The organism is Streptomyces sp. NPDC045846 (assembly GCF_056431605.1).
On record NZ_JBWKKJ010000019.1, the window covers coordinates 1 to 57456 of the forward strand.

The window sequence follows — 57456 nt, forward strand, 5'->3', positions numbered from 1 at the left end:
GCACGAGGCGGGCGGCCCATCAGCCTCGACGCCGACCTCTACAAGGAACGGAACACCGTCGAGCGTCTGATCAACAAGCTGAAAGCCTGGCGAGGCATCGCCACCCGCTACGACAAAACCCCGGACAGCTACCTCGCCGGCCTCCACCTCCGCGCCGCCATGATCTGGATCGACGACCTCGTGAAAACCCTCGACTGATCACGACATCACACACGCCCTAGCGGGTCGGTGGGCGTCGGCGGGGTCTCGCTGTTCGCGCTGCCGCCGGGGTTGCTACGCCAGGTCGTCCTGGTCACCCAGGAACAGCACGTGTTCATAGGGACCCTGCGTGGCAGCCTGTCGATGTCGGCGCCCACGGCGACGGACGCCGAACTTGCCGAGGCGCTCGCGGCGGTCGGCTGCGACTGGGCCGCGCATCTGCCCGACGGGCTGGACGCAGAACCCGGCGACGGCGGGCACCACCTCGACGGGGCGCAGGCACCACAACTGAGCCTGGCCCGGGTGCTCTTGGCCGATCCACACACACTGATCCTCGACGAAGCGACGGGGCTGCTCGACCCGCGCAGCGCGCGGCGTACGGAGCGCACCCCGGCAGCGGCCCTGGACGGACGGTCATTGCCGTCGCGCACCGCCTTCACACCGCCCAGGACGCAGACCGCCTAGCGGTGATGGAAGACGGCCGGGTCATCGAACTCGGCAGCCATGACGAGCTCGTGGCCGCAGGCGGAGGGTATGCGAGCCTCTGGAATTCGTGGCACGGCCGTTCCGCGGGTTTCTCCTCCTCATGATCCGTCGACAGCATGGGAGCCGCTGATGGGCGCAGAAGGCCTCGTACCGGAAGACACCGCCGAAGCACAAACGCTGCGACGGCTGTTCGCGGGGATCCTGGGCATCGCGAGCTGTGGCGCAGGCCGCCGGAAACCCGGCGGCCGTTGAGCCCTCCGCGGACATGGCGTCGCCGAGCCAGGAGGAACTCGACGACATCGGAGCGGAGATGAGGGGGTCGCCCTGTCCCAGGCCGACATCGAGGACGTCCCCCCGGCTTACTCCCCTGAAGGAGGGGCTCTACTTCCCATGGCTGTACCGAGAGGGGGGGGAGGAGGGCTCCCACATGCTCCAGGACACCCTGGAGTTCGAGGGGGCTAACGCGCCCGACCGGCTGGCCGGCACGGCGACGGCCGTGTTCGCCCGGCATCCGCCTTGCGTTCGGGGTTCTGGATGCGCCCGGGCATGGGACAGCTCGTGCAGGTCGTGGGCAGAGCCGCGCCGCAGACGGCGACTACCGTGGACCCCGCGCGCTGACATGCTCGGCAGCCGGCTCCCCAAGGTCACGGACATACTGCTGGACGCCAGGGACGACCTCACCGCCTTCCAGAGTGGCCGAGGAGCGGCGCGAGAGCGGCGCCTCCATGGACAGAACTGGCCGTTCACCAGTGAGGTTTGCGCGGTGGCCTGCCCCTGTGCCCAGGGAGCGGAAGCCGTCACCGGGTGCGCGCCGTCCCCAGCCCATGCCTGGACGGCGCGTCATATCAGGGCGAGCGTCACCCGGTGCGGCCCAGGCTCGGTGGTTCGCCCTGCTCACACTCCAGCGGCCTCAGGGACGGCACGGCTCTCGGGCAGGTCACGCATTGTGCGCAGCGGTGAGAAGTAGACCCACAGGGCGGCGCTCCATGTGCCGAGGGCGCAGATCCACAGCGCGGTCCGCAGGCCGAGCGCGCTGGCGAGGGCTCCGCCGGTCAGGGAGCCCAGCGGGATGGCTCCGTAGCAGATCCACAGCACGGAGGCGTTGACCCTGCCGAGCATGTTGGCCGGGGTGACACGTTGCCGATACGAGGTGGCGGCCACGCTGTACAGCACCACGTTGGCGGAGAACGCGGCAAGACCGATGCCGTACAGCAGGACGCCCCAGCCGGGCTGGGCCAGCGGCATGCACAGATACAGCGGGCCGGGGGCGGCCATGGCCACCCAGATGATGCGGGCGGTGCCCAACCGGTCCGAGATGCGTTTGGTGAGGGCGCCGATGCCCAGGCCACCGATGGCGCTGATGCTGAACACGACCCCGACAAGCCACGAGGGAGCTTCCAGCTCCCGCACCATGAAGGTGACTTCGATGGACCCGCAGGCCATGACGAAGAAGTTGGAAGTCGTGCTGCACAACAGCAGCCTGCGCAGGATCGGATGCCGGCTGATGAAGACGATCCCCTCCGTCAGCTCGGCGCGCAGAGGCCTCCGTGCCTCGGAGGTCTGAGCCGCCCGGTCGACAGGCTCCATGCGGATCAGCCACAGCGTGACGGCGCTGATCAGGTAGGCGAGGCCATTGGTGAAGAAGGTCTTGGCGGCGCCGAGGACCCCGATGAGCACGCCGCCGATCGAGGGGCCCACCAGCTCACCGAGGTCCTGACTCATGGTGAGCTTGGCGTTGCCGTCGACGAGCTGGTGTTCCTGCAGCAGGCGCGGCAGCTTCGACCGGTAGGCCACGTTGAACAGGACCGTCAGTACGCCGGAGATCCCGATGACGGCGTACAGGAACCCCAGACTCAGCACTCCGGCGACCGAGGCGAGCGGCAGCGACAGCATCAGGGCCATACGACCCAGGTCACAAGTGATCATCAGCCTGCGTTGGTCGACCCGATCGGCGATCAACCCCGCCGGCAGCGAGATGAGCAGGTACGGCAGCCAGGCGACGGTGGTCAGCAGCGAGATCTGGAAGATGCTCGCGTCGAGTGTCTCGGCGGCGAGTAGTGGGATCGCGACACTGGATATACGTGAGCCCAACTCCGCGACGGTCTGCCCACTCGACAGCAGCAGGAAATTCCTGCTGCGCCACACCGTTGGGTGATCGGCCTGCTTGGGCCGATCGTCAGTTGCCGCTTCTTGCTGCACTGTTCCACCCATCTGTTCGTACGAGTTCTGATGTTCACGCTGTGTGGCAGCCGGCTGAGGCAAAGGGGTAGGTCGCAGTCGCAGGTCCTCGAAACCGCTGATGACCGTCGATGCCAGCCGCGCGGGGGCTGCAGCATCTCGGCGGTCCCCACCCTGTTGCGCAGCTCGTCGAGCGGCTTGACATAGTCGCAGGTCAACGAGGCATCTGAGAAGACTGATTGGTCGTAGCGTTCGAGTTGCCAAAGGAGCCGGCCCGCGCCCTTGACTCGCGCCGTTTGCCCACCGGGGCATGTTGGCGGCACGGCCGGGCGGCGGTTGCCACGCAACCCTTGCCGCCTCCGCAACTCACATCCCTATGGAGGTGACCACGTGAGCAGCAGTGATCAAGAGCCTCATCGCCGCCATGGCAGTGCCCCGGTGCCAGCGGATCCTGTCCAGCACACCTACACATGGAGGGACGTATCGCGGATACCGGCGTCGGACCTTGAGGCGGGCGACACCTTCGTGCTATCGCCGCGGCCTACGACGAGTTCTCCGTCGTTGCTTATCCGCCCGGGGGGCAACGTCGTGCTGCGGACCCAAGACCCAGCCGAAGCGGTCGCCTGGCCGTCAATCTGATATATGAAGCAAACTCTGATACAACACCTTGAATCCACCGGTTCTGAACTGGCCCGACAATCGGTACGTCCTAGCGGTCGGCGGCTCCTTCTTCGTTCCACCAGTTGGCGAGGAATGGACAGTGACTCCATTTTGTGACACACCGTAAGCCGTCGGCCTCAAGCACGGCGAGGATTGCTCGTCAGTGCCTATGGTTCCGTGGTTGGTGACGCTGCGTGTGGCATGTGCGTGTGCGTGGGCGGGCTTACGCAGTGCGAAGTCGCGGTGGCGCGGTCTGGTACGTGGTATGGGCAGCACTCCACCTGCACTTCCCAGCGGGGCCGCCGTGGGCCTGGCCGGTAGCACTACAACGCACATCCCTACCCTCCTCGGACTCCACCAGCCCCTGGCTCCGCGGCCGCCGATTGCCGCACAGGACACCCACCACAGGCCAGTGCTCCCAGCGCCCAACTCACCAACCAGGCCGTGCCGCAGATCACACGCATCATCCCCTCTCAACGGGGCAACAGAACAACACCCCCTCCGGGCCGGCCTCCCGCCGCTCGCCCGGACGTCTCGGCCCCGTCAGCCCACCCCCCCCGGCTGGTGGGGCCGTCGCCCGGGAAACGTATGGCGGCGAGATAGCGATCAGGCTCTACCTTGACGCGGTGGCGTTCGCGGACGCCACCAGGCCGGCATGGCAGCAGGAACTGAAGGACCTGCAAACCCGCCGAGGAGCCTCCTCCACCGGCGTGAGTGGAGCCTTTCAGGATCTCTGGGGTGATGCACACGAGGCCCCCTGGCCTCGGTCTTCGCCGGGATCGCACACCGTCAGGGATGGCTGCGACTCGACCGGACCTTCACCTCGGCTGAGTACGACGAGATCCGTCGTGTCAGTAAGGCCTGGTGCCGCAAGGACCGTTTCTTCAGCGAGATTGTCACAGCGTTCGGCCCGCCCCCGGTCCTCTTCGGGGGGCGCCCCTATGGGTTTCGTCAAGGGAATCGGGCTGTGTTTCGGTGAGTGGCAAGGCAGCATGGCGTGATGCCTGACCTGCTGTGGGATGACGTGAAGAGCTTCTTTGCTCCCGACCTGATGGGGTCACTTCCGGACGTCCGCGTTCCGGATACTTCGGTGGAGGACTGGCAAGTAGTGCTTGATCTCGTTCGGGCGCAGGGGTGGTCGTGCGAGTACTCCGAGGATGGTGTTGCGGTCCGGCTGCCGAGAGCTGCGGACATGCTGGCCCGCGGTGAGGGTGCCGACGTGTTGCTGAGGGTCTGGCCGGTCCCTGGGTTCCTAGTGATCTTTCGGGCGTATGAGGCTGGCTCGGTCGACTTCGACGTTGATCTGCGGGACTTGCAGGGTCAGGACGGCGTGGATGTGCTGTGCCGTCTGCTGCGGGCAATAGGGCGTCGGCTCGGCAAGCCGGTGTTGCTGAGCCCGGAGTCTGATCCGCTCCACCCGGTTCTCGGCTTCGACGTCGGGGCCGACCGTGTGGTGCTGCTGGGTGACCCGCAGGTCATGTGACGGCCGCTGGCTGCGGCTCGTAGAAGGTGCCGTCGCGGAGCATCGCGAAGAGCACGTCGGCTCGTCGTCTCGCGAGGCAGAGAAGGGCTTGGGTGTGGTGCTTGCCCTGCTTGATCTTCTTGTCGTAGTAGGTGCGGGAGGCGGGATCGGCCAGAGCGGCGAACGCGGAGAGGAAGAACGCCCGTTTGAGCTGCTTGTTTCCGCGGCGGGAGGGTTGTTCTCCGCGGATCGAGGAGCCTGAGCTGCGGGTGGCCGGGGCGAGGCCGGCATAGGAGGCGAGGTGGGCGGCGCTCGGGAACGCGCTGCCGTCGCCGACGTCGATGAGGATCCTGGCTCCGGTCCTGACGCCGATCCCCGGCATGGACGTCAGGACCTTGGAAAGAGGGTGGGCATCCAGCAGTTCCTCGATCCTGGTGGCCAGGAGTTTGCGCTGGTCAAGGACGGCGCTGCGGGAAGTGGCGAGGCTGGGCACGATGAGTGCGGCCGCATCGGTCCCGGGAACGATGACGGTCTGCTCGTCCAGAGCGGTGAAGATGTCCTCGACCAGGCGCTCGGCCATCCGCGGGGCCTTCGGGCGTATGAGGGTGACCAGCTGGCGGCGTCCAGCCTTGCGGATCTGGGCCGGGGATCCGAAGCGTTCGAGCAGCGTCAGGACGGCGGGGTGCTGGATGCGCGGGCCGACAACTCGCTCCAGATGCGGGTGGATCTGGGTCAGCAGGCCGCGGAGCCGGTTCGCGACCCGGGTGACCTCACCCGCGAGGTCGTCGTCGAAGCCCACGATCATCTCCAGCTCGGCGACCGTTTCGTCTTCGAGCTCGATGGCGCGGAGGGTGTGGGGCATCGCGCGGGCGGCGTCCGCGATGATGAACGCGTCCCTCGCGTCGGTCTTGGCCTCGCCGGGATAGAGATCGGCGATCCGCCGCATCGTCAGCCCGGGGAGGTAGGCGACCTGGCAGCCCGCGTCGCGGGCAACGGCCAGCGGCAGGGCGCCGATCGAGGCGGGCTGGTCGACGACGACGAGCACGGTGCCGTGCTTCGCGATCAGCTTGGCGAACACCTCGCGGAGCTTGGGTTCGCTGTTGGGCAGGCGCTTGTCGAAGGCCTTCTTCCCTGCCGGGGTCAGCGCGGTGGCGTGGTGTTCGCCCTTGCCGACGTCCAGGCCGAGGAAGGCGCCGATGTCACTGGTGTCGATCACGTGCACTCTCCGGTCGTACGTCCCGGCCTCACCTGCGGCACCAGCTGCCGGCATCCACATTACGAAGAACCTCCCTGTCTCCCGAAGGAGTCGGTGGGCATGCCCCTCATCAGCGGTCTACCAGTGCCTCCGGGAGCGGTGACACCACCCCCCCAGATCATGATCAACAGGGGGGAAGCAGTCATGCCGCCCCGGAGGCCGGGAACCCCATTGCAGGGCCGATCAAGAAGGTAATGGGGGAGTAACCCCAACTACCCCAAGACGCTGGCCTACGCGACCGTCCAACGTAACGACACCCTGCTCTGCTCCCACCTCTGGAGCAGCTTCGCCCCGGGGCCAAGAAAATCGTCGGCTTCCGTCCATGCCGATGCCGAACCCGTCCTCTGGGCTTTTCCAGGAAGGCGGCGCCCTGTTCACCAATGGCTTCATCCTCACCCCGGAGGGATCCGCCCATCGGCGTGCGAGCTGAAGTGCGGGCCTGGGGGAACCGGGTTGCGGGGCAGCCGGAGCTGCGGTGGAATCTGGCGGGCTGCGCATCTGTGGCCCGGGCGGGGAGGGACCGATTGATGGACGAGAAGACAGCGCTGGACAGCGTCCTGCAGCAGGTGCACGTGGCTCAGGTGAGCTCGGTGAGCAGGTTCGAGGCGGCCGGAGAGATCCGGGTGGACCTCTCTGATCCGGCGGAGTCGGCCAGGCTCAGGAGGGCTATGGCGGTGGAATCGCTGCCCGGGTTCCAGTGCATGTGCCTCGGGGACGTTCGCTTCGAGTTGTTCGACCGGGACGGTGGGCGGCTCGCAGGTGTCGTCCTGCACCACGGGGCGACACTGAGGTGGGGGCAGTGGGAGAGCGACGCCGTCCTTGCCGACGGCCGCTTGCTCCTGGCGTGGCTGGACGGGCACGGCATGTCCGGTCCCATACGGCGGTTCGAGGCTGACCAGCAGCGAGCGGAGGAAGGAGCGGAAGCGAGGCGCAACTGGCTGGCTGCGGTGCCCGCCGGACTGGAGGGGACCGCCGACCGGATCCTCGACCTCTCGCGCGCCGGCGGCCTGCCCTCTCCCGAACTGCTTGTGGAACTTACGGACCGACTCCTGCTGACGTTCCCCGGCCCGGTGGAGCGGGTGTTGGCCCTGCTCGACTGGTACGGCTCCGGCAGCGGGCGCTGCTCCGGTTACCCCGTCCACGAGGGTGTGGCTGGCGAGCTGCTTGGCAGGGTGCCGATCGCCGACCTGCTCACCGCACTGGGCGACCCGCGGGCCGAGGGGCGACATGACGCCGGGGCCGTGCGGCATCTGGTGGGCTGGAAGACCCGCCCGCGTCAGAAGCGGGACGTGGCCGCTCTTCCTGAAGTGCTGCGAGCTCGTCTACTGGCTCAAGCGCGCCACTCTGGGGACTCGGACAAGCAGGGCCGCGCAGAACGGTGGTTGGCACCCCCGCGGACCTGAGACCCGCCGGAGCGTTCAGCGGCCGGCGAAGGCGGCGTGGTCAGCAAAAGGGAGGGAGACGTGGGTGGCATGGGTCGTAGCAACCGGAGAGCCACCGAGCCCCTCCGCCGCACCAAACCCGAGATCAATCGAGGGAATAGTGCACGGTCGGAATAACCCCCTCCCGCCAGTAGTCAAGCACCTGTGGCGAGGCTGCCTCGGCATCGAACGGGAGGGCGACGGCCAGCCCTACCGGTGGAGGGGCAACAGCCTCGCTTTCAAAGGCGAGGAGGACCCCACAGGGTTCGCCGCCACCTGGTTCGTCGGCCAAGGTGGCGCCCGCGCGATCCGTGTGCTCGAATGCCTGCAGCCCGCCCGGCTCACACTGCTGTTCACCCGGCTCGAATACCCCCGGCAGCAAACTCACCTCGGGCGACGGGGCCATGGCCAGCGGCACCACCAATGATCAGCTCAACTTCTTCATCGCCTGGACGCGGTTGGATCGACGCGCTGCACGACCAGCTTCGGCAAGTCCGTCTGACCTGGCCGAACGAGGTAGTGACGACGCCGCGTTCCCGCGGCTACTGGGATTGAACGGACTACCGGCGCCAGCAGATGAGGGCGCACCCCAGGGTGAGGAAAGCTTCGTGAATCTGGTCGCGGATCTCATCGGAGCAGGCCGGTCAGGCTGTCTCGCTCTCGCCGACTACCGCCCGCTCCGAGGTCAGGCCTCGGAGTTCGGAAGCCGCCAGTCGAAGGGCATCAGGTCGCGCTCCCAGGCGGGCGATCCGGCCAGTGTGTCGGCGGCCTCGGGCGCGCGCAGGAGACAGCGGTGGCGCAGCAGCTCGCGCCGCTCGTAGGGCGTCAGAAGTCTCTCCTGGGGGCTGAGATTCTCCGGGTGGTCGGGGTGCAGGTCGGCACTGCCGTCGATCGGGCGGTCCCCCGCCACGTTGAGCCGGTCGCCGGCCGGGGTCCGGTAGTCGAGGCGGAAGTCGGTGCGCCACTGGGAATTGCTGCCCCAGCCCTGGGACAGGTCGACCGTCGGCCGGTGGCGGCGCCGGAAGGTCCAGTACAGCGGCGAGCGGTCCGCGACGCCGCGCTGCGCGTGCTTGATGCCGGCGCGGATCCGCACGCCGGCCCGGTTGAACAGCAGCCGGCCCAGCATCAGGCCGGGCCAGCGGATCTCGGTGATCTCGATCGGGGCGTGCGGGTCGTCGGCCTGTTCGACCTCGACGATCTCGTGGAGGAACGGGTCGAACGTGTCGCCGTCCTCGAACGCCGTCATGCCGAGCGAGGTGAACACGTTGAGGTACTCGCGCTCCGAGAGCAGGGGCCGCGGGTCGGGGGAGCCGGGCTCGTTGGAGGGAGGCTGGAAGGCGAGCAGCAGCTGGTCGCTGACCCGGTGCAGGGCGTAGAGCTCCCACACGAGTTCCTGCCTGTCGGGCTCCTCCGTTCCCTTCCCGGTCCGCCATGAGCTGTCTTCGGCCGCTGTGGCCAGCCAGGCGCGGTAGCCGTCCTGGGCTCGATCGAGCCAGGGCACGACGATCCTCTCGTACGCCTCCGTCCCCTCATGCCACCCCAGGGCGTCATACAGTTCCCGTGCATCCACCCCGTAAGACATGCCGGGAGCCTACGGGAGGCGCTGGGGACGCCTGAGCACAGGCCACCGATGGACTCACGAAGGCACCGTGCTCAAGGTGAGGGGAGTCTCTGGAAACGGGTCTGGCCGACATCGCGTGACGGTCACGAGCGCCTATGTCGGGTGATACTCATTCGACCGGATGGCTCGACGCGGGAGATTATGCAGGGTGTCCTCGATCAAGGCCGCTGCCGTTGACCTGCAGGATCTCGCCGCTTTCTGGAGTATCGGCGAGGTCCCGGCGCCGCATGTTGTTGAGGCTGCCTGCGAGGCGCTCGTCGCTGGGCTCGACAGCCCGGCGCTGCAGATCCTGGCTGCCTGTACACGCGGCGAGGCCGAGTACGAGGTGCCCGAGCTCCTTCCCGCCGCACTCGATGAGCTGGACCTGACGTTCTATCCACGCGGCAGCGCGGGGGGCCAGGAAGCCGCGGTGCGGGCTCTTGCGCACCAGCTGCTGGTGGGCGAGCTGACCGCGCGGGACCTTGCCCGACAAGTCCACCGGTGGTTTGGCCACCAGCTGCCGCTCGCTGAGCGGCTCGCCGAGCTCGACGACGAGTACGACATCCTCGCACACACCTGGGATGGCCGGGGGCTCCGCCTGTAGCGATCGCGTCCCAGGGCGAGAATGCCCTGATTATGCAGGACATGTGACGGTTAAGCAGGAGCAGCAGCAGGACGTCCGTTCCGTCGAACCTGGTGACCTCCACCGTTCTTGGGACCCCCGGTCGGAGGTGGTTGAGCAAGGGCTGTGGGCGAGGGCCGGGGCTGGCGCGGCAGAGGGATGGGGGTGACCCGGCTACCCGGACCTCATTAACTCGGTCTGCGCAGCTCAGCGGTCTACCCACGACTAACCTCGTTGTCGAAGGACAGCTGGGAGGTATGGGGGGCGTAATCCGGACCGCTACCGCAGGACCGTGACCGTGGTTTGGGGCTGGTCGATCCAGATCCGGTGAGTGCCGTCGGGAGTGACGGTAAGGCCGTGGCGGTCGACGCCCGGGCGGCCGAGGGCCTGCCAGCGGTCGTAGGCGGCCTCGGTCTCGTCCCACAGGGCGCGGGGCCCGGTTTGGGTGACGGCGAACTGGGCCGGGTCGACGCCGTCGTGGTCTACATGTGCGGTGGATCCGTCGGCGCTGTAGAGGCTGAACCGGACCGGGGCGTGCTGGCCGGTGGTGTCCCACGCCCAGGAGGTGTGCGCGACGGTGAGGCCAAGGTGGAACTCGATGTCGAGGTCGGCGGTCACAGCCCACGGGGAGAGCCGGGTGCGCCGCGGGTGTGCGGCCTGCGAGCCGCAGGCCGGGCGCGAGGCCGGGGACCGGGGCGTGTTTGCGGGGCCCGCCACGTTCACCTCGGTGACCGAGCCGGGGCCGCCGACGGCAGCCTGCAGCACGCCGGGGCTGCGCATGACCATGTACGAGCCGTGGGGGTGGAACCGGCCGTGCAGCGCCCCGCCGGGGGCCGCGGTGGCGGTGAGCATGCCGTACGCGGCCCAGTCCGAGTACCACGGCGTCACGAGCCGCCCGCCCGGGGGAAGTTGGGCCCGCCACGGGTCGGGGATGCGGTCGACGGAGAACGTGGCCAGGATCAGGTCGTAGGGGGCGGCGGGCGGCCAGCCGCCGGCGGCATCACCCGCGGCGACGGTGGGCGCGAAGCCCGCGGCCTTCAGATTTGCCGCGGCCTGCGCCACCAGCGCCGGGTCGAGGTCGACGGTGGTGACCGCGTCCTGGCCGAGCAGCGCGCACAACAGGGCCGCGTTGAAGCCCGTGCCCGCACCGAGCTCGAGGACCCGCGCCCCGGGGGCGAGACGGTCGGCTTCGCCAAGGAGCAGGGCGCGCAGCACCATCGACGGCATCGACGCCGCGGAGGACGGTGACCCGTCGGCACTGAACTTCGTGACCAGCGGGACATCCGAGTACGCGGCCTGCCACCAGCCCTCCGGGTCGGCGGCCCTGTCGACGCCGTGCCGCCCGCCGTGACCGTCACGCAGCCACACCCGGTCGGGCAGGAACACATGCCGCGGCACCGCGCGGACAGCGGCGGCATAGGGCGCGGGCACGGGAAAACCGAGCTGCTCGCCGATGGCGGCGAGCAGCTCGGCCGTGCGCGCGGCGACGGTTGTCACGGGCGCTACGGTTTCGGGGCCGGCGGGGGAGGGGGCGGGATCGGCCGGTCGGGCTGTTGCCCGTCGTCACCGATCGGCGAGCGGTGCTTGTCGTCCATCACGAACCTCCAAGCGGAAGAATTCCACGGTAGGCCCCCAACGCCCCGCGGGAGGGCGTTTTTCTGGCGACGCCCCACCACCGTATCCCTGGAGCATTGCCACAACAGTGCTCTATGGGCGCCTGGTTGCGGCCAGTCACTCCGCGCCGGCCGCTGCGTGGTGCTCTCTCAGGAAGTCCTCCAGTACAGCCAGGTCTTTCTCGAGGAGCCCCACGCTCCCCAGGGTCGTGCTGGCGTCCTCGAGCAGCTCCGCGACGGACGTATGCCCCGGGAAGAGCGACTCAAGGCGCTCGAGTTCCAGCGTTGCGTGCCGCGGCAGTCCGTCAAGATATCTGCGCTCGGGCGGAAGATCAGCCTGGCCCAGGCTCGGAGGTGTGACGCTGCTCGCAGGCCCCCCGGCGTGCCGCCCCGGCCGGCTCGCTGACGCATGGCCGCCGACAGGGCGATGTCTCCGACGCCGCGGGGCGCCAGGCCCGTGCATCGTGGCGTTCCCGCGCGACCTGTGGGAAGCCTGGGCCAAGGGCGCCCGCCTGAGTGGCTGATCCCGTGGGACTGGAAACGGCGTCGCCAGGCGCAGTCACGCTGAGGCGTTCCACGCGAGCGCACTGCGCCGGGCCTACAAGAGCGCGGGGGTCTGGGCGGGTGTGCAGCCAGGGGCTTGGGCGGAGGGGCGAGTTCCGGCTGGGGTGTTTGCGTCAGGTCTTGGTGACTGCTGACCGGGAGTGTTCAGCGGCTGGAAAGACTTCGTGGTCGAAGCCGTCGCAACGGTGACGGTAGGGGCGGCTGCTCTGGTGGTCGGGGCTGCATGCGGCTGCTACGGCAGGCATCGCCTGTGCAGTCTCGGGAGGCGTGACAGCAGGTCTCTGGGCAGGTGCCGCTGCCGGTGGTACAGCCGCCGCGCTGGGAGCCGGTACCGAGAGTGCTGTCTTTGGTGGCGTAGCTGCCGGGGTACCAGGACCATTCGTGCCTGGATTCAAATAGCGGCGAAGAATTGAACGGAGGAAGCATGAATCGGAAAAGAGCAGCTCGGCTGGTTCTTTGGGCCGTGTGCGTCATGCTGATCTTCCTAGCTGTGTACGACCTCACCCAGCGGTAACACGCTGGTGGCCATGGCCCGGAAGCCAGCCGGGCCATGGCCACGAAGATGTGGCGGGTGTGTGCAGGTGACGCGGACGGGGCGCGCGGAGCAGACGCAGACTGTGTACGCGGCGGCGCAGCTCGACGCGCTCGCGCTACTGAGAGGTCGTTTTCTGCAGGTTTGTTCCGCAGCATGCGCCCCAACGCCGCACCCGTGACGCTCGCTTCACAGATACGAGCGACCCATGCGTGCAGGTGCTTGCCACGTCGGGTGTTCATCAACTCGGCGAATGAGCACACGTGTTCCGCGGTGCGGTCGAGTTCGGGGCAGCGTGCAAGGATCGCCGTGAGCTGCTGGGTCTGATCCCCGGTGAGGTTGTAGGGAGGACATGGCGCCATGCCGTTCGGGTCGTAGATCCCGGCGAGCGGACCGGTTGAGGCCGTCTGCCTGGAGCCCGGCGGACATCATCAGCTCGGCTGTGGACCGCCACATCCATACCCTCCTCGGACTCCACCAGACTCTGGCTCCGCGGCTGCCGATTGCCGCACAGGACACCCACCACAGGCCAGTGCTCCCAGCGCCCAACTCACCAACCAGGCCGTGCCGCAGATCACACGCATCATCCCCTCCCAACGGGGCAACAGAACAACACCCCCCTCCGGGCCGGCCTCCCCCCGCTCGCCCGGACGTCTCGGCCCCGTCAGCCCACCCCCCTGGCTGGCGGGGCCGAGACGTACCCGCAGAGCCAGGTGGCTGGCGGTCGCGGGGAAGACCGTTCCTCCTAGCGCGGCTTCAGCGCCGGATCCCTGAGCAGTCACGCTGCGTTGGAAGCGTGCTGAACGCAGGCCTCCGGCCGTGAAGACCCTGGGGTGTTGCTCGTGGGGCGGGCACTGTCCGTCTTCAGCCTGGCCCAGACCACCAAGGGCCGCGGGGTCCGCGAGGTTGTGACCGGCAGACAGCAAGGCCCAGGTCGAACCGCAGGTCGCGAGTTCAGAGGCCTGCGCAATCGTGATCGAGTACCGCCGGCCGCAGCGTCGGCGGCGAGCACCGTGGTCCACTTGATATTCGTTGATGAGACAAGGCAGCGGCTGCGATCATGCACAGCATGCTGTCGCTGAAAATGAACGAGGCCGCCATTCGGGCGCTTGGAGTAGGTGCTGGGCTGGCCGCCGTGGCACCGCCGGGAGGGCTCACACCGGGCCTGCGGGACCAGCTTGCCAGCGGGATCAGCCACCGAGGGGACGTGCTCACCTGGGCCGACTCTGCCGGTAATTCCGACGACGCTCCCTCGTTCTTCCATGACCTCACCGCTTGGGAATGCTCCGACAGCTCCTTCCACCTGGAGGACCACGTCCCCGTTCCTGTCGCTATCGTCGATCACGCTCCGCAAATCGCGGAGGACGATCAGCGGATCCTGCTCCTCCACGGCATCGCATTCGCCGTGGAGTTCGGCCGGCTCGTCCGCGCGCTCAACCGGCCCAGCCCGGTCCGCTGCATCGTCGCCGCGAACGAGACCAACGCGACGTTCAGGTTCCACCAGATCCGTCCCGGTGAGTTCTGGAACTATCCGGACCTTGACAGCTACCAGCTGGAGAAGATGGTCGTGGTCGACTTCGAGCCCGCTCACGTCTGAGGCACACACCTTCACGGGTTGCCCAGTGCTGCAGAGAAGGCGTCAATCCCACCAGAACGACCAGAGATTACTGTCGATCAAAGACGCCGAGTAGTCGGGGCAGGGCATCGGCGGGTCCTTGATGACGCTGTCCGCGGTGGACAGGACATGCTCGATCTGACGTGCAGGGCGTGCTCTTGGGTTCGAGGAGGGTGTGCAACGGAGACGAAGAGTGTCGCCCTGGTTGCCGCGACGACGCGGGCTTCAAATCTGTCCTCCCAGCTTCTGAGCAGGGAACACAAGAAGGGGAGCGGGGCCTGTGCATCCCATCCGATGGCGGCGGGGATGTCGGCGCTGCGATCGGCCCTTACCAGGGCGAGGTGGCAGCCCGAGAGAAGGTAGGGGCTATCCGCCGCGAGCTGCGTGAGCATCGACCGGGCAACCTCGTCCGGATCGTTCAGGGTCAGGGCCGGTATCGAGACGGGGGCCAGCCCTGGACAGCGGTCGAAAGGCGCACCCGGGTCCTCCTCGAATGGCTCGATGAACTCGGCCACCTCCGGGGGCAATTGCACCGGTGCCGATGGAGCAGCAAGCCGTTCGAGCTGGTGATCCCGGTAAATGCGCCAGTCCTGCTCCAGCACCCGCTCCAGCTCGACGGCCTCCACCTCGGCAAGGTCGAGGGGTCGAGGTAGAGGGTCTGGGTACCAGAGGACGGGCCTCAGCCCCGTACTGTCCTGCTCCCGCTGGCAGCGCATCCACCACGTGGGATCCGCGACCGGCTCGGCGGAGACCCACATCGTCGGTGCGTCGCAGGGCAAAAACGCACCATCGGGAAGCTGCAGTGTTATGCGGCGGAGTCTAAAGTCCACCTCTGACAACGGCCCGAACAAGGGGAACGATCACCCGAGACAGGCGGAATGACCAACAGAGTCCCACGACGCAGCAGGTCCCCCCTGCGCAGGACCTCGGGCACCGGCACAATCTCCGTCCCCCGCGGGCACAGCCTGACCGCGGCAGCCCCGCCTCGATGGACGTCGGTCTCGGGCCCTTACCCGTCTGTCTGCCCTCGCCACCGCGGCGTGGGACACCGGGCACCAGGGAGAAACCGTCCGCGTCGCCGCTGAGTTGATCGCCGACCGCTGCACGACGGGCCCGGGCGCGACCCCAGGGCGTGCCCGGGCCCTGCGCGACCACGCCGCCAGGCTCCGCCTCGGCTAGGAGTTTTCGCTGGTCACGGGCCTGATGGGGGTGAAGACCATCGAGTGCAAGTACCGCACCCCAGCGCCGGTCAGCGACGCGGCGGCCCGGCTCGCGTACTTCACCGTCCCCCACGTCCGGCTACGAGGCGGACCGGGTCTCGATGACGCGGGGCAGGGGAAAGCGCAAACGGCCGTCTCCCGCAATGGACTTGCTCCGGCGCACCCTCGTGCGTGTGTTCAACTCGGAGCGCCGGAGACGTGGCGGGTGGCGGGCGACAGGCGGAGTAGTTGACGGATAGCGACGCGGCTCGCGCAGGTGTCCGTCGATCTTCACTTGCCGTGCATTCCGCTTTGGGTTCCTGCTGGGGATGTTGCTGAACTGGGCATATGCGGTGTCGGCCTGCACCTCCACTATTCTGTGTTGCTAGGTACCAGTAGTGAGCGTTACTGTGTACTGGTACTCAACAAGGCTGACTAGCGCAAGGGGAGGGGTGTTCCGTGACCAAGCTGGAGACGGAGATGCTCAAGGGCACGCTCGAGGGCATCATCCTCGCGTCCCTGGCCGGTCGGCCCGCCTACGGCTACGAGATCACGGCACAGCTGCGGGAGCAGGGTTTCTCCGACATCGCCGAAGGGACCGTCTACGCGCTGCTTCTCAGGATGGAGAAGCGCGGCCTCGTGGATGTGGAGAAGGTCCCCTCCGAGAAGGGGCCGCCCCGCAAGGTGCACTCCCTCAATGCTCAGGGGCGGGAGTACCTCGAAGAGTTCTGGAGGGCCTGGAGCTTCCTCACGGAACGGCTGGAACAGCTCCGCGAAGGGGGCAAGTAACCATGTCCGATGCCGAAAAGACCGGCTTCCTCTCGAAGGTGATCGGGCCCAAGAAACGCTGGAAGGCATACAAGGCGCGCGTCAAGGAGCTTCCCGAGAGCCACCGCGCGGCGGTCGAGGCGATCGAGCGGTACCTGATGCACTTCGTCCCGATCGACGCCGACAGCAACGCGTCGATGTTCGAAGACCTCGCCGACCTGTTCGAGCAGGGCGCGGCGGACGGAACGCCGATCCGCGAGATCGTCGGGGAGGACCCGGTTGAGTTCGTCGAGGCCTTTGCCCAGAACTACTCGGAGGGCGGCTACGTCCCCGCCCGCGCACGCAAGCAGCTGACCGACGACGTCGAGCGCGCCGCCGGTAACGAGACCGGAACCGAAGACAAGACACTCTGATCGCCGAGCATCGCTTTCATCGCCTGTCTGCACCACGCGGCCACGGGGGCCATGCCCGCCCGGCCGCCTCCCGCCGCATGCCTGCGGTGGTGTCGAGATCGAACACCGTGTGCAAGGAGATTCACGATGGGAAACGGCATTGACGGCTTCTCCGAAGCAGGGCTGCGCAGGCTGCGCGAAGTGCTGGAACGGCATGTGGAGTCCAAGAAGATTCCCGGACTCGTCGCCCTGGTCAGCCGGGGCCAGGAGACACATGTCGAAACGATCGGGACGATGCGCCACGGCGGCGGCGCGCCGATGCGCTGGGACACCATCTTCCGGATGGCCTCGACGACCAAGCCCGTCGCGGTCGCCGCGACGATGGTTCTGCTGGACGAGTGCCGGCTGCGCCTGGACGACCCGATAGACCGGTGGCTGCCCGAGCTGGCAGACCGGAGGGTCCTCAAGCGAGCTGACGGCCCGCTGGAGGACACCGTGCCGGCGCGGCGTCCGATCACCGTGCGGGACCTGCTCACTTCCACCTGCGGGCTCGGTCTGGACACGACGGCGATGGGCTCCCCGATGATGCGCGAGTTCTTCGCGCAGAGGGTCTACGGCGAGAACGGATGGATGCTGCCGGCCGTCAAGCCGGATGAGTGGATGCGCCGCCTGGGCACGCTTCCGCTGATGTACCAGCCGGGAGAGCAGTGGCTGTACAACGTCAGCGACGACATACTCGGCGTCCTGGTGGCCCGGGTCACCGGCCAGTCGTTCGAAACGTTCCTGCGGGCACGCATCTTCGAACCACTGGGCATGAAGGACACCGGCTTCCACGTGCCCGCCGACAAGATCAACCGGCTGCCGCCCCTGTACGCCCCCGACCCGCAGACCGGAGAGTTCACCGTGGAGGACCAGGCCGAAGGAGGACACCACAGCCGGCCCCCGGCCTTCCAGTCCGGCGGCGGCGGACTCGACTCCACCGTCGACGACTACAACGCCTACTTCCGGATGCTGCTCAATCACGGAATGCACGGCACCGAACGGATCCTGTCCCGGCCGGCCGTCGAGCTGATGACCACCAACCGCCTCACCCCCGAGCAGACATCCGCCCTACAAGCCTGGGCCCGCAGCATCGTCCATCTGTCACACGGCCAAGGGCAGACCGGCGGCTGGGGCTTCGGGATGACGGTCCGCACCTACCGGGGCGACTACGCGCCCATCGGCCAGTTCGGCTGGGACGGCGGAGCCGGCACCACCACCTACGCCGACCCGCACCACCGGCTCGTCGGCATCCTGCTCACCCAGACCGGGATGTCCACCCCGGATTCGGCGCGGGCCATGCAGGACTTCTGGACCGCGCTCTACCAGGCAGTCGGCGACTGACCTGCCTTGCCTGGTCAAAGCAGCCGGCGCCGGCTTCCCCGCCCGGGGGTCGCACCTTTCCTGGCCAGGCGCATGGTCCTGAGTGTGATCGAGGCCCAGGTGATCAGGGTGTGCTGGACGAGCCGATCGTAATCCCTGACGCGACAGCGGGCGTGCACCTCCACGCCCGCGTACGGCACTTCCCGCCGCAGTACATGGCATTCAGGTGTCCTACCCTCGCCACCCAACGGGCCCCGCCCTCCGGGCATTCCTTCATGCGCTCACCCGCTGCACTGCCGCCAAGCGAAGTCTCAGCCGCCAGGCGAAACGCCACGACCTGCACCGACACGCCGACGAGCAGCCCGCCCGCCGAAGAGGCTGTCCAAGTCACTGCCTGTATTCGGCCGCCTCCTCGTGGCGCCGTGATCAGGCGGCGGGCAGGTTCTCTACGGTTGGGACTGGTAGTTCCGATTGCCTTGCCTCTTGGGGCCGTTGGGCCCAGCGGACGGCCAGGGGTGCGGCCAGGCCTGTCAGGGCGAACAGCACACCTGTGACGTACCACCCGGGGCGTCCCCAGGTGATGCAGAGCGCGATGACCAACGTCGGCCCGACGGCTTCGGACAGACCAGCGCCCAGGCCGAACACCCCGAGGTACTGGCCGGTGGCGCGCTCCGGGGCCAGAGCGAAGGACACTTCGAAGCCTGCGGCGGAGTGCCACAGTTCGCCCACTGTATGGACCACTACCCCGGTCAACAGCAGTGTGACCGCGGCCCAGGTCGGTACTCCCGCGGACAGTGAGATCAGCGAGCAGGAAGCGAGGAAGGCTACGCCCGCTCGCCGGTAGGCACGAGCACCGGCAGAGGCGGAATCAATAGTGCGGCTGGCGCGCACTTGGAACGCGATGACGAGGAGGGTGTTGGCGAGCATGGTGCCGGAGATCAGCCACGGCGGGGCGGTGGTAGCGGTGACCAGCCAGAGCGGAATGGCCACAGTGAGGACCTTGAACTGGATTGCCATGATGCCGTCGAGGGTGGTGATCAGGAGGTAGGGCCGGTCGCGCAGGGCGATCCAACGTGGGCCGCCGGCGGTGGGCTTGGGGGCGACGGAAGGCAGGAGGATGAGCACGGCTGCGGCGGCTGCGAAAGAGACGGCGTTGCCGACGACAAGGAGTCGGTACGCGGACTGGGTGCCGACTTGGACCGCCCAGCCCGCCAGCAGCGCTCCAAGCGAGATGCCGATGTTGGAGACGGCACGGAGGTAGCCGCGGAACTCCTGTGGCCTGTCTCCTCCATAGTGCCGGATCAGCGGGGAGCGTGCGGCAAGGCCGGCTGCTTTGGCGCTGGTAGCAGTGGCAACGGCGAGGACGAACGGCCAGAAGCTGTCCGCCAGGACGAAGGCAGCCGTACCTAACGCCTGGACAACCAGCGTGGTCGCGTACACGCCGCGTGCGCCGTATCGGTCCGCCAGGTGGCCGACGCCGATGCCTACGCCGAGCGAGACGAGTCCGGCGACGGCGAGTCCGAGTCCGACCTGGCTGGCCGACAGATGTACCGCTTGCGTGAAGTACAGAACCCCTGCGGTCAGGAAGAGGCCGCTGCCAACGGTGTACACGAAGTTGGAGGCGGCGAGGACGCGTTGTGGTCCGGTATCCGGTATCAGGTGGGGCATGGCGCGGCTCCGCATCCTAGGCACGCAGTAAGGGCCACTTGCACTATGGGTATATTACATACTCGGCGCGAATCTCGGTCGCCTTTCGGCTAGGAATGCGGCCTCCTCCCCGGGCTGCGAGTCGGGGGAGGAAGGGGCTTTTACAACCCCGCGAAGCCGGGCGAGCCGTGGCTCGCCCGGGGGCGGGCCCCGTTGCCCCTCCCGCCCTCGGGCGGCCCTGATCCCCGGGGCGGTTCCAACTCCCGGGCAACAGAGGGGGTGTCGGCACGCCCGGCGCTGTCCGGCGGTGCGTCCCGGTGGTGCGGGCGGGTCGTGGGCGCGGGGTTCCCGCCCGGATGCGGCGCTCCGTCCGCCGCCGGTGCCGCGTAGAGCGCTTGCCCGTGGTGCCGTCTCGTCATCGAGGGCTTACCAACCGGGGCCAGGAGGCCAGCGGCTAGGCGTCCCGGCTCGGCAGCACATCGAGGCGCCGTTCTCCAGGTCCACCAGGATCGTGGCACGCGAGTCGCCCTTGCGCAGCGCGAAGTCGTCGACCCCGAGGACCCGCACGCTGAACTGCGGTAACTCCGGTAACCCACGGAGGAGTTCAAGGAGCTTGTCCTTGGCGACGCGGATGCTCAGCGCGGCCGCGAGCCGCGCACCGGCCAACCGCCCAGGAAGCAGTCCCCTACGTGCCTCTGAACGTCCGCACGCATCTAAGTCAGGACCTTCTCCGACTGGGTCCACGCGGCCTTCGTCATCGATGTGCTCTCCCGCATGGTCGTCGGCTGGCAGGTTGCCACCAACCTCTACACCGACCTCGCGCTCGACGCCCTGGAGATGGCGATCTGGCGCGTCGGCACACACCGGCACCGGCCTCACACATCACTTTGACCGCGCAGTCCAATATCAATGCCATTCGCTACATCGAACGCCCCGCCGGCGAGGCAGCCGTGGCCTCGGTCGGCTTCAAGGGGGACTCGTATGACAACGCCCTCGCCGAGGCGTTCAACAGCCTGTTCAAGGCCGAGTTGATCCGTGACAAGGGGGCGTGGATGTCCATCAACGACGTTGAGATCGCGGTCGCCGAGTACATCGACTGGTTCAACCAGCGATGTCTGCACGGCGATCTCGGCACGTAGATCCGGCCGAGCGCGAGGCCGCCCCTTACGCGGCCGAACTCCCTGCGTCACTCCAGAAAGCCAGCTACCTCACACGGAGCCCGGGGCTTGACACTTCGCTGGAGGACAAGGACGGCCTCGTGAGATACATGCCGGTCCAGGGTTCGGGCTAGTCGTAACATCCCCGCTGATCGCGTTGCGCAGGCTGCCGGGCAACGCATGTACTGCTGCAGGAGACGGTCAGGTGATTCCCCGCGCAGCACCAGCTGGCGTGATCATGGTTTGTTAGTCTGCGCTGGCAGGTACGTGCCGTCGAACTAAGGGTTGTCCGGGAAGCCCTGGTCAGGACTGAGATGATCTTGGTGTGGCTGGTGTGATCACGGCCTTGGGGCCGTCCTGGATAGGCCCGTTCACCGGGCTGAGCCCGCGCTGCTTCGGCAAGCTGGTGACCGCCGTGCGGCGCGAGCATGCGGCCGATGTGCACCGTGGACGGCCGTGGAGCCTGCCGTTGGAGGACCGCATTCTGCTGGTCGCGGCGTACTGGCGCACGAACTTGACGATGCGCCAGCTGGCCCCGCTCTTCGGAATCTCCAAGTCGGCCGCCGACCGGATCATCGACCATCTGGGGCCGATGCTCGCCCTGCAGCCACGCAAGCGGTTCCGCAAGGACGCCGTCCTCATCGTCGACGGCACGCTGGTCCCCACGCGGGACCACACCGTCGCCGAGCAGTCGAAGAACTACCGCTATTCCACGGCCCATCAGGTCGTCATCGACGCCGACACCCGCCTGGTCGTGGTGGTCGGCCGACCCGTGCCAGGCAACCGGCACGACTCCCGCGGCTGGGAAGAGTCCGGCGCCAAGGCCGCCGTCGGCAACACGATGACCATCGCCGACGGGGGCTACCAGGGCACCGGACTGGTCATTCCGCACCGTCGCCGCAAAGGCGAAGAACTCCCGGACTGGAAAGAAGAACACAACCGGTCCCACAAGCAGGTCCGCGCCCGCGTCGAGCACACCTTCGCACGTATGAAGGGATGGAAGATCCTGCGCGACTGCCGCCTCAAAGGCGACGGCGTCCACCACGCCATGCTCGGCATCGCCCGCCTCCACAACCTCGCCCTCGCCGGATAGGCGCACAGACGGCACCACAGCAGCCACGCCTCTCAAACCCCAAGATCTTTACGGGACAACCCTGAAACGGCCGCAGCGGTGAGGGAGTTCGATGCGCGCGACGGCCATGGATGGCTGGCCTCGGGCGCCCTTAAAAAGGCGCATCAAGCCTGGGGAAGCCAGGTCAAGTCACTGATGGACAAGCTCAGTTCGGAAAAGGGCGCCCTCCTCCGCGCCGATACGCATCTTTTCAATACGGACGTCGGTGTGCACTCCCAGGTCAGTTCGTCCTCGCTCTTCCACTGCCCAAGGCGGCCAGAGCTACACCTACGACGCGCTCGGCAGACTCGCCTCCGCCCCCGGTCACACCTTCAGCTACGACGGCACCGCCGACCACATCGCGTCGGACGGCAGCGAGACTTACTCCCGCACCCCCGGCGGCGACCTCGTCGGCATCAGCACCAGCGCAAGCAAAAACCTCGCCTACACCGACCGCCACGGCGATGTGATCGGCACCTACACAACCGCCGGTACGGCCGTCTCCAACTCCGCCGCGTACGACCCCTGGGGCAAGCCGACCGCAACCGCCGGCGCCACCCCCCACCTCGGCTACCAAGGCGGCTGGACCGACTCCGCCACGGGCCAGGTCAACACCGCCAGTCGCTGGTACAACCCGTCAACCGCCCAATTCCCCAGCCGCGACACTGCCGCCGCCAACCCCGTGACCTCCGCAGACGGCAACCTCTACGCCTACGCCAACGACGACCCACTGAGCAACGCAGACCCCACCGGTCACTACGCCTGCTACCCACCGAAGTTCCGCGGCCCGCGCGGCGGAGGCGGTGACGACGGCTCATCGTCGGGGGAATCCGATACAGGTACAAGCGCAGAGCCCTCGCACAACTACGACCTCAAAGGCGACTACGAACCCAGCTACCAGCAGAGCTACCAGCCCAACTACAGCTCCGACGAGGGCTTCGACTGGAGCACCGCCCTGGAATGGACGGTAGGCGTCATTGGAGTGATCGCGGTCGGTGTCGCTCTCGTCACAGGCGTTGGGGAGGTTGCCGCAGGCGTCGGTGCAGTGTTTTCCGGCCTCGCGTCACTCTTCTCCCACCGGAGTTGCGACACCCTGACCACTAGGCCGAAACCAAAGCCCAAGCCAGACCCCCACAAGCTCAAGCCCGGAAAGTGCGACAACTGCTCGAGCTCCGACCAGAACGGAACACAGAACGGCCCGGAATCGGGATCCACGCAGCAAGGGCAGCCCGGTAACCAGAGTTCGATACTCGGCAACCCCTTCAATTCTGGCTCGACAGGAAGCGGGGGGAGCCAGCAGACAGGCGGATCCTGCCTGATCGGCGGAGAGGGCTGGGTCGACTACGGGGCAACAGACCCGGCAAACGGAAATCGAGCCACAGGAATCGAAGCTTGCCTGGACTCTGAATACCTCGCTACCCATGCAGGATCATCTACCGACCCCAGCTCCCTGAAGCCCCCCGGTTATGACTGGGCGCGTGACTACGTTGGTTATCTGGGAAACCGGCCGCCGGGTCAGTGGGTCAACGCATGCCACTTGCTGGGCAAGCAGTTCGGCGGCGACGGGCTTGACTTGAGGAACCTCTCAACCTGTGCCCGCTCGACCAACGCTACCCGGGTAAGCCCCCAGGATCCCGGCATCACCGACCACATGCTGCGCTTCGAGAATCAGGTGAAGGGCGCGATCGGCCTGGGACAAGTGGTGCACTACACGGTCACTCCCAAGTACATGGGTTCAAGAACCGTGCCAGTAAGCTACGAGATGATGGCCAACGGGTACGACCCCGATGGAAATCCCGGTATCAGTTTCGACGAAGTGGTGCCAAACCAGGTATATAGCGTGAAGTTCGGAAACTGGCGTAACCTCGGTGGCGTTACGTTCGGCGGAAAACCCGTTCCAACAGGAGTGACACCGTGAACACATCCGTGCAACGTCTGATGGAAATCGTCCAGCACTCAGATGAATCGGGTGACGTTGTTGATTGGGAGGCACTTCAAGGTCACTACGGCGCGAGTTTCCCCACCGACTACAAGGAGTTCACCGAATTCTTTGGAGAGGGGTCGTTCAACGAGGACGGCATCATGGTGCCGATTCCCCGGAGCACGCCTGGCCAGCGATGGCAGACTCATCGGCTCCCAGATGACACCATCGCTTCTCCCGACATGCAGAACTGGGCACGACCGGAACTCGCTGCACGCCACTCCCTGAGCAACATGCTGGTCTGGGGCAGTACCGGTGGCGCCGATGTACTCTGCTGGCTCACCGAGGACCGAAATCCGGAAATGTGGCCCGTCGCCGTGTGGTCTCGCGACGATGCGAGTTGGGAACTGTATGAGTGCGGAATGGCCGAATTCCTCGTCCGTGTCTTCACTGCCGACTTCGGTAGGTGTCCGCTGAGTGACCTCTCAGTGTGGGGCCGACCCGTGCGATTTCTGCACGCCAGGGAAGAGGAGCGGTTGCGTGGGGAGGGCCTAAACCCCTGGACGGGAGAAGCCAACCCGTTTGCTGGGATGGAGTATGACTGAGCCCGAACATGTGATCTCTGCCGTGTGGCGGCTCACGGTGGGCGGCGATGTGTCGTCTGTCTGCTCGCGGGCGACATGCAGAAGCCCTCTCCGGATTACCTTCCGGTGAGGGCTTCCGTTGCCCAGGGGCCGTTGAGTATCCACGCCACGGCGGTGCCGGTCAGCCACGTCCACAGCATCTTGCCGATTGCGAGGCGAGGACGCCGTAGAGCAGTGTTTCAGGAACGGATCGAGACGGCCTTCATCGTCGAACATGACCACCCTCCGAGGCGTGTTGAAGAGCTGGAACGAGGCTGTGGGATCAGGCGGCGCGGCGAAGCATGGGGCGCGGCCGGGCGGGCAGGGCAAGTAGTTCGTGCAGAGCCGCACCGTCCTGGGCCCACTGGTGCAGCCTTTCGCGGTCGACCAAATGGATGTGGTGGCGCGCACCCCAGGCCGGTACATCGCGAGTGAAGACCCCATTGGTCACGACCACCGCGTGCTGCGCGCCGTGCACGGGACCGGCGGTGCCGTTGACCGCGTACAGGACGGGAGCGCCGACCTTGGCGCCGGTGCGGGTGTGCTTGGCCTGGAGCACCGCACGTCCGAGAAGCGGATGCTCGGCTATCACGTCGGCGGTCTGGTCCCCACCTGCTCCGACCCGCCGTGCACGCCAGCCGTCACGCGTCATCAGGTCGCGCAGGGCCTCCTCGAAGGGGCGGTCGTCCATGGCGTCGAGCTGGCCCGCGCGGAAGGACAAACCCGCCCGGCGCGCACGGTCGCGGCGTTGTCTGCTCCGGGTGAGGCCCGCGCGCAGGGACGCGGCACCAGCGACGACAAGGAGAAAGAGGGACGGCCACTGCCAGTGCATGATGAGGGCGCCGAGGAGGACGCGCAGCCCAGGCAGCAGCAGGGCTGTGGCCGCCGCGAAGGTGAGGCCGGCGGCGGCGAGTTCGGCGGGCCCGCGCGGGCGGCGGATACGCAGCCGGCGTTGGCGGCTCATCCGCGGGACGGCGCGGGCTGAGAGACGGACGGTGCTGGCTGCTGCTCGGTCGGGGTGCTGGCGGGGGTGTCCCCGAGCCCGAAGAACTTGACCCACAGGACGACGAGGGCGATCAGCCCGACTGTCAGCCAGCCGGACATCCGGCGCGCGCCGCGCGATGCCGGGTTGCGACGGATGTGGGCGCGGACGTGGTGATAGCCGGCGGGCGGCTTCGACATGGCGGGTTCCCCTCCCGTGATCACAGGCCGCACCCAGCGGCCCTGAAACTGTGTGTACCAATGGGCACTGACAACTCCGGGCGGATCATGGGCAGTTGTCGCAACCGCGGGGCGGGATCTCGCCAGGTGCGTCAGTACGGCACGTCAGCGAATGGCCGACTGGACGTGAGAAGCCGTTGTGCTGCAGCTATTCGTCTTGGATCAGTTCGGCCTGCGGGCCGTTGCGGGTGGATTCTGGTGGGCCAGGACACTTCACGTGCTGTGAGCAGCCCGGTCACTGGAGAGGAGGCTGGCGAACTTTGGCGGATTGTGGGTGCCCGCCATCGTCGTAGAAGAGGGTTCCACCGTGTTGGGTCGCCAAAGTTCTCCCAGGTACTCGCTGCGGCATTTCCCAGGGGCCCGGTCGTCGTCGACCTGTCCGCCGATGTCGCCGACGTGGTGCGCCAGCTGCGGAAAGTAGCTATCTCCGGGCTGACGGGTGGCGCCGATACCCCGATCTCAGCTGGCTCGGATACCCGGGCGGCGGCAGCTGGGACAACAAGGCTGACGCCTCGAAGATCTGGCGCGGCTGACCTGACGCGGCGGTCGGCATCCTGCCGACCGGCCGCACCGGCATTGTCAGGAATCCCTCTTTGCCGGTAAAAGCAGACGGACGGGGAGCCGTCGCGGCGACGGCCGGTCACGGGCGCGCGTCGAAGCGGTGCTGCAGGGCACCGCTGGGGCCGAAGACGTCCATCTGGTAACCCCGGGGCAGTGAGACGCCGTCCTCTCGGGCGAGGAAGCCGGTGACCCCGTGCTTGAGACTGTCGAACGTTGGGGCACTGTCATCGGGGTTGTGCGTCCACACCGTGATGACGGGGGTGCCGTCAGAGTCGGAGCGGTACTGGATGCCGTACACCTCCTGAGCCCCGCCGGATCGGTGATAGCGCCCGGCCAGGGCGGCTGCTGCAGCGGGGGCGCCGGTGGATGTCGCGGTGAGGCCGGCTGGAGTGGGGCCCCTGCGGTCCTGCTGATCAGTGGTGCAGCCCGACAGGGCGACGACCAGGGTGGTGGCGAGCGTCACCAGGGCAGGCGTCACGGACGGCTTGACGGGAATGCGGGTCATGCCCGGCTCGATCTCCTGTGTGGTGCGGTGAATTTCGGCTGTCTGCGCCAACAGCTCGACAACTGTCAGTGGGCGGCCAGCGGGGCTACGCAGCCGGTCTCGGGGTAGTGGCCATTGACCTCAGCCCATACGCGGTCCTTGGTGACGGCCCCGGTGACGCAGGCCGTGTCGCCGATCCAGATGCCGTAGTCGGTGCCTTCCGTTTTGCTCAGAGCGGTGCCGATCAGCAGATCGCCCACGGAGAGGCGGGAGGGACCGGCGATGCGCGTGAGGACGGGACGTACGTCCGCCGGGTTGATCGTTCCCCGCATACGAAGCTCGTTGAGCGCGTGCTCGACGGCGATTGCCTTTTGGCGAGCAGCGCTCTCGTGCTGCGGTGTCATCTCGCCTGGACGGCGGGCCCGGTTGTTGTCGAAGTAGTTCGGCGGTGCCTCACTGTTCGGCGCCTGAGTGGTGGACGAGGAGGAACTGTGTGCGCGCGGCGGATTGTGGCCATTGAGGTTCGAAAACAGGTCGTCCGCGGATTTCCCGCATCCCGTCAGCGCGAGGGCAGCGGCGGTGGCTGCAAGGACACGGTTTCTCCGTCGGGGCATGTGCTCATCCTCTCCGGACGGCTCAGAAGGGTGCATGAGTACGCCTACTCATCTGCGCGGCCGAGACGGAATGGTCGGGCCGGGCAGATGGATCAGTGCAGCAGCGGGGAACCGGTCAGCTCGCACGTGTGGGGGTCCTTGCTGTCGTTCACGGCATTGGCGCCCGGCGAGTACCACCGGTTCTTGGCGCAGGCGAGAAGCACCGCCACACGGGGTGCCGGCCTTCGATCCGTACCTGCCTGCCCCCCACACGCACCCGCTCCACCTGCACCTCGGCCAAGTGCGGGGGCACAGTCTTCAACAGCCCTTTATACGCCCGAGTGTCCACGAGGATGTGACGGAGTGAAATCGGCGCATGGAGGCACGCCTCGGCTTCACGGAAATCTTGGATGGACCGCTTGGGGAGGCGGCCGTCAACCAGGCTCGTGCTCTGCGACGGCTCGCGGTTGCGGCATAGGATCGAGCGGTCCTGCGAAACTCTGTACGGAGGCGTGAGCGTGGCAAACCTGGTGCGACAGCAGGCTCTTGATGTTGAGGTCGCGTACCGCGGGTTCTGCTTTCAGGAGTCCGACGACAGCGCGGTGCCTGTCCCGTTCAATGACGGTTACGAGTGGGGGGTGTTCCTCAACCCTCATGTTCGGCGTTTCGATCTGTTCAGCGCCGGTCACACGCACACGGCCGCCGTTTCGGTGAAGGTCTGGGACGCGGAGCCGCCCTTGGACGACGGCAGCGTGTGGGATGAGCAGGGTGAGGTCGACTTCGAGACCACATCGGGCGAAGTCTGTGTCTGGACGCTGACCCTGGGGCGCGCCAAGGACGTGATCACCCTTGCGGAAGGGGGTGGACGGTGGCGGGTGAGGGTTTCCTGCTCGGGCCGTGCCGAGGTGGAACGGATCACGCGGACCGAGGGTGTTGCCCACGGGGTGGAGCGATACCTGGTGGAGTTCTGGCCCCAAGAAATCTGAGGAGGCCGGTGCGGCCTGATTGCTGCGGGCCGCACCGGCACTTCGGCCCCGGGAAGCCTGCGCCGTTAGTCGCTTCTGTGGGGTCTGGGGTCTGCGGTCAGCTCTCGCGCCACTTGCCGGAGGGCTGGCCCACGTTGTCCCACTGCTGGACCCGCGCGCCGTTCGCGGTGTTGGAGTTGTCGATCTCGAGGATCTTGCCGCTGTTGACGTTCTTTAGGATGCGGCTGTCCGGGGTGCCTTGCAGCTCCCACTCCTGGGTGGTGACGCCGGTGCAGTCCCACTGCTGTACGGGGGCGCCATTGTCCTTGCGGGAGTCGGCGACCTCCAGGCATTTCCCGCTGCTGGCGTTGACGAGGTTCACGTAGGTGCCGTCGGAGGTCGGTTTCGTCACCCACACGGCACCCGGCTGGCCGTTGCAGTCCCACTGCTGGGCGCGAGCCCCGTTGGCAGTGCTGGAGCCGTCGATTTCCAGGCACTTGTTGCTGTTCTGGTTGGTCAGCAGGCCGCGGCGCTCGGTTGTGCTGCCGGAGATGCTGACAGTAAAGCCGTCTTCCAGGCCGTCGATGATGCGGTTGCTGGTGTAGAAGCCGCTCAGCAGGTTGCCGGCGGCGCCGTTCTGGGTGCCGTCCAGCGGCATGGCCGAGTAGTTCAGCTTCTCGGCGTGTACGTCGTACTCCTCCAGCGCGGAGCCTTCGTAGGTGGTGGCGAAGGGGAACTCGTCGCATTCCTTGCCGCCGTCGGTGTAGTTGGGTCCCCAGTAGCGGGTGCATTCGCGCACGGCCACTGCACGGTTGCGTCCGCGGCGCTGCTGATCGAGGTAGAGCCGGTGCAGCGGGTGGTCGGCGCTGTTGCCGGGGATCTTCTTGAGCGCGTTGAGGGGCTTGGTCGCGGTCGGGTTGGTGAACGCCAACTGGATGTGCTGGGCCACGGCCTGTTCGGGCGCTCCGGCCTGGGCGCTGTAGTTCAGCGTGGCCAGGTAGCTGAAGGCTGCTCCGCCCTTGTTCGCCGGGTTGCCGGAGCCGGTTGAGTTACGGAGATAGGAGGCCGAGTCCCAGCGCGGGGCCAGCATGAAGGGTTTGACATCGGGAAGGTCCTGGCCGCCCCTGCCGTTGTCCCATCCCTGAGGGAGCAGTGAGGTGAGCACTGGCTGGTACACCGCGAACACCACGTCGGCAGCACCCGCTCCGGTGCCCTGGCCCGGCGCGAAACGCACGGTCTGCCGGAACGTGGCGCCACCGCCCTGAGAAAGTTGGTCCCAACTCATGAAGGAGGTTGGCAGGTTGCCACCGAACTCCGGCTGCGCGGCGGCTGGCCAGGTCTCCGGGAGATCTCCCTTCACCAGATGGACCTGACCGCTGGTCTCCGTCGTGCCGCTCTTGGCGAAGTCGGTGAAGTAGTAGTCGAAGTGGATGGTGCGGTCAGCCTCCTGCGGAATGGTACCGACCACATACAGCTTGAACGTGCTGGCCCCGACAGGCGCGTTGGAGTTCTTGCGCTTCCAGATGACCGTGACCTGCTTGCCGCTGCACACGGCGAACCGGGACTTGAGATAGAACTGCGTGTCCCCGCCCAGTTGACCCTTGCACTCGGCCATCGACATCGTGCGCTCCGGTTCCGGGTACTGGACCGCCATCGCTCTCACCGAACTGCGCGCCGACGGCGGCGGGGCCAGGGCCGAGGGTGTGTCGGCGACCGCGGCGGCCTTGGCGGCCGGCCCGGTCGTCTCCCGAGCGGTCTGCGGCTGCTGGGCAGCCTGCGCGGCGTGCTCCAGCCGCTTGCGGGCGGACGCATTTTTGAGATCGGCGACGGTAGGCGCCGCGGCGCCAGGCGGCAGCACCAGGGTGGCCGTGGTCAGATGCGGAGCGCCATCGGCTGCGGCTGCTGGCGCAGCCAGTGGGATCAAAACAGCGGCAACCAGCAGCGCCACGGCCCGTATTCGAACAGTGTGACGCCGCCGCAGGGTTCTTGCAGGCATGTTGTACCCCCTTCAGGTGACGCCCGTGGATTCCGGACGTCAGCTCGAGAGCAAGATCTACCTGATTCGAGCGTCAGTTCGAACACGAGAGGGTCTCGAATGGCCGGAAAAGAGGGAACGGTGACCGATGTCTGTTCCGGGCGACCGCTGGCCGCGTCGAAGGCGCGGTCGATCGGCCTAACCCCGCTCGTTGCCGCTCGCCGCAACCCTCGCTCCAGGCATCTTGTGCGAGGCATACGGCTTGGGCATCCGCTCCGCTGTGCCTCAAGTCCTTATGTGCCACGCATCCCGCGTACCGGCAACGCATGGACCAGCCGCGCGACAGGGGGTGTTCGCGGAGCTGGAGGAACAGATGACGACGTTCGTCGGGCAGGGCGAGACGGAGGATTCGCCCGATCTGTTGGTCTCGGCTGTGCGGGCGCTGTGGGATCTGCTTCGGGATCCGACGAGGTCGCCTCCGCGGGGTGGGGAAGAGCAGCGGTTGAGCGGGCGCCGATAGCCTGTGCGGTGGGTGGTTGGCTGCCATCACCGGCTCGGTAGGGGGGAGATATGACGACGATGCCGTCCAGACTGGGCGTGGTGGGGTATTGGCTCTTTGGTCGCACAGAGCACCGCGTGCGGGCTCGTGAACACCTATCGGTCGTTGCGTCGCTGGGACGTATCCCGTTGGGGAGTGCCGATCTGAGGCGCCGGCTGGAGATTGCTGCTTGGAGGCGAGATGAGGGAGGGGCCCGCTTCGGGAGCCTCTTCATCTACTCGCCTTTGGCGTTTGTTGTCTGGATACCCCTCATAGGAGTGATCATCTTTGGTGGCGCACGGCTTGCCACTTTCCTCACCGCGTTGATGTTTACGTTCTGCACGATGGTGTTGTGGCGAACGCTCCTCCACCGTGTTCTGTTCGCGCGGATGCTTGTCCCTTTGGTGGCCTTGATGGCTGCTTTTGGCTGGTGGGCGGCATACAACTCTAAGTCTGGGCTTGTGATCTCGCCTGCGATCGCACGGTTCAGTTCGTTGCTGTTGGTGTTCGGTTCTCTTCCCGGTGTCATCTGGTTCTATCGCAGGTGGCGTCGGGCTGCCCGGGAGCAGGCCCATGCCTACGACGCGTTGGCGATAGCAGCCGTCCACGTGGTCGACGCAATCCATGGGGAACGCCTTCTCTGGCGCCACAGCAGGAAGGTTCGTCGGTGGTGCGAAAAGCTAGAGAACCTGGCAGTGGAGGCCACGGCCTGTCTGGCCCTCAAGGACCGCGTTGACCCCCTCGATACTGGATTGCGGCGCGAGTTGCGGGACGAGGCGTTGCGGGTGGCCGAAGCGATCCGCTTGCACAAGCGTGCTTTGGTTACCGCTAGCTGCGTTGAAGATGTGGAAAGGGTAGTTGAGTCCCTTATCTACGGCATCGATGCTATTGTGCGCGATGATCGGGCCGCCCTGCTGGTCAATGCTCCTGATCTCCCTTCGAGGACAAGCCGCTTGCGTGCGATGGTCACGCGCCTGATCCCCGGGGCTGTACTGATCGGAATAGCCGCTGCTCTGCCACTTATTCCCGGAATTCCGCCCACGGCGGAGACTTCAGCCCGCTGGGTGCTGTTGCTCGTGGGCGCGAGCTCGATTCTCTCGTCAAGCCCCGATACTGCAGGTCACGTGCGCGACGTCCTAGGCAAGCTGCTGCTCAGGTAGCACATAGGCTGAGAGAGCGGCGCGGGGCCGACTGCCTGGAGGGGCATTGTGGTCCTGCGCCATTTTGTGATCGATGCCTGGTCGTGGCAAGCCCGTGATGGCCGACGCCGGACGACGTTGCCGGCTTCGTCGAGGATCGCGAGCATCGGCGGGTCCAGGCGTCCGCCGGGCGCGCTCGGCCTGGGCGGTCGCGGCCCGCATGACGGAGCCCGCGCAGGCGGCGATCAGGGGTGCTGTCTCCGCCGCGGCCGTCCTGCGACGGCAGGTAGAGGGTGTCCGTGGAGGTGACGAAGTCGGCCGGCTTAAACTCCCGCGCGCCCTTCTGCGGAGTCACCCAGCGGGCGATCTCGCTGTTGAGGAGGGCCGCGGCGTGCTGGTGGGCGGTCTCGTAGATGCCGTCCCTGCGGGAAGAGCTGGCGGGTTTGCCGAAGGTGCTACGGGGCTGGCGATGCCGTTCAGTTCGCGGATTGCCGCGATTCCCACGGGAGTTCTTCGTGGTGTGCTTGCGTTGGACGGCCAGTTTGTCTTCGCCGGGCGTCGTGACGATGACGTCGACGCCCCCGTTGTGAGGTCCGACGTGCCACTGGTTGACGTCCAGGCCGTCGCGGGCCACCCGGTCGGAGATGAGCCGCTCGAACTGATGGGGGACATCGCTTGGATCCGGCTCAGGCTCGTGCTCGCCGGTGAGGCCAAGAAGTCCTGGGCCTGCTGCTCCTCGAAGGTCAGGGCGTTCAGCCGCTCACGATCCTTCGCGAGGAGTGCGTCCGACTCGGGCGGCGGACTCGGCTTGATGGCCGGAGCAAAACTCGTGGCCCGTCGGGAGAGCGAGTACAAGTGGCCCCTGCTGTACAGGCCGGAGCCTGTCACCATCGAAACCTGGGTCACCAAGATCGGCGGTGCATCCGTCGGCCTTGCCCACGAGATCAAGGACGACGAGGTATACGCCCGCTCCTCTGTCACCGTCGTGTCCTTCGACCCGGCCTCTAACCGCCCTGCCCGGATCGGTGAAGGCGAGAAGACCTTCCTCGGCTGCTAACTCGCCCCGTAGAATCCCAATATCCCAGTCCAGTTGCCGAGCAGCGCCCTGCCGCCCTTGCCCTAAGCCACCCGAACATCGGAGTCGGACCTGGCCCTCGGTAGGGGAGGAGCGGACGGCGCCGAATTTGTAAGGGCCGATCAGTGCGCCGTTTCCCTTCCTCTGCTGCAGCCCTGTCTCTCTTGTTCCTCACGGGTTGTTCCCACTTGGGCGAGGAGAAGAAAATACCGGCGGACGCAGTCGTCTCTTCGCTGCGAAGCGTCACCGAGGAGGAAGTGAGGGCAGCGGCCACGCCCGAGATGGTGATGAACCTTCTGCGTACCGAACTCGGGGAGGACAAGGTGGCAGAGGTCGACTGGGCCAGCAGGCTCGTGAACAGTGTCCCGCGGACCGACCTCACTCCCGCCGTTTTCCTCAAGCTGGACTTCGTCGACGACAAGGACAAGGTCGGTGCCGTGGGCAGGATGCTCCACATTGTGCTGGGGTCGCAGCAGTGGCAGACGGAGCCCGACCGGGCTGTAGGAGTCGTCTCTCCCGTCAGATATCTTGGGAGGGATGCGTTCGAGTACCCGGTAGCCACGGTCAAGGATTTCCGGAAACGGCTGGGGTCGCTCACAGCGGGAGACATCGTCCGCAAGAATGCCGCCGGCAGCTCGGCTCAGATCTCTGGCGTGGGCTCCGCCGCGCGGTAATTGCAGCAGCGCCCGAAGGCACCCGCCGCCCGCCCTTCGCGCCAACCGAACCCAGTTACGGCCCCGGTGTCCCGTCGTGAGTGAGACGCCTCCACGATGTCGAATGGGCAGCGGGCGAGATGTGCCCCACCACTCCGGGATCACCTCACCATGCCCAGCCTCAGAGGAGACAGGTGGCATAGCGCAACGACATGCTCGTGATGCCTGACTGCGCCGGGTGCTCGCGCCGCAGCAAGCCGAGTTCCTCGTAAACCCCAGTGCGGACCTCAGGAGCTCGACCTCTGCGGCCAATGCCATCCGCCGGGTGTCGCAATCTGCCCTACCTACTGGCGGACGTCCTGATTGGCATCAGAAGGCGCTTCGGCGCTTCGGCCACTGTGGACGGCCACGCCGCAACAGTGGCGGCTCGCTGCCAGTGTCTCCTCCCTGATGGCGCTGCGTCCGAGGCCGTCGTTCGCTCAGTCGGGCGGCTGCTGGGGTACGGGATTCGAACTCGCGAGGGGGTGCCCCAACATGCCCTCCCGATCTTCGTCGTCAGTATGTGGCCGGGGGCTCCAGTAGCTCAGCTGGTTGCCGAGCTCGTACACCCGGTGCAGTCGGCGGCGTGAGGCTGAAGACGAATCTGCTCCTGTCGGCGGCACTCCTGTCTCAACATCGTCTGCGGCGGGCCGCTTGGATCGTGACCCCATCTACCATCGGATGTTCGTTGCGATCTAGGAACAGAAGGACGAACCGCAGTGGTAGACAAGCGAGTTGTCATTGTGACCGGTGGAGGCACGGGCATTGGGGCGGCCACAGCCCGGTTGCTCCGCCAGGGTGGGCACCGCGTGGTCGTTTCGGGACGGCGGCCCGAACCGCTACGGCGCCTGGAACAGGAGACCGGGGCGCTGGCGTATCCGTCTGATGTAGGTGACCCGGATGCCGCCGACGGTCTGGTCCGCGCGACTTTGGCCGCCTATGGACGAATCGACGGGCTTGTGCTGAACGCGGGTATCGGGCGCGGCGGAGCGGTCGGGGACCTGTCGCTGCAGGACTGGGACGAGGTGATGCGCACGAACGTCACCGGTCCGCTCCTGCTGCTGCGCGCAGCGATCCCGCACTTGCTGAAGACACGCGGCTCAGTAGTTGCCGTCGCATCGGTGTCCGCACTACGCAACGGCGCGAGCAACGCCCCATACGCCACCGCCAAGGCAGCCTTGCTGCAGCTTTGCCATTCCCTCACCATCGACTACGGGCGGCAGGGGCTGCGTGCCAACACCGTGTGCCCCAGCTGGGTCCGTAGCGAGATGGCCGACCGGCGCATGGCACGCTTCGCCGTGCACGCGGAGTTGAAGGATGGCAGCGTGGAGTCTGCGTACGAGGAAGCAACCAGGTTCCTGCCCATGGGGCGGCCGGGCGAACCGCATGAAGTCGCTGAAGCAATCAGCTGGCTGCTCTCCCCGGCGGCGTCCTATGTCAATGGCGCGGTGCTCACCGTTGACGGTGGGGCGACGGCTCTTGATCCCGGAACTCTCGCGTTCGACTTCCGTATCGAACCACGCGGCGACGCGGCACTCTGAGACTGCTGGATACCTGCAGCGACGGTATAGGGGAGTACATCAGCCACAGCAGGCCCCATCCGGGGCGATTGCCGGCAGTGTCCCCGAGCTGCGTCGTACATGTCGGCTGCCCGCCGATGCGCCTGCAGTGCAGGCGGGAAATGCGGGCGCAGCACCTCCCGGAGCCGGCTCCGCTGCGGCCTGGGCGAGGGGCCGACTGTCAGTGACTTCAGCATGCTCCCACCCCTCATAGCAGTAAAGGCGACACCACTGCGGCCGACCGCGGCAGGCTGTCTCTGCGGGCAGACCGCGACAGCGACCGTGCCACCGGCCGAGATGGGTGGCTGAATCCGGAGACTCGCCACGTCACTGTTTGGCGCGCCACGCATCGCCCACAGGCCGACGAAAGCGGGGGCTCGCGCGGGCGCGTCGCTCGACGCGCTGCTGCCTGGGAGCGAGCCAGCAGAGTGAGGGCGTTCTACCACCCTCACTCTGCCGGACAGCCGTGTGCTTCTGTGCGGGGACAGCGGGCAGAGCCGTCTGTGAGGGCAGCACTGGCCCCGAGTACTGCACGCCGGACACGCCGCCGATGCCACTACCTACATCCGTTGAACTTCGCCGGGCGGATTCTCAACTCCGTGGAAGCACATCTGGGAGACGCGCCCCTGCCAAGCTGACGTCCCTCTCCGCGTCTGCCAGTCCAGCTTCAGCCGCCGCAGACAACGACGCGAACGCGATGTCCCCCCGTCAGTGCACGTTCGCGGAGGCAGGGGCCTGGCGGTGAGCTGGACGTAGCGCTGTGCAACATCCCTTGGGGACGCGGGTGTCATGCCAGGCTCGGCGCGTCGCACCTGCATAGCCAACGGCGTTGATGACACGAATCGCGCCACCCAAGGGGTGGTGCCCGGTTCGCCTGTGAGCGGCAGGCCAAGCCCCTCTGCCAGGCCAGATGTGCATCTGCTGAAGGGTATCGATTCGCGCCAACTCCACTCGTTTTCCGTTGGTCCCGTTGACCCGCGATGCCGCCGCCAGCGTATGCTCCTGGAGTCGATCATCCGCTTTAGCGGATAAGCCGTAACGGTTGAGGGAGCCATGCCTCACACGGAAGAGTTACGCATCGTGGCCGTCGGGGACGTCTTCGTGCACCGAGAAGCGCCGCAGGAGGCGTTCCAACATGTCTACCGGGCCTTTCGTAGCGCCGACGTGGCGTTCGCGAACCTGGAAGGGGTCTACAGCAAGACCCTGGAAAGGGCGCCCAGCGCGGGTGTCCCCGTCATCGCTGACCCGGAACACGCGTCCAGCATCGCCGCCGGCGGAATCAACGTCGTCTCCCTGGCGAACAACCACAGCCTCGACGGAGGCACGCTGGCCTTGCTGGAGACTCGCAGCCACATGCAGATGAGTGGAGTCGCCACTGCGGGCGCTGGAGGAGACAGCGCCGCAGCACATGCCCCCGCAGTGATTGACACCGACCGCGGCCGGGTGGCAGTGCTCGCGTACGCCTCGGTCTTCCCCTGCGGTTACGAAGCCCGCCCCGGAGCACCTGGGCTCGCTCCCCTCAGAGCGAGCACGCTGTACTCCCCCTGGGAGATGAACGAGTGGAACCCAGGGCTTATGCCTCGGGTCACCACCGTTCCCGACGAGGGAGACATGGAGGACCTGCGCGCAGATATCGCACGGGCCCGCGAAAAGGCGGACCTGGTGATCGCGAGCTTTCACTGGGGAGACTTCACCCGGCCGTTCGTCCTCACCGACCACGAGACACGCACCGCCCGTGCCGCCGTCGACGCCGGCGCCGATGCAGTAGTCGGGCACCATCAACACCTTTTGCGCGGTATCGAGTTCTACTGCGGCAAGCCCATCTTCTACGGTCTCGGGCACTTCGCCTTCGACCTGCCGGGATTGGAGGAGCGGCTCCAGAAGTCGGCCTACCTCGGCCGCGGAGACGCGCGACTGCGGCGGGAGAGCGCCCGACGCTTCGGCGAGTACCGCATCGGCGTACGCGAAGGGTACCCCCTCCTGCCCTTCCATCCCGACGGCAGACTCACCGGGTTCGCCGTCATGTCGTACAGCGAGGGCGTACTGCGAGCCGGTTTCGCCCCCTGCGTCCTCGGCCCGGACAACAGCCCGCGCCCCGTGGCCGCCTCGACTCCCGAGGGCAAGGAGGTCGTGGACTATCTCGAGGCCGCCTGCGCCTTCGAGGAACTCCCCACGCGTTTCGAACGCGACGCCTTCGCTATCGAAGGCATCGCGGTCACCGCGGTCACGCCCGGTTCCTGAACTCTCCACCGCCGAAGGGCCTCGGCGAGCGTCCAGCTCCCTGCCGACGGTCTTCACCCCCTCGTACTCAACGAACACCGAAAGGTCGTGCCATGTCGGAACGCAAGCGTTACGTCGCGACGGAGACCGATGAGCAGTACTACTGGCAGCGGGTGCATCGCAACCTCGGTTGGTTGGGCAACACGGTCGAGGAGCAGAAGGAGCGCCAGCTCAAGCTGAAGAACGCCGTCATCGGAATCGCCGGCGTCGGCGGCATCGGCGGCGCGACCGCCGAGCGGCTGGTGCGGATGGGCGTGCAGAACCTCAAGCTCGCCGATCCGGATACCTTCGAGATTTCCAACATCAACCGTCAGTTCGGCGCCACCATCGACACGGTGGGCCGCAACAAGGCGGAGGTCGTCGCCGAGGCCGTGTACAACACCACGCGGGACGTAAACATCGAGGTGTACCCCGAAGGCATCAACGAGGAGGTGGTGGACGAGTTCTTCGAGGGGTGCGACTACGTGCTGGACAAGATCGAGCTGTACGAGATCGAGGCCCGCTACACCCTGCACCGCGCCTTCCGGCGCTCCGAGCGCTGCCAGTTCATGATGCTCACCCCGGTCTTCGGACACCGCACGTTCTTCTTCAAGTGGACCCGCGACTCGATGACGGCCGAGGAGTACTTCGGTGTTCCCGAGGGCGAGGAAATGAACGAGAAGAACGCCGAGCAGCTCATCAGCCGGTTCATTCCGGAGATGCCTGACTACCCGGATCGGCCCATCCTCGACGAGTGGTTCATCAAGAACCGTGAGTGCCCCATCTTCGCGGGCACCCCGCCGCTGGCCCAGGGCATGCTGGCGTCCCGCCTTGGCCAGGCCATCACGGGCCTGGACCAACTGCCTGGCGCCGTACCGCTGCCCGTGATGCCCGGGTACGCCATGCTAGACACCCAGAAGTGGGTGGCCAAGACCGTGGAGGGCAAGTGGTGGTAGCCAACGGCCTCGCGGTCCCGGAGGCCCGGGCCGAACGACACGACGACAGGGCACGGCCAGGTCTGCCCCGGCACGCTGTCTCGCTGCGAACCTGGCGGCGCTCCGACTACGAGCGAGTCTGGGGACGGGCGGAATGGATGCTGGGCCAGCCGCGCGAGATCGTGGCCCAGTCGGCCCCCGGCATGCTGCTCGGTGCCCTCTTCTACCAGAACAGCACCCGCACCCGGCTCAGTTTCGAGGCGGCGGCGCACCGCATCGGCGGTTCGACCATTGGCTTCTCCGACGTGACGACCACCAGGGCCGGCGATTTCTACCGGGAGTCCCTGGAAGACACCGTGCGTGTCGTGGGCGGCTACGCCGACGTCCTGGTGCTGCGTCACACGGACGACGATGCGGCGGAGCGGGCGGCCGCCGTGTCGCAGGTCCCCGTCGTCAGCGCGGGTACAGGTGACCGCGAACACCCCACACAGGTCATGCTGGACCTGTGGGTGCTGCGGTCGAAGCTGGGCCAGCTCTCGGGCATGACCCTCGGATACGTCGGTGATCCAGCCTGCCGGGTAGCACGCTCCCTCGTGTACGGGCTCGCTGCCTTTGGTGCGTCCGGGATCGTCTTCCTGGCTCCCGACGGCACGCGGATCCCCGATGACATTCAACGCACGCTGTCGGCCGCCGGGATGTCCTCGCACCGGGCGGAGTCCGCGGCCGAGGTGCTGCGCAGGGTCGACGCGGTCAGCATCATCCCGTTCGAGCTATCGGACTTTCATGAGAGCGCTGTGCGCTCCCATACCCGGTCCGCCGAGCTCGACCGGCGATTCGTCTTCGACAGCGCGCTGCTCAGCCGGACCGGCACCGGGGTGCCACTGATCCACACGGGTCCCCGTGGTCCGGAGCTGCCGCCCGAGACGGATGACGTGCCCAACGTGCACTACTTCGAAGGCGTGACCAAGGGCGTCTACCTGCGGGCCGCCTTGCTGGCTGAGCTTCGGGCCAACCACGGCCGTAGCTAGCCCCCTTGCCGGGCCGGGCGTGTCGTTTTCAGCAGTGGTTCTCCGGGGCCCCACACCCGGTACGAACCACCCGGCGCGCCCGGCCCCGTTCCATCGCGGTACAAACCAGCGTCCGGCCGTCCACCGACGTTCTTCCCATACCTTCAGGAGACCGCTCGTGCATGACGACCCGTTCCTCCGAGCCCTCCAGACCGGTGCCCCGAATACCCGCGTGCTGGCGAGGGAGGACATTCCGAGTGGCCTGCTGCACGACGAGGCCGCCGGAGCGCGCTACGGGCAGGCTCGCGCGCTCGTGCTGCCCGCAAAGACGCAGGAGGTGTCCGCCATCGTCCGCACGTGCGCGCAGTTCGGCGTGCCGATCGTGGCTCGTGGGGCGGGCACGGGCCTGTCGGGCGGCGCCAATGCCGTGGACGGATGCGTGCTGATCGGCACCGAGCGGATGAACCGGGTCCTTGAGGTGGACACCGACAACCAGACAGCCACTGTGCAGCCCGGAGTTGTCAACGACGACCTCAAACGCCTATGCGCTGAGCGAGGGTTGTGGTATCCGCCCGACCCCGCGAGTTCTGCCTGGTCGACCATCGGCGGCAACGTGGCCACCAACGCGGGCGGTATCTGCTGTGTGAAGTACGGGGTCACTCGCGACCATGTGCTGGGTATCGAGGCCGTCGTGAGTGACGGTACGGCGGTGCGGCTCGGTGGCCGGACCGTCAAAGGCGTGGCCGGGTACGACCTGCTCGGGCTGTTCGTCGGGTCGGAGGGCACGCTCGGGGTGATCACCGAGGTCACCGTGCGGCTCCGTCGTCGTAACACCAGGCCGCCGGTGACGGTGGTCGGCTTCTTCGACCGCCTGACGGCCGCTGGTGAAGCGGTCGTCTCGGTGACCGCGTCCGGAGCGACGCCCGCTGCCCTGGAGCTCGTCGACCGGCACTGCCTCAAGGCTGTCGAGGCATGGAAGCGGATGGGCATGGATCCTGACGCCGCGGTTCTCCTGCTGGCCCGGAGCGATGCACCCGACGGTGCCGCGGAAGAAGAGGCGAAGGTGCTGTTCGACTGCTTCAGACGTGCCGGCGCCACGTGGGCCGAGAGGTCCACCGATCCCGCGGAGTCCGAGGCGCTCTTCGAGGCCCGTCGGCTCGCCTACCCGGCGCTGGCCCGCCTCGGCCCCGTGCTGACAGAGGACGTCTGTGTGCCGCGGGGCCTCGTACCCGAGATGCTGGCGCGCATCGAAGAGATCTCAGCCGCCTGGGACACGCCGGTTGCCAACATCGCCCATGCGGGAGACGGCAACCTGCATCCGTTGATCATGACGCCAGGTTCGGACGCCGCGGCCATGGAGCGCGTGCATCGCGTCTTCGACGCGATCATGGACGCAGCCATCGCCCTCGGCGGAACCGTCACCGGCGAACACGGTATCGGCCTGCTCAAACGAGACGGGATGCGGCGCGAGATGAGCAGCGCCGTCATGTCACTGCAGCGCAGCGTGAAACAGGCAATGGATCCCCGGAGCCTGTTCAACCCAGGGAAGCTCGTGCCCTGACACGCCCTGCGTAGCGATGCCCACTCAATCATTCGTCGTGGAGGAAGAGTTGCAACCGCACTTGGACACGCCCCCGGTCCGGACCGTCGCGGTGGTCGGAGCGGGACCGCGTGGGCTGTCGGTCGTCGAGAGGATCTGTGCCAACGCGTCCGCGGTGGCTCCGGGAAAACACATTCGCGTGCACGTCGTCGACCCATTCCCGGCGGGTGCAGGCCGCGTGTGGCGCACGAACCAAGCCCGGGAACTGCTGATGAACACAGTTGCCTCACAGATCACCGTCTTCACGGACGACTCGGTCGACTGCGAGGGGCCGGTGGCCGAAGGACCGAGCCTCTACGAATGGGCGCGCTTCTTCTCGCTCACCGGTCAGCTCGACCACGACCTCAGTCTGCACCAGGAGGCCAAGTGCCTCGGGCCCGACTCCTATCCGACCAGGGCCTTTTACGGCGCCTACCTGCTCTGGGCCTTCGAGCACATCGTCAGTACCGCACCGAAACAGGTACGGGTCACTGTCTGGCGGACCACCGCCACGCGAGTCGTGGACCGGCCCGACGGCAGCCAGACCCTGGAGCTCGCCGAGGGAGGCCCTTTGACCGAGCTGGACTCGGTGATCCTCGCCCAGGGGCACCTGGACTGCGAACCGACCGAGGAGGAGGCTCACCTGGCCCGCTTCGCACGGGAGAGCGGAAGCCTGTACGTGCCGCCGCAGAACCCGGCAGAGGCCGACCTCTCGGTCATCTTCCCGGGTGCCGTCGTGGCGCTGCGCGGGCTCGGCCTGAACTTTTTCGACTATATGGCCCTGCTGACCGAAGGACGGGGCGGCACCTACCGGTCGTGCGGTGACCGTCTGGTCTACGAGCCATCCGGTGAGGAACCGGTCCTGATCGCCGGCTCGCGCCGCGGCATCCCGTACCACGCACGCGGCGAGAACCAGAAGGGCGTCTCCGAACGCCACGTTCCGCTCTTCCTCACCCCCGACGTGATCGACACCTTCCGGCGGCGTGCCGAGCAGGGCGAGGTGGTGGCCTTCCTGCCCGACGTATGGCCACTGATCGACAAAGAAGTGCGGGCGGTCTATTACGCCGCGCTGCTTGCCCGGCGTACTTGTGGGTGCGCGGCTACAAGGTTCATCGAGCAGTACGGCAGGGTCGCCGGGACCGAGAACGAGCAGCCCTTCCTGCGTATGCACGGCATCGGAGCCGGGGACCAGTGGGATTGGGACCGGGTCAACCACCCGCACTCCGGTCTGTCTTTCGACGGCGTCGACGAGTTCAATCGGTGGCTCGTCGACCATCTGCGCAACGACGCTGCCCACGCAGCGCAGGGCAATGTTTCCAATCCGCTCAAGGCGGCTCTCGACGTGTTGCGCGACCTGCGCAACGAGGTCCGGCTCGTCGTCGACCACCAGGGCATAACTGGCTCGTCGTACCGGGACGACCTCGACCACTGGTATACACCCATGAACGCTTTTCTCTCCATCGGTCCGCCCCGTACGCGCATCCTGGAAATGGCCGCATTGGTGGAGGCCGGCATCCTGAAGCTGGTGGGGCCGGGCATGCGCATCAGTGCCGACACCGCGACCGGCCGATTCGGCATAGCGTCCGATCTGACGGGCGACCGTCCGTTGTCGACTTCCGTGCTCATCGAGGCGCGCCTGCCAGAGACGGAGGTCCGGCGCACCCGGGACCCCCTCTTACGCGACTTGCTCAGCTCGGGTGGCTGCCACCCGTACCACATTGGCGAGCCGTCCGGCCCCGGCTATCTCACCGGGGCGGTCGCGGTGGGTCCACGCCCCTACCCTGTGCTGGACGCAGCCGACCGACCACACCCGGCTCGGTACGCGTTCGGTGTGCCGACGGAACATGTGCACTGGGTCACTGCGGCGGGCATTCGGCCCGGCGTCAACTCGGTCACACTTGCCGACGCGGACGCCATCGCCCGAGCGAGCCTGCGCACCGAGGACCGGCAATCGGTCGGACATGCCTCTGTTCCGTCCTCGCCCGGCATACCCGGGGGCGCACTGTGATGTCCGGGGAGCGCGAAGAGACGCCGGAGCACCCGGAAGCGGGAGCCGACGAGCCGGCCGCTGCCATGGACGCCGGGCTGATGTCGCCGGTGCGGGCGGGCACACCAGCCGAGGCCGCGCTGACGGACGAGGCGTGGCTGTCCGCCATGCTCGACGCCGAAGTCGCACTCGCCTGCGCCCAGGCGCGGATCGGGATGATTCCATGGAGTTCGGCCGACGCGATCGCAGCCTCGGCGCGCGGGTGGCGGTGCGATCCGGTGATGCTGGCCCGCCGGGCCCGCGAGGCCGCCAACCCGGTGGTCGCGTTGGTGCACGAGCTCACCCGCGAGGTGGCCGAGCGGTTTCCGGATGCCGCGGACGACGTGCACCTCGGCAGTACGAGCCAGGACATCCTGGACACTGCGACCATGCTGCTCGCGGCGCACACCCTGGACCTGATCCTGGACGATCTCGACCGTGTCTGCTCCGCACTGGCAGGGCTCGCCGAGCGTCACCGCGATACCTCCATGGCGGCCCGTACGCTCACCCAGCACGCGGTACCCACGACTTTCGGCCTGAAGGCCGCCGGATGGCTCCACTCGGTGGACAGGGCGCGAGGGCGACTCAAGAGGGTACGGACGGAGCTACCCGCCCAACTGGGCGGAGCGGCCGGGACGTTGGCGGCCTATCACGAGTACGCCGCGCTGAGCGGGGTGAAGAGCCAGGACGGTGGATCGGCCGCGCTGGAGCTGGTGACGGCATTCGCCGAGGAGGTGGGGCTGGCGGAACCTGTCCTGCCGTGGCACACCGCCCGAGAACCCGTGGCCCTGCTGGGCTGCGAACTGGCGGTACTGACCGGCACGTTGGGGAAGTTCGGGACAGACGTGCAGAATCTCGCCCGGACCGAGGTGGCGGAGGCGGTCGAACCAGCCGCCGACGGGCGGGGGGCGTCGTCGGCGATGCCGCAGAAAAGGAACCCGGTACTGGCCTCACTCCTGGTGTCGGCGGCACTGCAGTTGCCGTCCTACGCCGCAGTCCTGATGCACTGTATGGCGGCCGAGGACGAGCGACCGGCAGGCGCGTGGCACGCGGAGTGGCAGCCTTTACGGGAGGCTCTCCGGCTCGCAGGTGGCGCGGCACATACGGCGGCCGAACTCGCCGAGGGTCTCAGACCACTGCCCGGCGCTATGACACGCAACCTGCAACTCACGCAGGGGCAGATCGTCGCCGAACGGCTCAACGCGCATCTGAGAAGCGCTCTCGGCAAAGCCGAGGCCAAGCGGTATCTGGGCAGAATCGCCGCCTCGTCGTTGGAGAGCGGGTCCTTCGCCCACACCGTCAGGACCGACCCAGTCGTCCGAGAGAGCCTCTCTCCCGAAGAGCTCGACCAGATCCTGGACCCGGCCGGTTACCACGGCGTCGCCGGCGAACTCGTGGACCGGGCACTGACGCATCATCGCCTGCACACCCCCCGCACCACCGAAGTAACCGCCGAGTTCGGCGGCACCGGAACCGAGTCCTTCGGAAGGACACCACAGTGACGGACCGAAGCGACGCTGCGCAGGCCGTGCGCGCGGCCAGGGCCCGGCGAGACGTCAGTTGGCAGGAGCTCGCCGACGCCATGGGACGGCCCCTGATATGGGCCACGGCCGCATTGCTCGGATCTCATCCCCTTGCACCCGCCGAGGCCGAAGCCGCCGGAGCGCTCCTGGACCTGGAGCCGAGCGTTGTCGAGGCCCTGCGACTGCCACCGGTCCGCAACATCGGTCGGCCCGGGAGTTCTCCGGTGGATCCCACGGTCCACCGGTTCCACGAGGCCATCGGGCTCTACGGCCCTGCTTTGCGAGAACTCATTAACGAGCAGTTCGGAGACGGAATCATGAGTGCGGTCGACTTCCGCCTCGACCTGCGACGGGTACCCAGCCCCGAAGGTGACCGCGTCGTCATCGTCCTCGACGGCAAGTTCCTCGCCTACCGATGGTGAGATGACGCGCGGCGCCGTGTGTCACCGCCGATCCGGACCTTGCCGGTCCGGATCATGCGGCGGCGCGTGTGCGTAGGTCGTCCATCTCCACACCCAGCCACTCGCGCAGCCCCCGGGCACCCTCGTCGGGCACCTTGATCACCCGGCTGCCCTGCGAACGCACGACCCATCCGATCTCGAGCAGCCGGTCGAGCACCGAGGCGCCCACGGCACCGGCCAGATGATGGCGTTGTTCGGTCCAGTCGACGCAGTAGCGCACAAGTGGACGATCCATACACGGGGGCTCGACACCCACATCGGCCAGGACCGTCCAGCCGTGCTCGGTGACCTCATAGGTCAGGTCCCAGCCGGGTGCGGACAGCCGGTCCCGGACCGATCGATCCGGGTCGTGCACCCCGTCCCCGCCCGCCAGGACTTTGCGGTCGATGAGCGCGCGCATCACGCTCACCCCCAGGTGGCCGGCGAGATGGTCATAGCACGTGCGCGCCAGGCGCAGTGCGCGAGACCGGGTGCCGGAACGCAGGGAGCGGGGAGTGAAGGGAGGGGCCAACCTGGCGAGCGACTCGAGCGCGGTGGCGACCTCAGCCGATGCGAGGCTGTAGTAGCGGTGGCGCCCCTGGCGCCGGACCGTGAGCAGACCTCCCTCCACCAATTGGGACAGGTGACTGCTGACCGTGGAGGGCGCCACCCCGGACTCCGCCGCGAGCATCGTCATCGGAAGCGCCCGGTGGTCCAACAGGGCGAGCAGGATGCGCGCCCGGGTCTGGTCTCCGATCAGGGCGGCCGGTGTCAGGAAATTGGCGTCTCCTGCTAAGTCGCGCATGACTCTCCAGAATTTTAGGGTTCAGTCGCTCGTAGGCTCCCGATGGTGCCACGGCCCCATGTACACCGCACCCACCGGTCCGTCCGGACGCAGACGGCAGCACATTTCGACCCGGCCCGAAGCTTTCCGCAGCTACGTTGGGATCTGTCAGTCCCCCGTTTCGCCCGCAGTGCGCGTCCAGGCGCACGCTGCGGGCGTGGGATTCACGCCTTGGTATTCATGGAGGTAATGGTGGGCCGCGAGTTGATCACCCGAGGAAAGCTTCCCGGTTATCGCTACTCGCCCGGGGTGGTGGTGGGTGACACCGCCTACCTTGCCGGTCATTTCGGCGTTGGCACGGACGGGAAGCTCGTCGCGGATGACATCGCGTCCCAGGGCTCCCAAGCGCTTGCGAATATGCGTGCGACGCTCGAGGCTGCGGGAATGACGCTCGGGGACGTGGTGAGCATGAGGGTATGGCTCACCACCTATGACAACATGCCCGCGTTCGACGAGGTGTACGGAGCCTTCTACCCGGTTGACCCGCCGGCCCGTACGGCGTTCATGGTGGAAAGGCTCCCCCTGGGCGCGGCGGTCGAGCTCGATGCGATCGCGGTCCGCGACTCGGCGGAAGTGAAGGCGCGACTGGCCTGATGTCACGCATGGAACGAAGTGACGATCCCCTGCGCGAGCTCGGAGGCCGGGCGGGAGCGGCCGATGCGGCCGGGACGCGGCCACAGGTCGTGTCCCGGCTTCCCCTGATCGCGCTGTGCCTTGGGTTCTTCATGGTGATGCTGGACGCGACAGTGGTTACGGTCGCGCTGCCGCCCATTGGCCAGGACTTCGGGACCGGTGGCGACTTGGCGGGTGCCCAGTGGGTCGCGGACGGCTACACCATTGTCTTCGCCGGGCTGCTCCTGTCAGCCGGTGCGCTCGGCGACCGGTTGGGCAGCAAACCCGTCTTCCAGGCGGGACTCAGCCTGTTCGTGGCCACGTCACTGGGGTGCGGGCTCGCTCCGACCTTGTGGTTCCTGGTTCTCATGCGACTGTTACAGGGGCTCGCCGCCGCGCTGGTGGTACCTACGTCGCTGGCTCTGATCCGCGCCGCGTACACCAACAAAGAGGACCGTGCCCGGGCGATCGGCGTCTGGGGCGGCATCGGGGGCATTGCCGCCGCGTCGGGTCCCGTGCTCGGAGGGCTGCTCGTCTCCGCTCTCGGCTGGCGCTCGGTGTTCTATGTGAACCTGCCGTTCGGCCTACTCGGCCTCGCGCTGACCGCCCGTCATGTACTCGCGCCGAGGCCGCAGACAGCGCGCGGCACGGACCTGCCCGGGCAGGTCCTCGGCATCCTGACACTCGCTGCCGGGACGTACGCCGTCATCGAAGGCGGCCACCGGGACTGGCTATCACCGGTGGTCGTGACCGCGTTCGTGCTCTTCGCGTTGTGCGGGGTGGCCTTCGTGCTCGTCGAGCGGAACACGGAACAGGCGATGCTGCCGCTCTCGCTGTTCCGGCACCCGACGTTCTCCAGCGCCACTGCTGTTGGGCTATTGCTCAACATCGGGTTCTACGGTCAACTGTTCGTCGTCACCTTCTACTTCCAGCAGTACCGCCACTACGCGGTGCTGTGGGCCGGGTTGGCGATCCTGCCGCAAACGGCGATGGCCGGACTGGCCTCCGCCCTCGGCGGGCGGATGACCGCGCGTACCGGCCCCCGGGCACCCATGACGCTGGGCCTGTTGATCGGCGCCGCCGGCTTCCTGGCTCTGCTGGTCGCCGGACGCTCGACCCCGTACTGGGCATTGGTACTGCCGCTGGCCGCCATCGGCTTCGGTACGGCGTTCACGATGCCTGCGGCCGTGGCAGCTGTGGTCGAGTCGGCACCGCCTAACCGGTCGGGGATTGCATCGGGAGCGCTCAACGCCAGCCGTCAGGTGGGCAGCGCCGTGGGAGTGGCTCTGCTCGGCGCGCTGATCGCCGACACGGCACACTTCGAGTCGGGTATGCGTGCCGGTTCGCTGGTCAGCGGGGGTTGCTTCGTGCTGGGTGCGCTGATCGCCCGGGCTGTGGGCCGGGGGCCAGGGGAGCGAGCTATGGACTGACGCGACCCATCGTGCAGTTCCGGAGCTCTTCGCTCTCATCCGTGAGAACAGACGGGTGCCGAGTCATGCCGGTATGATCGGTCGACACGGCGGACAGCCCGGTTGCGGGCCGGATCTCCAGCAGAGGACGGCTGATGAACGAGAGTGAACTCCCACGCCGTCAGGGAGGTCGACGTCTAGTCGCCAAGTTCGGCCAGCGGCTCAGTGAATTGATCGCCGCGCTCTATCCGGACGAGCGACAGCGTCCGGGCTACGCGAAATTGGCCGCGCAGATCAGAGAGACCACGGGCGGCACGATCTCGGCAACGTATCTGTGGGAGCTGGCGACCGGCAAGAAGCGCAATGTGACCCTGGAGCAACTGGACGTGCTGGCCGAGTTCTTCGGGGTGCCGCCTGAGTATTTCTTCGACGACGCTGCCGCGGAACGCATCGCATCGGAGCTTAGGCTGGCGACAGCGCTGCGGGACGCACGGGTACGCAACCTCGCCCTGCGTGCCGACGGTTTGTCCTCCGAGGCTCTCGATGCTCTGCTCACGATGGTGAATGAGGCGCGGCGGATCCAGCACCTTCGGGACGTCGACTCACCAGCCGTACGAGGCACGGACAACAGCCCACACCCGTAGATATGGTGATCTGTCGCACTCTCCTTGGCGGATGAGCAGAAGACTCTGGCCGAATCGCATCGGCATGGCTGGCAAGTGGTTGACGTGGTACACGGCATGCCGAACCATTCTCAGAGTTCCTGAACGAACTACATAGGTGATATGCCGGACAGGGTGCAGTTGCATCACTGTGCGACAAACCAATGAGAGAGTGAAGGCACCCGCATGCCGCTGCACTTCAAAGAACTCCACCACCGCTGCCTATCGATAGTGGACCGGCTGGATCTCCCTCAGCCATTTTCCGTAGAATCTTTATGTGCGCTCCTCTCGCAGCAGCGCAGGCGCCAAATATACCTGCACCCTTTCCCGTCCAGCGCCATTGGCAAATCAGCCTGCGGAGTGTGGATCGCCACCGACAGCGATGACCACATATTCTTCGAACCGCAGACGACGCGGCTCCATCAGGAGCACATTATCCTCCATGAAATCGGCCACCTGCTTTTCAATCACTATTCGCTCGGCCTCCGACGCGTCCCCGATCTGACCAGGCTGTTCTCCGACCTCGCCCCCCGGACCGTGCAACGGCTGCTCGGCCGGACGAGCTACACCACGGTCCAGGAGCAGGAGGCGGAGATGCTGGCAAGCCTCATCAGAACAGCGGCGGTCCATCAGCAGGCGGCTCCGTCAGCGGGCGTCCTCGGGGAACTGGAGGCCGCCCTGGGGGTTGGGGGGCCGCATGCTCGCTGAGCTCACCGCATGCAGTGGGCTCGTCGAGGACATAGGCACGGGGACCATCTGGGCCGCGGTGCTGCTGCGCATACCGGCGGCCCGCCGAGACCGTCGCCAGCGCGGACTGTGTATCGCGGTGGTGGCGGCAGCAGCAGCCATGACCCTCCGTCTCGGTCCGGTCAGTGGCGCCATCGACGTCATCACCCGCGATCCGCATATGACCCAGCTGGCCATGCATCTGTTCGGGGCCTTCTCCGCCATGGTGGTTCTCGACTTCCTCCTCGTCGTCACGGGCGGCGGACCGCCGAGGAAGCGGCTGCACCTGATCGGTGCGGCACTCCTGCTCTCGCTCGTGGTCTTCGACGCGACGGCGCCCGCGCATGCGCAGGACGCTGTCACTCCGCATGGCGCCCCGCCGCCGTCTCTTGAGTTCTGGTTCACCTTGCTGGGCATGCATCTCGCATCCGACAGCGCATGCGTCATCGTGTGCTGGCGCTACAGTCGGCGCAGCGCCAAGGGCCCGTCGCGAGCGAGTCTGGCGCTCTTCGGCCTGGGAACCGCTTTCGCCGGGCTCTTTTGGGTCGGGTATCTCCTCTATATATCAGTGCGATCGCCATGGATACCGTCGCTTCTGTCTCTCGCCATGGGCCTGCACGGTCTACTTCGGGCCGCCTCGATCGCTGTCCCGACCCTGCTCGACGCTCGACGGGCCGTGAGCGAGATCAGAACGCTGCACCGTTTGCGGCCGCTGTGGGGCGACCTTGTCGAGGCGGTGCCCTCCGTCGCGCTGCACAAGCCGCGCAACCACCTGTGGGAGACCCTCTGGCCTCAAGGGCCGCGAGATCTGATCATCTACCGCAGGCTGGTGGAGATCCGTGACGCGATTCTCGTCCTGCGCGAGTATGTGCCGGCCGACCGCGTCGCCGACGACGAATCGGGGTCGCCCGACTCCTTCCGTGAGGATGCTTACGCGCTCGCCCGCATGCTCAGGGAAGCCCGCCGGGCCAAACTGACGGGCGAAGCACCTCTTACAGACTCGGCCAGGCTGGTCCACTCGGCGGGCATGGACATAGCTGCGGAGACCGAATTCCTGGTCCGAGTGGCCACGGCCTACCGCCGTCCCAGGGCTCCACGCACACCCAGCCGAGTCCCTGACACGCCCCCCGTCGAACAGGACTTCGCAAGCCAAGGCTCCCGCGTCAACCGCGACTGCTAACGGCAGGTTTGATGTGGATGGCGAGAGCGCCAAGGGCCTCCCTGTCGGGGTACTGGCTCACGTACCTAAGCTTGACGTTTATCCACTCGTGCTGGTGATGAGTCCTGTTGCTGGTTTCGGTTTGCCCTGTTTCCCGACGGGGTGCACGTGTGCACGGTGCTTGTTCTTCCTGCCAGCTGGCCGGCCGGGACCTGCGATAGTGGGTTTCGGTGCGCTGGCCGGCTGAGGGGTTTTCGCGTGGACGCGGCGAAATCCTCGACGGACGCGTGCGGGTGTGAGGCGCCCTTGGCGTGCTGGCCGTTCCCAGGGTTTGCGGAGGTCTTCTGCGAGGGGCCGGGCGAGGCGAAGTTGGGTGTGTGAGGCGATGACGATCCAGGTCCAGCGGTCAGCGGCCGCCGGCTCGCGGATTTTGGGAGTAGTCCACCCCAGCGTTTGCTTGAACAGCCGGAAGGTGTGCTCGAGGTCGAATCGGCGCAGGAACGCCTGCCAGAGCCGGTCCACGTCCCCGGCGGTAGCGGCGGTGGCCGACCACCACAGCCAGATGGGCCTGGGGCTGTGTTCCCCGCGAAGGTGGTCGACTTGGAGGCGAATGACAGTGCCTTCGATGACCGGCAGCTCTCCTTCGGGGTAACTGGCCCAGGCCGAGCGCCGCACCAGTAACGGGTGCAGCGGGTGCCAGGCAGTGGCGATGGCCTTCCCGTAGTGGGTGGTGTCGGTCACCGTGGTGACCGACGGGACCGGCTGAGTGGCCGCATCTTCGAACGCGAACTCCGCCCCGCGCTTGGGCTTGCGCCCGCACTTGCCTGCTGGCTGCGGCAAAGGCGGAAAATACAGGACGCGGTCCGACCGCATCCGGCCCAGCAGCTCAACGGGCAGGTCCGCCAGCAGGAAAGCCAACCGGGTCACGTCGTAACCGGCATCCACGACGACCAGAACAGGTGGATCTCCGATCTCCCACTGGCCCGCCACATACAGCCGCTGGAACACTTCCCGAATCTGGGCGGCGGTGACAGCGATCGCGTCGTCCCACGGACACAGCCGGACCACGTCCAGCACGGCAGTCCACGACGTCCGCCCCTGCTCCAGAGCGGCCACGAAAGAGTAGGGCCACCCAGGGATCATCTGGGCCGAACCCCTGCCACGACCATACGTGTGACAGAACAACCGGTCCGGACTCGTATTCGCATCCGGCCGCAGCCAGTTACTCACATCGACCGCCAGGACCAGCCGCCCCTCCGCGGTCCGGGGAAGCGGCAGTCCCGCCAGCGCCCTCCGCAGCCGGGACACGTCGAGTCGACCCCGGTTGACCCCGCCGTACAACGCCCCATGCCCACGCCGGTGCTCGGGCGCCAGTGAGAGCTCCACCAGCGTCTTCACCGGGCCATCCGCACAGAGTAAGGCGTCACCCAGCTCGAACAGAGCGTCGCGTCGGCCAGTCAGACACGCATACAACTCCGACCGAAAGGACACGAGTTCGGCAAACGCATCCCGCGGGGCACCCCGCTGCAGCAGACTCATGGCTACGGCCTTCGTTCTGGTCAAGTGCCTCTGTGACGGAGCACAGGATCAGACGAAGGCCGCTTCCACGTCAGGCACTCGGTCGAAACACCAGCAAGTTCGACGCCACGTTCGACTGCGGACGATAAACGTCAAGCTAAGGGCTTGCAGATCATTAACACGTTGTGTTGATCATGCTGTTTGCGTCGCCGCTGAGGGCTTGAACCCGAGCCTGGAGGGACGTGAGGGCGGAGGGTGGGGTGGCTGCCGGCGTGATGACGATGCTGTGCGCCTTCAGCAGTGTCCTGATCTTCAGCAGGGTGCGGTGCATGGCGGTGCGACTGCTGTCGAACAGCACGGCCAGGGGTTCCGCGGCCAGGGCGACCCGCAGGTGGAGGACGGCCGCCAGGACCTGGTCAGGGAAAGCGAGCCGGGGCGGGCGTCCTCGTTTGACGTCGCCATCGATGGCCAAAGTGCCGGTCAGGTCGCACAGTTGCTGCCGGGACATGCCGGTCAGGGCGGGATCGGACAGGCGAGCATGGTCCCCCTTTGGGGCCGGCTTTTGCGGGGTCCGGGGTGCTGGGACGGACGGGCAGGGCTGAGGGTGCACGGCATAGTTCCAGTCGCCGGGGAAAGGGTGTCGGGTCAAGGGCAGGGCCGCCATCTCCGCGTCGCCGATCTGGACCCCGGTGGGGTAGATGTTGGTGTCCAGCTCTGCCATGACGCGCAGTCCGGTGCGTGTGGTGGTCGCAGCGATGGACTGGATGATGACTTCGTGGCTGGCCAGTGGGCGGCCGCGCCAGTTCATGGTGATGCGTGAGAAGAGCCGGTGCTCGATCTTGTTCCACTTCGATGTGCCTGGCGGCAGGTGGCAAACGGTGATCGTCAGTCCTGTTTCGGCGGCGAGCCGGGCGAGTTCGAGCTTCCAGGCCCGGGTGCGGTAGCCGTTCGAGCCGCCGGCGTCGGCGGTGATGAGCAGTCGTGTCGCCTGCGGGTAGTTGGCCTGGCCCTGGCCCGACCACCAGCGGCGGATTGATTCCACAGCGAACGCGGCGGTGTCGTGGTCGATGCCGACGTTGACCCAGCCGGTGTTCGCCGCGAGATCGTAGATCCCGTACGGGACTGCCTTTCCCAGCTGCGGGTCGGCGAAGTCATGAACATTCACCGGCACCGGGGCAGCCGCCGGCCGCCATCGGCGTCCGTCGTTCTTGAACTCGCCGACGAGCTCCTTCTTCTTGGTGTCCACGCTGATCACCGGTTCACCGGCATCCCGGTGCTCGCGGGCCTGCTCGTTGAGATGGCGGAACTGGGCATCCCGGTCCGGATGTTGTCTTCCCTCGATGGTCTTGGCGTTGGCCTGCAAGCTGAAGCCTTCCTCCCGCAGCAGGTCGGCGACGGTGTCCGCACTGACTTTGTGCCCGGCCCGGGCCAGCTCCCGCGCCAGCGTTCGGGTCGACTTCACCGTCCATCGCAGCGGCGACATCGGATCACCCCGCTCGTCCGGCTCGACCAACGCCAACAGTGCCGGCCGCAGTCCTGGATCGAGATCTGCGACCCTCTTGCGGCCTCCACCCGGCCTCCGCACCCGCCCCAGAGGATCCTCGCCTGCCTCCAACTCGAACACGCCCTTGCGGACCGTGGTCTCACTCACCGAAGCCGCCCCGGCGACGGCCCGAATACCACCGTGTCCCAGGACATGGGCCTCTGCGGCCATCAGTAGCCGTCGCTGCCGCTCATCCAGATGCGGGAACAACACAGCGAACTTCACAGTGAGTTGGGTACGGGTCTCGTCCGGGATGCGCATACCACATCAACGAACCGTGGGATGGGAAGCAACACCTTGATGATCTGCAAGCCCTTAAACAAGTCATGGCGGATGGCGCCGGCCTCACCGCGCGAACCAGATGGTAGATATCCCGAGCAAGATGATCAAGGCGAACCCTCTGAAAATGAAGGGCTGGCCGGGGGATACGTGGGGAGGCGATAACGTCTTGAATACCACGAGTCTTGGCAGTAGTCGTTCCCCGGAGGGGATGGATATACAAGTTCACGAAGTCAACAGTCTCATGAACTTTTTCGCAGTCGATAATCAGATTAAGATCAAGGCGACGGCAAAATCTGTCACGGTGACCAGAGAGGGCGATGCCTATCCGGATATGGAACTAGTCCAGTACCGCGCGAACCAGGCGCCGCGTATAAGAGCCACGGACCGAATGGCCAGCGAGTCCGGCATGGATTCTGTTCCCTGGTGGGGCCAAAAGATCAACAAGACTTGAGTGGACGGCAAATGCCTACAGGGATGCTGAGAGAGGGAGCCACCCCGATGGCTACTCCTGGAGTGCGGCGAGTGATGCAGCGGATCGGGCAATGCGTACTGACGTATGTGCTTATTCACTCTGCGGCATGGATAGTTGTTGCTCTGGTGGTTCCGTGGAAGGACTCGCTCGCGCAGATTGCGTGGCTTGGCCTTGGCTTTCTCGCTTTCACTGGTGTTCCGACACTGCTCCTTGCGATTGGTGTGGGACTGGCGCACACGAAGATGGATGTCGTTCAGTTCCGCCTGGCATTGGCACTGCCCATGCTGGTGTTTACCTTTCCCCTCCTGGGTATGAGCACAGCTGAGCCATTCGTGCTCCAAGTCGCGGCACAACTCCTATTTGTCACCTGGTTGATGCCGGCACCTCTCGTGCCCGAGAACTGGGTCGGGGATATGAACTAAGGGATTGGACGAGGGGCACAGTTTACTCACCTCATCCAATTTATCGTCCGAGAGTGGCCACGGCTTGACGCAATCCAGAAATGTTACTGTTTATCGCTGCGTACGCCTCCTTGGACTGTCGTAGCTTTTTTTCGGTGTCCTTCTTCTTTTGTTCTGCTTCTCGAGCTATTCGTCGAACCTCGATCTGCGCCCGTCCGGCCGAACGCCGGGCCCGTTCCATCTCTTTCAGGTCGTGGTCGACCTGATCCGATTGAACAGGCTCGGGTCGCGTCGCGCGGTGCGCAGACTTCCGGAGAGAGTGGTTTGCCTGTCCCTCAGTCGAACCCTCGATCTGGTCGCTCTGGATTCGGCCCGCTCACTCTCACTGCGAGCCCACGGCCAGGTCACCATTTGCCTGCCGAGAAAAGTGACCCCTTTTTCGTCCATCTTGGCCCGTGAAATCTGCCTTCAATGCCGTTGCGCCGCCGGCCACTCCGGCGAATCCGAGCTTTGCGGTGTCGACCCCGATGCTGAGTGCGTTTACTTTCACGCTGAGGTCGCTAACCACCTTTTTAAGTGGTTTGTACTCGCTCTTGAGGAATTCGCCAAAGAAGGGCGCAAGGGCGCCGGCGGCCGTGAAAATGCTGGTCTCGGCCGGACCGTCGCTGCCCGCCGTCATCTGCGGCACCTTTTGTTACGTATATGCACGTTTTGCAACCTTCATCCAGGCTGAATAGATCGGGCGACTGTGCTAAATTCCGGTCTGCGTACGGTAAAAAGGTTCACCAGGAGGATGCTTTGCTGTTATTGGGTTGGGGCATATATGTGACCTTCCATTTGATGCTTTTTGCCCTGGTGCTGTATCCGTTCGGCCTGCGCCCCATCCTTGTCAAGCGCAGGCTTCGAGCCGTAGGTGTCACCACCAAGGCCGTGTGTACCGGAGGATATTGGTCCGAGGATCGTGTATCCGAGCGATTCGAGTTCACCCTTGACGACGGGACTCCGGTCTTTTATCGCAGTTCACTGCGAGGCAGTCGGGTGGCAGCCGACGATGAAGTGGTCGACATCGTTTATGACCCGAAGAGGCCCAAGCGGGCGCGCACGGTTCGAGAACTCAATCGGCGCACGGAGGTCCGATTCGTAGTAATTGGATCCCTGGGGGTCAGTGCGGTACTGCATCTCTTCTTCATCAAGGCCTTTATTAAGCTCTTTGATGATCTCTTCATGAACTGACCCAACCACGCTAAATTCCCCGGGGGGGCAGTCATGATGGAAATGTGAGATCTCCATACCAAGGCTGCGCGGATGAGGTCCCACACCAACGTCGCCGACCATTCGGGGCGGTAACCGGCCGCCGCGCATCCCTGGTTCGGGTGCCTGTCCCAGGACTCGAACTACTGATCTTTTCGTAAGTTCGGTGGGTGTGGTGGCGGTGTAGGTGGGACGCTGTCGGGATGGCTTATCAACCTTCGCCTTTGGCCGCCGGATCGCCTCTTCCGCCTTTGTCGCGGCCGCAGTTGGCGGAAGCGCGTCGCGTTCGGGCGGTGGAGTTGTTCGAGGAGGGTGTCTCGAATGCGGAGATCGCGCGGGCGGTAGGGGTGTGTGCGGAGAGCGTGCGGCGATGGCGTCGGGTGTGGGAGAAGGACGGTGCTTCCGCGTTGCGGCGGCGGGCCTCTTCCGGGCGCCCGCCCAAGCTGGACGACTCCCAGGTCGAGGCGGTCCGGACCGCGTTGGGTCGCGGTGCCCGAGCTCATGGTTTCGAGGCCGACTTGTGGACTCTGGAACGGGTCGGAGAGGTCGTTGCCCGGGTGACGGGGGTGGTGTTGTCCAGGGCGTCGGTGTGGCGGCTGCTGACGGGCCGGCTGGGATGGAGTCTCCAGCGGCCCGAGCGGCGGGCGGTGGAGCGGGATGAATCGGAGATCGCCCGCTGGGTCGCGCATGAGTGGCCGCGGATCAAAAAAGGGCGGTGAACACACGTGCCTGGATCGTGTTCCTCGACGAATCAGGCGTCTCTCTATTGCCACAGGTCCGTCGCACCTACGCGCCCCGCGGACGGACCCCGCTCCTTCGGCACCGCCTGAACTGGAAGCGGGCGTCGATGGCCGGGGCCCTGGGCTACCACTCCACCGACCCCGAACGCGGGGCACGACTGTGTTTCCATCTCAAGCCCGGCAGCTACGACACTCTCGGACTCATCGAGGTCCTGGAGCAGATGAAGGTGTTCTACCGCGGCGAGAACGTGGTGCTGGTCTGGGACGGCCTGTCGGCCCACTGGAGCCGGGCGATGCGGGCATGGGTGGCCGAGCAGGACTGGCTCACCCTCGAGCGATTACCCGCCTACGCACCCGAGCTGAACCCAGTGGAACTGCTTTGGTCCTCGCTCAAGAAACGTGAACTCGCCAACCTCGCCGGCGACCACCTCGCCGATGTCGCCGACGCCACCGAACAAGGCATCCACCGCATCAACACCAACCCACAACTCCCCTGGTCATTCCTCACCCACACCGGCCTGACCATCCACCCACCACACCCACCGAACTTACGAAAAGATCAGTAGCGGTTGCGATCGGCTCATCCCCGGGTACCCGGGCTGCACGAGGACCTCATGCGCGAGCTGCGTGTCTGGGACGGCTCATCCCCGGGTACCCGGGCTACACGTCCACCGCGCCACGAGCATCTGCTGAGGCTGCGGCTCATCCCCGGGTCCCGGGCTGCACGACCTCACCGGCGTGTTCGCAAGCCGTTCGGAGGGCTCATCCCCGGTCGCCCGGGCTGGACGTCACCGTCGTCGCCTTCGTCGTCCGCGGCCTCGGTTCATCCCCGGGCGCCCGGGCTGCACGGTTGTCTGATGGTCATCAAAGACAAGCTCGG

At 66.7% G+C, this 57456-nt stretch carries 51 protein-coding genes and 3 pseudogenes; 36 read left to right on the plus strand and 18 right to left on the minus strand.

Annotated features, from left to right (window positions below):
• A pseudogene (locus AC07F3_RS36420) lies at positions 1-198 on the plus strand (hypothetical protein); the annotation flags it as partial.
• 21 nt (positions 199-219) lie between these two features.
• A pseudogene (locus AC07F3_RS36425) lies at positions 220-788 on the plus strand (ABC transporter ATP-binding protein); the annotation flags it as partial.
• A gap of 790 nt (positions 789-1578) precedes the next feature.
• Here the strand turns inward: AC07F3_RS36425 and AC07F3_RS36430 are convergent.
• On the minus strand, positions 1579-2829 hold the full coding sequence (locus AC07F3_RS36430; RefSeq protein ID WP_479119008.1) for an MFS transporter: 1251 nt from the start codon (positions 2827-2829) through the stop codon (positions 1579-1581).
• Positions 2830-4522: 1693 nt separating this feature from the next.
• Here AC07F3_RS36430 and AC07F3_RS36435 point away from each other — a divergent pair.
• Positions 4523-5005 (plus strand): hypothetical protein, encoded by a 483-nt coding sequence (locus tag AC07F3_RS36435; protein ID WP_479119010.1) that lies wholly within the window; start codon positions 4523-4525, stop codon positions 5003-5005.
• Here the strand turns inward: AC07F3_RS36435 and AC07F3_RS36440 are convergent.
• Positions 4998-6254 (minus strand): IS110 family RNA-guided transposase, encoded by a 1257-nt coding sequence (locus AC07F3_RS36440; protein WP_479119011.1) that lies wholly within the window; start codon positions 6252-6254, stop codon positions 4998-5000. The genes AC07F3_RS36435 and AC07F3_RS36440 overlap by 8 nt on opposite strands.
• 512 nt (positions 6255-6766) lie before the next feature.
• On the opposite strand from AC07F3_RS36440, the gene AC07F3_RS36445 reads away from it, so the two are divergent.
• Complete coding sequence (locus tag AC07F3_RS36445) at positions 6767-7642, plus strand: hypothetical protein (RefSeq protein WP_479119013.1); 876 nt, start codon at positions 6767-6769, stop codon at positions 7640-7642.
• Positions 7643-7766: 124 nt separating this feature from the next.
• Here AC07F3_RS36445 and AC07F3_RS36450 read toward each other — a convergent pair whose 3' ends face one another.
• Entirely contained in the window at positions 7767-8084 is a 318-nt protein-coding gene (locus AC07F3_RS36450) for a hypothetical protein (RefSeq protein WP_479119014.1), read from the minus strand.
• 261 nt (positions 8085-8345) lie between these two features.
• On the minus strand, positions 8346-9242 hold the full coding sequence (locus tag AC07F3_RS36455; protein ID WP_479119016.1) for a hypothetical protein: 897 nt from the start codon (positions 9240-9242) through the stop codon (positions 8346-8348).
• A 187-nt stretch (positions 9243-9429) separates the two neighbouring features.
• Between AC07F3_RS36455 and AC07F3_RS36460 the strand changes: the two genes are divergently transcribed.
• Positions 9430-9864, plus strand: coding sequence for a hypothetical protein (locus AC07F3_RS36460; protein ID WP_479119018.1), 435 nt, complete (start codon positions 9430-9432; stop codon positions 9862-9864).
• A 297-nt stretch (positions 9865-10161) separates the two neighbouring features.
• On the opposite strand, the gene AC07F3_RS36465 is transcribed toward AC07F3_RS36460, so the two are convergent.
• Positions 10162-11379 carry a methyltransferase domain-containing protein gene (locus AC07F3_RS36465; protein WP_479119020.1) on the minus strand — a complete coding sequence of 406 codons (1218 nt, stop codon included), beginning with the start codon at positions 11377-11379 and terminating at the stop codon, positions 10162-10164.
• A 2281-nt stretch (positions 11380-13660) separates the two neighbouring features.
• On the opposite strand from AC07F3_RS36465, the gene AC07F3_RS36470 reads away from it, so the two are divergent.
• Positions 13661-14188 (plus strand): hypothetical protein, encoded by a 528-nt coding sequence (locus AC07F3_RS36470; RefSeq protein ID WP_479119022.1) that lies wholly within the window; start codon positions 13661-13663, stop codon positions 14186-14188.
• Between the two features lie 77 nt (positions 14189-14265).
• On the opposite strand, the gene AC07F3_RS36475 is transcribed toward AC07F3_RS36470, so the two are convergent.
• Entirely contained in the window at positions 14266-14964 is a 699-nt protein-coding gene (locus tag AC07F3_RS36475) for a DUF4253 domain-containing protein (protein WP_479119174.1), read from the minus strand.
• A 900-nt stretch (positions 14965-15864) separates the two neighbouring features.
• Here AC07F3_RS36475 and AC07F3_RS36480 point away from each other — a divergent pair.
• The 3 genes from AC07F3_RS36480 to AC07F3_RS36490 all read left to right on the plus strand — a co-directional run bounded on the left by AC07F3_RS36480 (position 15865) and on the right by AC07F3_RS36490 (position 17948).
• Positions 15865-16194 (plus strand): PadR family transcriptional regulator, encoded by a 330-nt coding sequence (locus AC07F3_RS36480; RefSeq protein WP_479119023.1) that lies wholly within the window; start codon positions 15865-15867, stop codon positions 16192-16194.
• A gap of 2 nt (positions 16195-16196) precedes the next feature.
• Entirely contained in the window at positions 16197-16586 is a 390-nt protein-coding gene (locus tag AC07F3_RS36485) for a DUF1048 domain-containing protein (protein ID WP_479119024.1), read from the plus strand.
• Between the two features lie 126 nt (positions 16587-16712).
• Positions 16713-17948, plus strand: coding sequence for a serine hydrolase domain-containing protein (locus tag AC07F3_RS36490; RefSeq protein ID WP_479119025.1), 1236 nt, complete (start codon positions 16713-16715; stop codon positions 17946-17948).
• A gap of 405 nt (positions 17949-18353) precedes the next feature.
• Here the strand turns inward: AC07F3_RS36490 and AC07F3_RS36495 are convergent, their stop codons facing one another.
• The gene (locus tag AC07F3_RS36495; RefSeq protein ID WP_479119026.1) at positions 18354-19595 is read right to left on the minus strand and encodes an MFS transporter; all 1242 of its coding nucleotides are present in this window, start codon (positions 19593-19595) and stop codon (positions 18354-18356) included.
• A 405-nt stretch (positions 19596-20000) separates the two neighbouring features.
• The gene (locus AC07F3_RS36500) at positions 20001-20240 is read right to left on the minus strand and encodes a hypothetical protein (RefSeq protein WP_479119027.1); all 240 of its coding nucleotides are present in this window, start codon (positions 20238-20240) and stop codon (positions 20001-20003) included.
• 96 nt (positions 20241-20336) lie between these two features.
• On the opposite strand from AC07F3_RS36500, the gene AC07F3_RS36505 reads away from it, so the two are divergent.
• The 5 genes from AC07F3_RS36505 to AC07F3_RS36525 all read left to right on the plus strand — a co-directional run bounded on the left by AC07F3_RS36505 (position 20337) and on the right by AC07F3_RS36525 (position 24368).
• Positions 20337-20465 carry a hypothetical protein gene (locus AC07F3_RS36505; protein ID WP_479119028.1) on the plus strand — a complete coding sequence of 43 codons (129 nt, stop codon included), beginning with the start codon at positions 20337-20339 and terminating at the stop codon, positions 20463-20465.
• Entirely contained in the window at positions 20462-20713 is a 252-nt protein-coding gene (locus AC07F3_RS36510; protein ID WP_479119029.1) for an integrase core domain-containing protein, read from the plus strand. Before AC07F3_RS36505 ends, AC07F3_RS36510 begins: the two co-directional genes overlap by 4 nt.
• A 343-nt stretch (positions 20714-21056) precedes the next feature.
• A complete protein-coding gene (locus AC07F3_RS36515) occupies positions 21057-21824 on the plus strand; it encodes a transposase (protein WP_479119030.1) in 768 nt (255 codons plus the stop codon).
• 244 nt (positions 21825-22068) lie between these two features.
• Positions 22069-23760: an RHS repeat-associated core domain-containing protein gene (locus AC07F3_RS36520; RefSeq protein ID WP_479119031.1), complete on the plus strand. Its 1692-nt coding sequence runs from the start codon at positions 22069-22071 to the stop codon at positions 23758-23760.
• A complete protein-coding gene (locus AC07F3_RS36525) occupies positions 23757-24368 on the plus strand; it encodes an SMI1/KNR4 family protein (protein WP_479119032.1) in 612 nt (203 codons plus the stop codon). The genes AC07F3_RS36520 and AC07F3_RS36525 overlap by 4 nt, the downstream gene beginning before the upstream one ends.
• A 301-nt stretch (positions 24369-24669) precedes the next feature.
• Here AC07F3_RS36525 and AC07F3_RS36530 read toward each other — a convergent pair whose 3' ends face one another.
• The 4 genes from AC07F3_RS36530 to AC07F3_RS36545 all read right to left on the minus strand — a co-directional run bounded on the left by AC07F3_RS36530 (position 24670) and on the right by AC07F3_RS36545 (position 27266).
• Entirely contained in the window at positions 24670-25350 is a 681-nt protein-coding gene (locus tag AC07F3_RS36530) for a restriction endonuclease (RefSeq protein ID WP_479119033.1), read from the minus strand.
• Positions 25347-25568 carry a hypothetical protein gene (locus tag AC07F3_RS36535; RefSeq protein ID WP_479119034.1) on the minus strand — a complete coding sequence of 74 codons (222 nt, stop codon included), beginning with the start codon at positions 25566-25568 and terminating at the stop codon, positions 25347-25349. The genes AC07F3_RS36530 and AC07F3_RS36535 overlap by 4 nt, the downstream gene beginning before the upstream one ends.
• A 679-nt stretch (positions 25569-26247) precedes the next feature.
• Positions 26248-26673, minus strand: a complete 426-nt coding sequence (locus AC07F3_RS36540; RefSeq protein ID WP_479119035.1) for a hypothetical protein — start codon at positions 26671-26673, stop codon at positions 26248-26250.
• A gap of 65 nt (positions 26674-26738) precedes the next feature.
• A complete protein-coding gene (locus tag AC07F3_RS36545) occupies positions 26739-27266 on the minus strand; it encodes a hypothetical protein (RefSeq protein ID WP_479119036.1) in 528 nt (175 codons plus the stop codon).
• Positions 27267-27763: 497 nt separating this feature from the next.
• On the opposite strand from AC07F3_RS36545, the gene AC07F3_RS36550 reads away from it, so the two are divergent.
• Complete coding sequence (locus AC07F3_RS36550; protein WP_479119037.1) at positions 27764-28231, plus strand: hypothetical protein; 468 nt, start codon at positions 27764-27766, stop codon at positions 28229-28231.
• A gap of 97 nt (positions 28232-28328) precedes the next feature.
• Here the strand turns inward: AC07F3_RS36550 and AC07F3_RS36555 are convergent, their stop codons facing one another.
• Positions 28329-30158: an RICIN domain-containing protein gene (locus AC07F3_RS36555; protein ID WP_479119038.1), complete on the minus strand. Its 1830-nt coding sequence runs from the start codon at positions 30156-30158 to the stop codon at positions 28329-28331.
• 843 nt (positions 30159-31001) lie between these two features.
• Between AC07F3_RS36555 and AC07F3_RS36560 the strand changes: the two genes are divergently transcribed.
• Complete coding sequence (locus AC07F3_RS36560) at positions 31002-31883, plus strand: hypothetical protein (RefSeq protein WP_479119039.1); 882 nt, start codon at positions 31002-31004, stop codon at positions 31881-31883.
• A 107-nt stretch (positions 31884-31990) separates the two neighbouring features.
• On the opposite strand, the pseudogene AC07F3_RS36565 reads toward AC07F3_RS36560, so the two are convergent.
• Positions 31991-32478, minus strand: a pseudogene (locus AC07F3_RS36565) (P-loop NTPase family protein); the annotation flags it as partial.
• Between the two features lie 45 nt (positions 32479-32523).
• On the opposite strand from AC07F3_RS36565, the gene AC07F3_RS36570 reads away from it, so the two are divergent.
• The 10 genes from AC07F3_RS36570 (at position 32524) to cynS (ending at position 44939) form a co-directional block, all read left to right on the plus strand.
• Positions 32524-32919 carry an acyl-CoA thioesterase gene (locus tag AC07F3_RS36570; RefSeq protein WP_479119040.1) on the plus strand — a complete coding sequence of 132 codons (396 nt, stop codon included), beginning with the start codon at positions 32524-32526 and terminating at the stop codon, positions 32917-32919.
• Between the two features lie 206 nt (positions 32920-33125).
• Positions 33126-33611 (plus strand): hypothetical protein, encoded by a 486-nt coding sequence (locus AC07F3_RS36575; protein ID WP_479119041.1) that lies wholly within the window; start codon positions 33126-33128, stop codon positions 33609-33611.
• A 737-nt stretch (positions 33612-34348) separates the two neighbouring features.
• Entirely contained in the window at positions 34349-35170 is an 822-nt protein-coding gene (locus AC07F3_RS36580; RefSeq protein WP_479119042.1) for an SDR family NAD(P)-dependent oxidoreductase, read from the plus strand.
• A gap of 1071 nt (positions 35171-36241) precedes the next feature.
• Positions 36242-37429: a CapA family protein gene (locus tag AC07F3_RS36585; RefSeq protein WP_479119043.1), complete on the plus strand. Its 1188-nt coding sequence runs from the start codon at positions 36242-36244 to the stop codon at positions 37427-37429.
• A gap of 92 nt (positions 37430-37521) precedes the next feature.
• A complete protein-coding gene (locus tag AC07F3_RS36590; RefSeq protein ID WP_479119045.1) occupies positions 37522-38403 on the plus strand; it encodes a ThiF family adenylyltransferase in 882 nt (293 codons plus the stop codon).
• Complete coding sequence (locus AC07F3_RS36595) at positions 38394-39410, plus strand: hypothetical protein (RefSeq protein ID WP_479119047.1); 1017 nt, start codon at positions 38394-38396, stop codon at positions 39408-39410. Before AC07F3_RS36590 ends, AC07F3_RS36595 begins: the two co-directional genes overlap by 10 nt.
• Before the next feature lie 157 nt (positions 39411-39567).
• The gene (locus tag AC07F3_RS36600; RefSeq protein WP_479119048.1) at positions 39568-40950 is read left to right on the plus strand and encodes an FAD-binding oxidoreductase; all 1383 of its coding nucleotides are present in this window, start codon (positions 39568-39570) and stop codon (positions 40948-40950) included.
• Between the two features lie 16 nt (positions 40951-40966).
• Positions 40967-42976, plus strand: a complete 2010-nt coding sequence (locus tag AC07F3_RS36605) for an FAD/NAD(P)-binding protein (RefSeq protein WP_479119049.1) — start codon at positions 40967-40969, stop codon at positions 42974-42976.
• Between the two features lie 146 nt (positions 42977-43122).
• The gene (locus AC07F3_RS36610; protein ID WP_479119050.1) at positions 43123-44496 is read left to right on the plus strand and encodes a class-II fumarase/aspartase family protein; all 1374 of its coding nucleotides are present in this window, start codon (positions 43123-43125) and stop codon (positions 44494-44496) included.
• Entirely contained in the window at positions 44493-44939 is a 447-nt protein-coding gene (gene cynS, locus AC07F3_RS36615) for a cyanase (protein WP_479119051.1), read from the plus strand. The genes AC07F3_RS36610 and cynS overlap by 4 nt, the downstream gene beginning before the upstream one ends.
• A gap of 52 nt (positions 44940-44991) precedes the next feature.
• Here cynS and AC07F3_RS36620 read toward each other — a convergent pair whose 3' ends face one another.
• A complete protein-coding gene (locus AC07F3_RS36620; protein ID WP_479119053.1) occupies positions 44992-45762 on the minus strand; it encodes an ArsR/SmtB family transcription factor in 771 nt (256 codons plus the stop codon).
• Positions 45763-45981: 219 nt separating this feature from the next.
• Between AC07F3_RS36620 and AC07F3_RS36625 the strand changes: the two genes are divergently transcribed.
• The 5 genes from AC07F3_RS36625 to AC07F3_RS36645 all read left to right on the plus strand — a co-directional run bounded on the left by AC07F3_RS36625 (position 45982) and on the right by AC07F3_RS36645 (position 50390).
• Positions 45982-46395 carry a RidA family protein gene (locus tag AC07F3_RS36625; protein WP_479119054.1) on the plus strand — a complete coding sequence of 138 codons (414 nt, stop codon included), beginning with the start codon at positions 45982-45984 and terminating at the stop codon, positions 46393-46395.
• An 8-nt stretch (positions 46396-46403) separates the two neighbouring features.
• Positions 46404-47843: an MFS transporter gene (locus tag AC07F3_RS36630; RefSeq protein WP_479119055.1), complete on the plus strand. Its 1440-nt coding sequence runs from the start codon at positions 46404-46406 to the stop codon at positions 47841-47843.
• Between the two features lie 134 nt (positions 47844-47977).
• Positions 47978-48466, plus strand: coding sequence for a hypothetical protein (locus tag AC07F3_RS36635; RefSeq protein WP_479119057.1), 489 nt, complete (start codon positions 47978-47980; stop codon positions 48464-48466).
• 204 nt (positions 48467-48670) lie between these two features.
• Positions 48671-49192 (plus strand): hypothetical protein, encoded by a 522-nt coding sequence (locus AC07F3_RS36640; RefSeq protein WP_479119059.1) that lies wholly within the window; start codon positions 48671-48673, stop codon positions 49190-49192.
• Positions 49182-50390 carry an MAB_1171c family putative transporter gene (locus tag AC07F3_RS36645; RefSeq protein WP_479119060.1) on the plus strand — a complete coding sequence of 403 codons (1209 nt, stop codon included), beginning with the start codon at positions 49182-49184 and terminating at the stop codon, positions 50388-50390. The genes AC07F3_RS36640 and AC07F3_RS36645 overlap by 11 nt, the downstream gene beginning before the upstream one ends.
• A gap of 78 nt (positions 50391-50468) precedes the next feature.
• Here the strand turns inward: AC07F3_RS36645 and AC07F3_RS36650 are convergent, their stop codons facing one another.
• A complete protein-coding gene (locus AC07F3_RS36650) occupies positions 50469-51908 on the minus strand; it encodes an NF041680 family putative transposase (RefSeq protein ID WP_479119062.1) in 1440 nt (479 codons plus the stop codon).
• Between the two features lie 154 nt (positions 51909-52062).
• The gene (locus AC07F3_RS36655; RefSeq protein ID WP_479119063.1) at positions 52063-53691 is read right to left on the minus strand and encodes an ISAzo13 family transposase; all 1629 of its coding nucleotides are present in this window, start codon (positions 53689-53691) and stop codon (positions 52063-52065) included.
• A 121-nt stretch (positions 53692-53812) separates the two neighbouring features.
• Between AC07F3_RS36655 and AC07F3_RS36660 the strand changes: the two genes are divergently transcribed.
• Both AC07F3_RS36660 and AC07F3_RS36665 read left to right on the plus strand, forming a co-directional pair.
• Positions 53813-54163, plus strand: coding sequence for a hypothetical protein (locus AC07F3_RS36660; RefSeq protein ID WP_479119064.1), 351 nt, complete (start codon positions 53813-53815; stop codon positions 54161-54163).
• 47 nt (positions 54164-54210) lie between these two features.
• The gene (locus AC07F3_RS36665) at positions 54211-54606 is read left to right on the plus strand and encodes a hypothetical protein (protein ID WP_479119065.1); all 396 of its coding nucleotides are present in this window, start codon (positions 54211-54213) and stop codon (positions 54604-54606) included.
• Between the two features lie 361 nt (positions 54607-54967).
• Here the strand turns inward: AC07F3_RS36665 and AC07F3_RS36670 are convergent, their stop codons facing one another.
• Entirely contained in the window at positions 54968-55264 is a 297-nt protein-coding gene (locus tag AC07F3_RS36670) for a hypothetical protein (RefSeq protein WP_479119066.1), read from the minus strand.
• Between the two features lie 146 nt (positions 55265-55410).
• Here AC07F3_RS36670 and AC07F3_RS36675 point away from each other — a divergent pair, with 146 nt between their 5' ends.
• From AC07F3_RS36675 to AC07F3_RS36685, 3 genes are all read left to right on the plus strand, one after another.
• Positions 55411-55818 carry a hypothetical protein gene (locus AC07F3_RS36675; protein WP_479119067.1) on the plus strand — a complete coding sequence of 136 codons (408 nt, stop codon included), beginning with the start codon at positions 55411-55413 and terminating at the stop codon, positions 55816-55818.
• A gap of 221 nt (positions 55819-56039) precedes the next feature.
• A complete protein-coding gene (locus AC07F3_RS36680) occupies positions 56040-56555 on the plus strand; it encodes a winged helix-turn-helix domain-containing protein (RefSeq protein WP_479119068.1) in 516 nt (171 codons plus the stop codon).
• Positions 56552-57142: an IS630 family transposase gene (locus AC07F3_RS36685; RefSeq protein ID WP_479119069.1), complete on the plus strand. Its 591-nt coding sequence runs from the start codon at positions 56552-56554 to the stop codon at positions 57140-57142. The genes AC07F3_RS36680 and AC07F3_RS36685 overlap by 4 nt, the downstream gene beginning before the upstream one ends.
• Positions 57143-57456: the final 314 nt, after the last annotated feature.

Bases quoted from the DNA above. Each gene is read 5' to 3' on its own strand.
- AC07F3_RS36645 (WP_479119060.1), top strand. From the start codon at position 49,182: ATGCTCGCTGAGCTCACCGCATGCAGTGGGCTCGTCGAGGACATAGGC.
- AC07F3_RS36665 (WP_479119065.1), top strand. From the start codon at position 54,211: ATGGCTACTCCTGGAGTGCGGCGAGTGATGCAGCGGATCGGGCAATGC.
- AC07F3_RS36475 (WP_479119174.1), bottom strand. From the start codon at position 14,964: ATGTGGGTCTCCGCCGAGCCGGTCGCGGATCCCACGTGGTGGATGCGC.
- AC07F3_RS36470 (WP_479119022.1), top strand. From the start codon at position 13,661: ATGCTGTCGCTGAAAATGAACGAGGCCGCCATTCGGGCGCTTGGAGTA.
- AC07F3_RS36660 (WP_479119064.1), top strand. From the start codon at position 53,813: ATGATCAAGGCGAACCCTCTGAAAATGAAGGGCTGGCCGGGGGATACG.
- AC07F3_RS36440 (WP_479119011.1), bottom strand. From the start codon at position 6,254: ATGCCGGCAGCTGGTGCCGCAGGTGAGGCCGGGACGTACGACCGGAGA.
- AC07F3_RS36670 (WP_479119066.1), bottom strand. From the start codon at position 55,264: ATGACGGCGGGCAGCGACGGTCCGGCCGAGACCAGCATTTTCACGGCC.
- AC07F3_RS36545 (WP_479119036.1), bottom strand. From the start codon at position 27,266: ATGCCCCGACGGAGAAACCGTGTCCTTGCAGCCACCGCCGCTGCCCTC.
- AC07F3_RS36650 (WP_479119062.1), bottom strand. From the start codon at position 51,908: ATGAGTCTGCTGCAGCGGGGTGCCCCGCGGGATGCGTTTGCCGAACTC.
- AC07F3_RS36655 (WP_479119063.1), bottom strand. From the start codon at position 53,691: ATGCGCATCCCGGACGAGACCCGTACCCAACTCACTGTGAAGTTCGCT.
- AC07F3_RS36540 (WP_479119035.1), bottom strand. From the start codon at position 26,673: ATGACCCGCATTCCCGTCAAGCCGTCCGTGACGCCTGCCCTGGTGACG.
- AC07F3_RS36535 (WP_479119034.1), bottom strand. From the start codon at position 25,568: ATGTCGAAGCCGCCCGCCGGCTATCACCACGTCCGCGCCCACATCCGT.
- AC07F3_RS36605 (WP_479119049.1), top strand. From the start codon at position 40,967: ATGCCCACTCAATCATTCGTCGTGGAGGAAGAGTTGCAACCGCACTTG.
- AC07F3_RS36435 (WP_479119010.1), top strand. From the start codon at position 4,523: ATGCCTGACCTGCTGTGGGATGACGTGAAGAGCTTCTTTGCTCCCGAC.
- AC07F3_RS36680 (WP_479119068.1), top strand. From the start codon at position 56,040: ATGGCTTATCAACCTTCGCCTTTGGCCGCCGGATCGCCTCTTCCGCCT.
- AC07F3_RS36570 (WP_479119040.1), top strand. From the start codon at position 32,524: ATGGGGGACATCGCTTGGATCCGGCTCAGGCTCGTGCTCGCCGGTGAG.
- AC07F3_RS36630 (WP_479119055.1), top strand. From the start codon at position 46,404: ATGGAACGAAGTGACGATCCCCTGCGCGAGCTCGGAGGCCGGGCGGGA.
- AC07F3_RS36640 (WP_479119059.1), top strand. From the start codon at position 48,671: ATGCCGCTGCACTTCAAAGAACTCCACCACCGCTGCCTATCGATAGTG.
- AC07F3_RS36590 (WP_479119045.1), top strand. From the start codon at position 37,522: ATGTCGGAACGCAAGCGTTACGTCGCGACGGAGACCGATGAGCAGTAC.
- AC07F3_RS36455 (WP_479119016.1), bottom strand. From the start codon at position 9,242: ATGTCTTACGGGGTGGATGCACGGGAACTGTATGACGCCCTGGGGTGG.
- AC07F3_RS36620 (WP_479119053.1), bottom strand. From the start codon at position 45,762: ATGCGCGACTTAGCAGGAGACGCCAATTTCCTGACACCGGCCGCCCTG.
- AC07F3_RS36445 (WP_479119013.1), top strand. From the start codon at position 6,767: ATGGACGAGAAGACAGCGCTGGACAGCGTCCTGCAGCAGGTGCACGTG.
- AC07F3_RS36485 (WP_479119024.1), top strand. From the start codon at position 16,197: ATGTCCGATGCCGAAAAGACCGGCTTCCTCTCGAAGGTGATCGGGCCC.
- AC07F3_RS36490 (WP_479119025.1), top strand. From the start codon at position 16,713: ATGGGAAACGGCATTGACGGCTTCTCCGAAGCAGGGCTGCGCAGGCTG.
- AC07F3_RS36625 (WP_479119054.1), top strand. From the start codon at position 45,982: ATGGAGGTAATGGTGGGCCGCGAGTTGATCACCCGAGGAAAGCTTCCC.
- AC07F3_RS36585 (WP_479119043.1), top strand. From the start codon at position 36,242: ATGCCTCACACGGAAGAGTTACGCATCGTGGCCGTCGGGGACGTCTTC.
- AC07F3_RS36530 (WP_479119033.1), bottom strand. From the start codon at position 25,350: ATGAGCCGCCAACGCCGGCTGCGTATCCGCCGCCCGCGCGGGCCCGCC.
- AC07F3_RS36635 (WP_479119057.1), top strand. From the start codon at position 47,978: ATGAACGAGAGTGAACTCCCACGCCGTCAGGGAGGTCGACGTCTAGTC.
- AC07F3_RS36495 (WP_479119026.1), bottom strand. From the start codon at position 19,595: ATGCCCCACCTGATACCGGATACCGGACCACAACGCGTCCTCGCCGCC.
- AC07F3_RS36610 (WP_479119050.1), top strand. From the start codon at position 43,123: ATGCTCGACGCCGAAGTCGCACTCGCCTGCGCCCAGGCGCGGATCGGG.